Here is a 57,671-nt window from a genome sequence, read left to right on the forward strand (position 1 = left end):
TTAAATCCCTTATAAATCCTAGTTCAGACAATATAGAATGTCAGACAATTGCGCACTTGTCTGAACTGGGATTTTTTGGATTGAATGGGAAATACAGGAGTGGGCTTGTATGAAATATTTTGAATCAATTTGACTGTTATAGAACTGTATTGTTATTCAACTTCCTGTGTATCCTTTAAATCCCTTATAAATCCTGGTTCAGACAATATAGAATGTCAGACAATTGCGCATCTGTCTGAACTGGGATTTTTTGGATTGAATGGGAAATACAGGAGTGGGCTTGTATGAAATATTTTGAATCAATTTGACTGTTATAGAACTGTATTGTTATTCAACTTCCTGTGTATCCTTTAAATCCCTTATAAATCCTGGTTCAGACAATATAGAATGTCAGACAATTGCGCACTTGTCTGAACTGGGATTTTTTGGATTGAATGGGAAATACAGGAGTGGGCTTGTATGAAATATTTTGAATCAATTTGACTGTTATAGAACTGTATTGTTATTCAACTTCCTGTGTGTCCTTTAAATCCCTTATAAATCCTAGTTCAGACAATATAGAATGTCAGACAATTGCGCACTTGTCTGAACTGGGATTTCTGATTCTGAATAAGTTCTGAAATTAAGGATTTCACCTACATGCCGCCAGCAACAACATAAGACATGTCTGAAGGATTTAAGTATTTTTTTGCAACGGCTTGGATGTCTTGTGCTGTGATAGATTGTATCCGTGCAAAAAAACGATCGTAATAATCGTAACCCAAACCATGAAAGTAAATAGTTTTGTATTTATCTGCAATAGCAAAAGATGTTTGAATGTCTCCTACAAAACTACCTAGCATATAATTTTTTACAGTGAGCAATTCATTATCAGAAACAGGCTCGTCTATTAATCGTTGTAATTCTTTTTCAATTTCAACAAGTGTATATTTTGTAAACTCACGTTTTACATCTGTGCCAATTACAAAATAGCCCCCTTCTTGCATCGGCACTACACTTGAATGTATGCCATAGGTATAGCCTTTTTCTTCACGAATGTTTTGCATCAATCTAGATCCAAAATAACCGCCTAGTATTTCATTCAATACATATACATCAAAATAATCCTGATTCGTATGATTGAATAACATGCGGCCATATCGAATGGATGATTGCACGCTATCCTCTTTTTTGATGATGAATTCTTTCTCTGCTTTTTTAAAAGCCGGCAAGGCACTTTTTGCATTGACGGAATGAGTGACTTCTGTTCCGAATAATTTTTCTAGATGCGTTACAGCATCTGCAGAAAATCCACCTGTGATAATAATGTCACATTGTTTTTGTGCTAATTCTGATTTGAAGAAAGAAATCAAATCCGCTTGTGTAATCGCATCAATAGCTTCTAACGTTAAGTGTTTACCATATGGGTGATTGTTGTTAAACAACAATTCTCTAAAGGCAACACCCGCTAAGTATGCAGTTTTTTCTTGATTTACCTGTATTCCTTGTCGTTGAATTTGCTTCATTTTATCCAACTGCTCTTCAGGAAAAGTGCTTTCTGTGAGTAAGTGCTTAATGAATGGAACCAACTCGGAAACATATTTTTCCAAACAAAAAAGCGTAATATTTATGCGCTCATTTCCTGGATTAATTTCTAGAAAAGCACCAAACTGTGCCAGATATTCTTGTATCTGCATAGAGTTATGGCTCGTTGTTCCTTCAGCCAACATTTTAGCTGTAAAAAAAGAAGTGCCATTTTTATTTTCATTTCTACTACCAGAATTGAAAATCCATTCTACACGTACTACGGGTTGTTTACCTAGGGCAAATTTATGTAATGAAGTACCGTTAGAAAACGAAACCGTTTCCACTTTTGGCAAGTGAAAACGGTCAATAGGATTGATGTTAGGAGCAATTGTCCTGTCCAGTGTATGTATCATTAATTATCGATTACAGAATCTTCTGTTGCTTTTTTAGACTCAAATGTAAAATGAAGTGTGAAACGTAGCGTTTCTGCTAATGGATTTGATTGTTGAATCGGTATCAAATACGCCATATCTAAGCCAAATGCATTGTAACGAATACCAACACCAACGTTCGCATAACGGCGGTTACCATAGGTTGGGTTTTCATAATGATAGCCAGCACGTAAAGCAAATAAATCATTGTACCAATATTCTGCACCCATGCACAAAACGATTTCTTTCATTTCTCCTTTAAAACCATTTTGAGAATCAGTGAAGGAGCTTGTCATGCCTTGAACGATTCCCATATCTTTTGGATCTTTTCCTGTACTATCCCATTTACTTGGCACCATATATTTATTGGCATCGAACGAAACGGAGAATTTGTTAAACGGATCTGTTTGTATGGTGTAGGTACCACCAAGTCTTAAATTGGTAGGGATAAAGTTTTTGTTATTAATATCCGTATAGGTAACCTTAGGTCCAATGTCATTTATAACTAATCCGAAAGCTATATTTGAATTCATGCCACTTACTAACATGTCTTTGGTGTAATAGGCTCCAATATCAGCCGATACACTATTGATTGCTTTTGCAATTCCACCCGAACCAGCATTATAACTACCCACTAAATCTGAACGGAAATATTTAAGACCTAAACCAAGAGAAAAAGTTTTAGATAATATTCTTGAATACGTCAAACCAAAAGACAATTCGTTTGGTTGAAAATCTCGAACAATATTTCCACTCTGGTCTGTGAAAGTTACTTGACCCAAATTGAAATATTTAAAACTAACCCCAACTGCATCTTCTTTACGAATTTTTTTGTAAGCAGATAAGTAAGATAAAGACATGTCGTTTACAAGCTTTCTCAACCAAGGATTATACGATAATGCAACACCAATATCCGCTTTATTACGGGCAAGTTTCCCTGGGTTCCAAAACGTTGCATTGGCATCTGGAGTAGTCGCTGCGCCTACATCACCCATGCCTCCTGCGCGTGCGTCAGGTGTAATATTTAGAAAGGGTACCGCAGTGGTTATTGTTTGTTGAAAGTCTTTATTTCCTCCCGAAGAACCAGATTGAGCTTGAGCTTGAAAAATGCTACAGGTTGCTAGTATTAAACCTGAAAAGAGTAATTTTTGCATAAATGAATGTATTATTAGCTACAAATATAATGTATTATTTTATGAGTTTAATTCAACAAGACCAGTTTCTCAAAAACATGGGTTGTGGAGCCATCCTGTAGTGAACGAATTTTTAGTTTATAAACGTATACGCCTCTACCAATTTTATCACCAAAATCGTCTAATCCATCCCAATGGATGCTTCCAATGTGTGAAGGGCTGTTATAAACGGTCTCATCTAAGGTTTTTATCAATTTCCCAGAAACGGTAAACACCTGAACCTGAATCATTAAATTATCGCCCACCCGGTTATGGTCAAAATGGAAGTTTGTACTTGTGCTAAACGGGTTTGGATAATTTAACACGTGGCCCAATTGAATCTTTGTGGTATTCTGAATGGTGAATTCTAAGGTTTGCTCGCTTGAGTTATTGTAGGTATCCCAAACTTTAAATCGTAAGGAATAGGTACCAGCGGCCAGGTCTTTTAATGGATATTGAACTTTGCCTTTTGTATAATCATCTTTAGCAGCCGAATAATATTTATTTAAAATAATAATCTCTGTACTTGTGCTTAACTGCAGCGTTATTTCGTGACCAATACCAGCCGCAGATACGTTAATTCCATTTTCGTCAGAAACTTCTGCATAGAATACTGGATTCTCTCTTGTTATACCACCTGAAACAAAAGAAGGATCGTTCATATATAATTTAATTTTTGGCGGTGTTTTATCATCTGGTGCATTTGGATTTGAGCCTCCAACAACAATATTGCTTAAATAACCACCCGCATCTTGATTGCCATTCTGCTTAGAAGAATATAAACTTACTTTTCCATAATCATATTGATAGGAAATATCTTTTGGTACAATAAACGTGACTTTAAAAGTGCCATTTGTAACACTCGCCGAACCATCAAAAATAATATTGCTTTGTAATTTAAATGTTGTTGCGATTGAGCCACCGTTACCTAATGTTTTGATAGAACTAGGTTTGTCATATATGGTAATTTGGGATGTACCACTATAATTTGTGAGTGTTGTGCCTGTTTGGTCTTGTATCAATCCTTCAATGGTGACTTTGCTAAGTGCTTTTAATGTATCAGGTATTGCATTCACAGCAATTCCATTAATGCTTGTAACTACCATCGTTTGTTGGGGATAACGAATGCGCATACTCGGATCGCCTAATAATGTGTAGTTTCTATTGTACACTCCAGCTATACTAAAGTTTTTTGTGAGCCTTATAATTTCACCTAAGGTGTAAAAAGTGCCATCGGGGTTGCGAAGAAAGGCGTATTTATAAAAGGCTTCATTGATCTCTGCATTTGTACTTGCATACACGGTTCGGGTAGATGTTAAATTCCCAAAAGATCCCCCTGTAGGGCTCAGTAATATTCTTTCTGCACCAGAGATTAACCCGGGCTTATCGTTTCTGCCAAAACTGCAAGTAGCCGTAATGTAAAATCCAAGTTTAGTAATATTGGTCCAACTATTAATAGTTGGTATTGTAACAATGGCTTCTTGAGCTAAACCTGTATTGCCACCATGTCCAACATAATTCCATATGAGTGTACCTTCATCGGTATTTCTTTTAATGGCATCTACAGCCAATAATGCTGTTTCTCCACCTGGTGTTGACTCTTGAGGGTAAGTATCTAAATAAATTTTGTTGATATTAATTTGTTTATTCGTTGTATTTATAATGTTATATAAGGCTTCAGTATTGTTTAAATGAAGATTTGCATCCCCATCGTCGCAAAGGAGTGTTATTTTATTTTCCCAATCCCCATTTACAGGAATAGACGGTTTGGATGCACTTATTAATTTATTTACAACAATTTCAGCTTGATACGCATTTTTTACAGGTAAGCGACCAACACCTATACTCATCAGATTAATCGTATTGTCATTAGAGTGTTCTTCTTTCCAATAGCCGTCTGCATCATCCATAAAACCAAAATAATCGTCTGAATTGTACGATTCCAATTCTTTTAAACTCTCCCTCGATTCATAGGTTGGAACATAATTTCCACCCATTCCAAGAATATTTTTATAATCGTAGGTGCCAGTTCCAAATAATAAGAGATATTTTAGTTGAGCACCTGTAGCACCTCTATCGTATACCATCTTTGCAAAATCTCGAATGGCAGTAATGTCTGCTTTGCCGCTTCCAAATTCATTAAAAATTTGTTTGGGGGTACAAACAAAACAGCGTATGCCATCGTTTTGAAATCTAAAATTTGCTAATTGCTGTGCTTGAGAAATAAATTCTGGAGCCGCAACAATAATCATATCGGGCATATTTGCCGAAGTAATGTCGTGTAGGTTTTGATTGCTTACTTTTTCTACAAAACTGGGATAGTTAAACGCAGAACCTCTAAAGATTGCAAATTCCTTCAAGTTTAAACTGTTTGTTCCAAATTCTATTATTCCCGCGCCATACGTATAATTTTGCGCAGAAATATTTTGAGGATCGCTAACATCCCACAATTGCTCGCTTCCTGTGGTATTACTTATTTGGTAGCTTGTAGTAGGTTGTAAGATACTTTTGGATGCTCTAAAAAAAGTTTGATTTCCGTTCAAACGTAATGATTTTGTATAAAGTAATTCTAAGTAATTTAAATTTGCAGCAGCTGAAGGATTGCCGTTTAAAAAAGTCATACCAACACTTACTATTGTATTGCCTCCTAATAAAGACGAATTAAATGTATAGGTTTTCGTTACATCAATACCCATGGGTGCATAGTCTGCAGTGCTTAACGCAGAAAATCCCATATTGTCTGGGAAAGGATTGTTATTGATTTTGAAAATCATATTGGCACTAACGTATGATCTGCCCACAACAGCTGCTTTTAATGTCATGGCCGTGCCTGATTTAATACCCGTTACATTAAATTGTTCACTAAAATTTGGACTGTAAGTAGTAAAAGCGTGTCCGTACCACTCTCTACCAGAATCCATAATATTATAGGTGTCTGTTTCACTAAAATCATGTTCGTCAAAATCAGTTAGTGTTTGTGCTGTAGCTCCTAGATTGGATTGGCTAACAATGCGTTTGCCGACTTGTTGGTTGATTGTCAAAAAATAAAAATTTTGTTCGCTGTATAAATTGTACACATGGTTATAGGTATTGTTGCCTGCATTATATTCCCATGTATGAGGAGACTCTCCATAAAATAAAATATAATCATTCTTATCAAAAATGCCATTCCCATCTTCACTCATAAAAATAGCATTTTCAACTAAATCATCTAACCGTGTTGCACTATTCTCTTGTGGCAACATACCTCCACCATTTCCATAAATCTGAATCATGGAAGGGTCTAAATTGTTTGTATTTATGCCTAAACTTATTAAATAGGCAACATCAATTTTGTAAATATTTGTTTCCTCAACACCTAGTTTGTACCAATTACCACTTGCTAAAACAGATCCTGTTGTATTGGTTGTACGTGCATTCGAGTAGGAGTTTGCGTACGGGTTATTTACTTTCTTAGGTATTGTTTCTGTATCTTCTGTTAGTGTATACGCAAGCGTAAAAGATACTATTTGCCGCCAAGAACCATCATTTCCTTTTTGCACTAATGGAATGTACAATCGAGTAAATATCCCCTTATTGTGATAGTAGGAATATCGTACGTTGGTTGTAGCGTCAAAAGTTAAGTTTTTTAAGGCACTTTTAGACGCAGAGTCACCTTCATAATACGAGATCGATTCAATGCGAACAGATCCAGAAACTTTTCCTGCTATATCTTTCTGCAATACTAAATAACCAAACCGATCAATACTTGCATCTTTAGCCAGAGGGTAGGTTACTTTCTCTCCATTAGGTAATGTATTGGATGTATTAAATCCCAACCATTCTACATCATACGATACTGTAGATTGTTGTGCTATAACTGGGCTGGCTATAAAAGCTAGACTTAAAAGGAGTGCTAATATGTATTTTAAAAAGATCATTCAATTTAATAACAAATTTGTTTCACGCTTAGTTTGCTGATTCAATTAACGTTTGCGGTAATTTTTTAGTATTTCAAGTTACTTTAGAACGACAGATTTATGATGCTTTATATTCGCTTTTATTTTGAAAAATGGATAAAACCACAAACAAGGTCATAATTGCTAAAATAGATTCTTTTCTAAATATAATTAATAAGCCAATTGCACTTAGGATTAATAAATAGCGATAAAGATTATTTTTCCATGTGTAATCTTTAAATTTTAGTGCCATTAAAGGGATTTCAGAAATTAATAGGTAAGACATTAAAATGCAATAACCTAAAATGAAATAGAGATGGTGCACTAAGGGAAATAAGACGGATTCAGTATCTATTGCAATTAGGTTGAAAGAGCAAACAATGATTGCATTGCTTGGTGTCGGTAATCCAAAGAATCGATCGCTTTGTCTGGTATCTAAATTGAATTTTGCTAAGCGTGCCGCTGAAAACATTGCGGGCAAGGTTGCAATTAATAAATAGGGTGTAAATATGCCCGCGTCAAACAGGTTTATTTCTGTGATGCGTTCATAAGGTATACCTGTTGTGACAGATGCAATCATATAGGTAAGCATTACACTCGGCAAAATACCAAAGCTTACAACATCTGCCAATGAATCCAATTCTTTACCAATGGGAGAGGATACATGAAGCAATCGTGCAACAAAGCCATCTAAAAAATCTACAATTAACGAGCATCCAATACAATACGATGCTTCTTCTATTTTACCATTAACAAGGAATAGAATTCCCCAAAAACCAAATGCTAAGTTAATACACGTAAGTGCATTGGGTATATTTTTTTTTATCATAAGTTGATTGCACAATACGGATTATGTTTCTTTTCAAATTTTATGGTTGTGGTTGGTCCATGTCCTGGAAACACAACCATATCGTCGGGCAATGTAAATAATTGTTCGTGTATACTTTTTATAAGTGTATCATAATCTCCGCCCGGTAAATCCGCTCTTCCAATACTATTTCGAAATAATACATCACCAGATAAACATATTTTTTCTTCTACATTAATAAAAGCTATATGCCCAGGTGCATGTCCTGGCACAAATAAGATTTTAAACGTCATGCTGCCGACTTTGATTGTATCGCTTAAGGTTAACAATCGATCGGGTGTAGCAGGCGTATAGGAATGAAACCCATAATTGCTCGCATAGGAAGCTACGGATTGTAAGCTGGGTAAATCTAAATGGAAAATTTCAAAAGGAACTTTGAATGTTTCTTTTACAAAATAATTTCCTAGCACATGATCAATATGGCCGTGTGTGTTAACGAGTAACTTAACGGTTAAATTATTTTTTTTGATATAATCTACTAATTCATTTTGTTCATGCACTTCATAACAACCTGGGTCAACAATCATGCTTGATCCTTCATCATCATACACAAGATAGGTATTTTCCTGTAATGCATTAAATGTGAATGTTTTTATACGAATCATATATATTTAATGTAAGAGATATCTGCCTCAATAGGAAGATGTTTTTATTTAAGTGTAAAATTAGGCATTTAAATGCATTTCAAAATAATACACATAATTATTGTAGGGATGATTTGACAAAAATGAGCTAAAACAAGTGAATAATCAAAAGAAGCAACTTAATTTAGCGAAATGAAGCACGTCGATTATATAATTGTTGGGCAAGGTTTGGCAGGTTCTTGCTTAGCACTTTCCTTGTTGAATGAAAAACAGAGCGTTGAGGTGTTTTATAGTGAAGATAAAAAAGCATCATCTGAAGTAGCAGCAGGTTTGTACAATCCTATTACTGGGAAAAAAATGTTACTTACATGGAACGCTGAAATTCTTTTCCCTTACTTAGAAAAATTTTATAAAAAAGCGGAAGCAGAATTTAATTCTAAAATAATTTATTCGAAAAAAATATTTCGTCCGTTTCCAGATATACAAGCTCAAACAGATTTTTGGACAAATCACTCCGCAAGAACGGAACCTTTTGCAGCTCCAGAAATGGATAGCCCCGCGTATGAACCTTTTATTAACAATCCCTTTGGTGGCATAGCTACCAAGCAATCAGGATATGTAGATGTAAGCAAATTTCTTGCACTTACAAAGGAAAAACTTAACAAATTAAATGCGCTTCAAGAAGATACTTTTGATTACAAGGGACTCACGTTTAATGATGGCAGCGTTCAATATAAAAATGTGAAAGCACGCAAAATAATTTTTGCAGAAGGATATCACAATAAATCAAATCCATTTTTTAATTGGGTGCCAGTAAAGGGAATGAAGGGAGATGTGCTTACAGTAAAAATTAATGACTATCCAATTGAAGATGTTATTAATAAGCATTTTTTTATTATTCCTTTGCCGAATGGAAACCATCGAATTGGATCTTCTTACATTCGAGATTTTAAGGATGATTTACCAACCATTGAAGGCTTAAATGAAATTACTGCTGGGGCACATACCATTTTAAAAAAAACCTTCGTTTTAATAGATCATAAAGCAGGTGTAAGGCCAACAATCACTGGACATAGACCAATAATAGGAATGCATCCCAAACAACCTTTGGTACTCATTTTTAATGGATTGGGTACGAAAGGTGTTTCGATTGCACCCTTTGCAGCGAATGAATTGACTAAATTCTTAGTTTTTCATCAAGAAATTGAAGAATCTATATCCGTGAACCGATTTTATTATTTATATTCATAACAAAAAAAGCCTTCTATTAAATGCTACGTACCCGATTAGGTATATTCACGTGTGCCCTTTTATTTTTTCTCTTACAATCTTTTACATCTGTGGCTCAGATGTCTCAAGATCAATTTGGTAAAAATCGAATTCAATATAAAAAATTTGAATGGAAATTAGTTTCCACAGATAATTTCGATGTCTATTATTATTTTGAAGGCGAATCTTTAGCACCTATAGCTGCTACTCATGTCGAATCTGTTTTCAGGAAATTAGAATCAGCACTTGGGTATGGTGGTTTCAATAAAACAAAAGTGTTGATCTATAATTCAACGTCTGATTTACAACAAAGTAATATTGGCTTGCAATATAATTCAGCTGTTGGTGGATCAACTAATTTAGTGAAACCTACTGTAGAGGTTGCTTTCAATGGGGACCTAACAACTTTTAAAGAAGACTTGACAGAGGGGATTGCGCGTACTTGGATAAAAGTAATTTTATTCGGCGGAAATTTTAAAGAGGTATTACAGAGCTCTTATTTTTTATCCTTGCCAGATTGGTATGTAAATGGTGCATCTGAATTTATTGCAAAAGGTTGGAACAGAGAAATGGATAATTATATGCGTGATTTGGCAACAAGCAACAAATTACGTAATCCGTCTTCGTATTCAGGTGATGAGGCAACCTTGATTGGACAATCTGTTTGGCAGTTTATATCCGATCGATATGGTCCAGATATGTTTACTAACATTCTTCAAATTACCCGTATTTATAGAAGCGATCGTTCATCGATTGAGGCAGCTACGGGTAGTTATTTTAAGAACTTTATACAAGATTGGAAATCATACTATGCCGAAAAAGCAATGGCTATGGATGGCGCTTTTGTATACGACGAATATTTTAAAGCAGTAAATGGAGCGAACCACAAAGGACGAGAAGTAACAACGCCTGTTTTAAGTTTTGATGGCAAATATCTTGCGTATTCTGCAAATTATAAAGGAAGGTATACTGTTTTCTTAACCAACACGGAAACGTTAAAGAAGAAAAAAATACATTCTGGAGGTTTTAAATTAAACGATCAAGTTGCTATAACAAATAATCCAAAGCTTGCATGGCAAAGTGAATCGGTATTGGCTACAGTCATTATTAAAAGAGGAAAAATCATTTACACAACACACGATTTCGTTTCACATAAAAATGAAAAAAGAGTAATTGAAGTATTCCATCAGATTAACAGTTATTCTTTTAGTAGTGACGGAAAGTTTATTGCATTTAGTGCAGATGAAAAAGGGCAGGCAGATATTTGGTTGTATGATATTGATCGTGCTAAATATTTGAAAATTACGAATGATGAATACGATGATCATTCACCAAGTTTTGGACCTGGCAACAATGTTATCTTTTCATCTAATCGAAACGATGATACGCTTTCTACATATACGCGTTATCAATCAGCACCAAACTATTCATTGTTTATTTATAAGCCGGGATCTAAAACTTTAAAAAAGATTTCAGCACAAGGATGTAATTATACGCAACCAACATTTTTAAATGCTACTACAATTCTTTATTTGAATGACAATAATGGAGTGCAAAATTTGTACAAGCAAGATATCAATACAGGTGAAGCTGTTCCGTTAACAAATAATGTAACAGATATTTTAGAATATAATTACAATGCCAAACAGCAATTGTTAGCATTCTCGGCACGTTCAAATGGGAAAGAAAAAGTATTTATTGATACTGCATTTTCGGTTATGGATGTGGTTGAAATAACAAATAAAACGGAGCAATCGAATATTACACGTAAAAAAATATTGCCTCCTGAAAAGCCGAAACCAACAACGAATTTGATAAAGGTTACACCAAAGCAAAATGAAGACGATATTGATTTGGATAAAGTGTATTTTGAATCGGATGTAACATTGCTACTTCCTAAAAAAGTTATTCCTGTTGTTAAGGATAGTAATTCGCCGCCCAAAAGATCAATGATTTCTACTTATGGGCCGTATGATTATAAAAATCTATTTGGCACAGACATTGTTTCGGCAGCAATACAAGTTGACCCCTTAAGAGGCCTTGGATTATTGGTTGAATCAAAAATGTCTGATTTAATGGGTAACCACAGAGTAAATTTAGGTTTTTTTGGTATTGCAGATATTAAAAGCAGTAGTATTTGGGGCGAATATTTATATCTCAAAAGACGTGTCGATATGAGTGTTCGATTTAATCGTAGCACCTATTTTCCAACAGATGGAAATGTGAGTCATCGGTATGCAATGAATACCGTGGAATCAAAATTTTCTTTACCCTTCACTGTGTATAGTAGAATTTCTGCATCGCCATTTGTTTCTACAACACGCTTTTCAGATCTGTCGGATTTTACAACCATTGTAAATTATCCAGATCAAAAAAGATTGTATGTAGGTTCTAAATTTGAGTTTGTATACGACAATACGATTAGTTCTGGAATGAATATGTTGCAAGGAACACGTGCTAAAGTTTCTTTTGATACATACATCAACACGGCAGATTCAAAAGGAAATTTCAATCGAATTAATGTAGACATACGTCGATACCAAAAAATACATCGGGGTTTAATTTTAGCAATGAGAGGCTCTTTTGGACGATCCTTTGGGCAATCTCCCAAAAGTTATGTGTTTGGGGGGATGGACAATTGGTTGTTTAATGGTACCGATAATGGGGGCATTAAAAATCCATTGGCTATAGCTGCGGGTGGCGATAATTCCGATATCATGTTTGCAAAATATGTAACAAATGTTAGAGGTTTTAAATATAATGCGCAATCAGGTAATAGTTATTTTTTAGCGAATCTTGAATTAAGATTGCCAATTGTGAAGTATATTTATAGCGGATCTATTTCATCGGCGTTCCTACGTAATCTTCAATTAGTAACTTTTACAGATATTGGTGCAGCTTGGTATGGCTCAAACCCATTCACTACGGATAATAGTTTGAATAAGACTATAATACCGGGTGCATCATTTCAAGCAGAAGTTAATAATTATAGAAATCCATTTTTATATGGATATGGTTTTGGCGCACGTACATTCATGTTTGGATATTATGTTAAAGGAGATATTGCTTGGGGTATAAAAGATAATGTACAATTAAGCCCTCAATTTTATTTCACATTTGGTTACGACTTTTAAATTATAAGGAGGAATTTTTTAAACTTGTAAATTAATTTGCGAGAATGCTTTAATAGAATGAACATATAAACATATGCGAAAAAAGGTATTTTTAGTACTGGGTACGTTTGTATTATTGGTAATGCTTTATCTGCATAGTATTGATAAAGACTATTACTATAAAGCTGTGTGGTATAATTTGCCAGGCATTTTCGATGAGAATATTTTTGAAGTTAGAACAATTGCTGAATCAGAAAAAATACAACCGTGGCCTTACTCAGCCGATTTTTCAAAAGCGCATTTCTCTTCTGAATTAATGGATAGTTTAGAAAAGTACAAAACAACTTCGGTGTTATTTATTCAACATGATTCAATCATACGTGAGCACTATTTTGGCGGAATAAATGACACGACTCGAAGCAATTCCTTTTCTGTAGCGAAAAGTTATATTGGAGCACTCGTAGGTCGGGCCATAAAATTAGGATACATTAAATCGGTTGACCAACCCGTTGGTGATTATATTAAGGAGTTTGATTACGGCTTGAAGAAACATATTACCATTCGCCATTTATTAACCATGAGTTCGGGCTTGGATTGGGATGAAGCGTATAATAGTTTGTTTAGCCAAACAACAAAAGCATACTATGGGAGTGATTTAGAAAAGCAAGTCTTGGGACTGAACGTAATAAAAACGCCTGGTCAATTTTTTGAATACAAAAGTTGCGATACAGAAATTATAGCAATCTTATTGAATCGAGCTACTAAAATGTCTGTATCGGAATTTCTAGAGAAGGAATTGTGGATGCAAATGGGGTCTTCTAAAGCAACTTGGAGCCTTGACCATAATGACGGGTTAGAAAAAGCGTTTTGTTGCATATATGCTACGGCAAAAGACTTTGCACGCTTGGGGAATTTATATTTACATAAAGGTAATTGGAATGGAACACAATTAATTGATTCGTCATATATAATTCAATCGACTAAACGTGCAGACTTATTAGATCTCAAAACAAACAGACCGATTGATTTTTATGGCTATCAATGGTGGGTTTTGAATGAATATAAAGGATTGTCTTGTTATTATATGCGCGGCATACTTGGACAAAATATTATTGTAATTCCATCTATGAATATGGTCATCGTTCGGATGGGACATGAACGAGGTGTAAAAATGAACAATCATTATTCGGAAATGTATGCTTTGCTAGATGAGGCGATTCGAATGGAAAAGATAAGAAATGGTGGTTAATACAATTTTGCATTGATAAATAATTGTGTTCTTCTTACCACGTAAATCTATGGATTGGTTTTGTCAATTAATCAATAAGCTTTGCTTAGAGCAACTTAATGTATACATAAAAAAACACCTCTCTAAATTTTAGAGAGGTGTTTTTTATGTGAAGAACAAATTAGTATTACTCTTTGCTGCTACCAGCAATAGAATCACGCATATCTGTATCTGCTTGTATGTTTTTCATTTTATAAAAATCCATGATGCCTAAATTGCCACTTCTAAATGCTTCAGCAATAGATTTTGGAATCTCAGCTTCTGCTTCAATTACTTTTGCACGTGCTTCTTGTGCTTTTGCTTTCATTTCTTGTTCAAGCGCTACAGCCATTGCTCTGCGTTCTTCCGCCTTCGCTTCCGCAACTTTTAAATCTGCATTCGCTTGATCTATTTGTAATTTTGCACCAATGTTTGCACCAACATCTATATCTGCAATATCAATGGATAAGATTTCAAATGCAGTGCCCGCATCTAAGCCTTTTTGTAAAACCAATTTCGAAATCTTATCCGGGTTTTCTAATACCTCTTTATGAGATTTTGATGAACCAATAGAAGTTACAATCCCTTCACCAACACGTGCTAAAATTGTTTCTTCACCAGCACCACCTACTAATTGAGCAATGTTTGCACGTAATGTTACTCGCGCTTTCGCTACCAATTGTATACCATCTTGTGCAACAGCTGCTACATTTGGTGTATTGATTACTTGAGGATTTACAGATGTTTGAACCGCTTCAAATACATCTCTACCCGCTAAATCAATAGCAGTCGCTTGCTTAAATGTTAAAGCAATATTTGCTTTATCTGCTGAAATTAATGCTTTGATAACTGTAGGCACATTTCCACCTGCAAGATAATGTGTTTCTAAATCATTTGCTGTTAACGCAATTCCTGCTTTTGTTGCAGTAACTAAGGATTCAACAATTATTCTTGGTGGCACTCTGCGTATGCGCATAAATATTAATTGAGCTAAGCCAATTTTTACACCAGAGAAAATGGCCATAATCCAGAGATTAAATGGCACAAAATACATGAAAAAGAAAAAGCCGATAACGACTAAACCAACAATTACTAATAGTTCCATACGTGTAAATTAAGAGTCAAAAGTTTCTACAATTATTTTTAAACCTGAAATTGATATAATGCGAATGGGCATTCCGGCTTCTACATAATGTCCAAGTGTTTGTATTTCATATTCTTGATCTGCAAAAACGCCTTTGCCTACGGGTTTTAAAACAGATTTACTGATACCAATATCTCCAACAGAAAGTTTATGAAGAATATTTTCATTTACTTTATTGGTCATGGTATTGTTAAGAGAAACACCAGACCAAACATCGTATTTTAAGATTACATAAAATAAAATACCAAATGCAAAAAGGCTAATCCCTAGTGCTATGTGACCTGCTACTGACCCTTGTTCCAAGTATACTTTTATTATGCCTAAAATTCCTAAGGCAGCTCCGATAAAACCAACAAAGGTTGTACCAGGAATGAAGATAACTTCTGCTATAATAAAAGCAAGACCTATAAGAATCAGTACAATGGCAATTGTCATACGATAAAGATACTCAATTTAATTGATTATAGCGCTTTCATTAGTATGCTCTCGCAAATAACACACGTTGTGTAGAAGGCTTTCCTGTAACCATACAAATACCCGACTCAGGCTTCATACCTAATGGAATACACCGTATCGTTGCTTTTGTTTCTTCTTTTATTTTTTCTTCCGTTTCTGAAGTGCCATCCCAATGCGCTAAAATGAATCCAGGGGTTTCATCTAACATCTTCTTAAAGGTTGAATAATCGTCTGCAATCAACGTATTAGCAGATCTAAATGCCAGTGCTTTTTGAAAGATGGAATCTTGAATTTCTTTTAATAAGTTTTCAATACGATCAACAAGCCCTTCTTGCGGAACAGTTGTTTTTTCTTTTGTATCTCTTCTTGCAAGTTCAACGGTATTGTTTTCTATATCTCTTGCTCCAATTGCGATGCGTACAGGAACTCCCTTTAGTTCGTATTCAGCAAATTTATAACCTGGGGAAAATTTATCTGTATGATCAAATTTTACATTGATGTCTTTTGCTTTTAAAGCAGCTATTATTGGTTTCAATTTTTCTTCAATCAAATCTAATTGCTCTGAAGTTTTAAAAATCGGAACAATAACAACTTGTATAGGCGCTAATAATGGAGGAAGCACAAGTCCTTCGTCGTCTGAATGCGCCATTATCAAAGCTCCCATCAATCGTGTGCTCACACCCCAAGACGTACCCCATACATATTCTAAACCACCTTCTTTTTTTGCGAATTTTACATCAAATGCTTTTGCAAAATTCTGTCCCAAAAAATGTGAAGTTCCTGCTTGTAATGCTTTGCCATCTTGCATCAACGCTTCAATACAATAGGTTTCTTCTGCACCAGCAAAACGTTCGTTTGCAGATTTTATACCTGTATGCACGGGTAATGCCATATAATTTTGTGCAAAATCCGCATATACTTGTATCATTTGCTCTGTCTCGGCAATGGCTTCTTGCTTGGTTTCATGGGCAGTGTGGCCTTCTTGCCATAAAAATTCAGTAGTTCGTAAAAATAAACGCGTGCGCATTTCCCAACGTACAACATTTGCCCATTGGTTAATCAATAAAGGCAAATCTCTATACGATTGAACCCATGTTTTGAAGGTATTCCAAATAACGGTTTCACTCGTAGGACGAACGATTAATTCTTCTTCTAATTTTGCGTCTGGGTCAACAATAATGCCCTTTCCAGAAGGGTCATTTTTAAGTCTATAATGTGTTACTACGGCACATTCTTTTGCAAACCCATCTACGTGAGCAGCCTCTTTGCTTAAATAAGATTTTGGGATGAATAAGGGGAAATAGGCATTACTATGACCTGTATCTTTAAATTTTTTGTCTAATACAGCTTGCATTTTTTCCCAAATGGAATATCCATAGGGCTTAATAATCATACAGCCTCTAACGGGTGCATTCTCTGCTAAATCTGCTCTTTTTACTAATTCATTATACCATAACGAATAATCGTCGCTACGTTTAGGTAATCCTTTGCTCATTGTATTGTATTCATTTAAAATCGCTACAAAGATAGGTTTTTGTAGCGATTTTAAATGGAATCGTTGGTAATTACCTTGCTGTTTTTCTTATAAAGTGTAGGAGTACTTTCTGGCTTTTTAAAATCGGCGAATAAACGCTAAGAAGGGGTGAAGTAGTATTGACTAGAAAACAACTGATTTTTTGTTTTCTGCTACAGCGGAGCATTTAGAATGAAGACAATTTTAGCAAAAAAATTATGTAGGAACAAAATGACAATATGTGTTACGAAAGAGTATTTAATTATTGATTCATGGTATAAAATGAACTAAATTTGACTAGTAGCGCTTCATTATGAAAAATATCATATCATTCTTTTTATTTCTAGCATTATTTGGAAACGTGTTGGCCGAACCACTGTCAACGCAATTGACTGTAGGTGATAAGGCACCTGATTTTACAGTTACGGATCCAAGCGGCAAAGCAATTACGCTTTCTAACTTTAGGGGAAAATTAGTTTTAGTGAATTTTTGGACATCCTCGTGCATGCCTTGTCGGGCAGATCATCCTGCGTTGTATAAATTATATACGCTTTATAAAAAATTAGGCTTTGATGTTATAAGTGTATCATTAGATACAAAAAAAGATCAATGGTTACAAGCGATTCGTTCCGATCAAATCTCTTGGCCTAATAATGGTATTGATCTCGCTGGCTGGAATAGTAAATTGGTTGGATTGTATAATTTAAAAGGAACTCCAAGTAGTTTTTTAATTAGTGAGGATGGCGAAATTTTACAGATCAATCAAGATGAAATTGCACTTGAACAAACGGTACATTATTTAATTTTTGAACAACCACGGTTTTATCCTGTAGTTGCTTCTGATAAAATTTATTTTAATGTAATTGCTAAATATGCAGTTGTAGATGGAAATGGTATTGCAGTTTTGAAAGGAAGAGCAAAAGAAGTTGATCTTTTAAAACTTATCCCTGGACAGTATACCATTACGTATGAAAATAAAGAAGGTAGATTTTTAAAAGTTAAACCCTTGGATGTACCTGTAACATTTTATCCAACTAGGGTAGAGGATGTTGTTACTTTATCAAAAGAATCGGATTATTATATTTATAATCAGCGAGGCAAATTGGAGATTAAAGGAAACGGCACTTCAATTGATGTTACGCAATTGCCCTTAGGTGTATATTATCTCTGTGTAAATGGGAATGTAGAATCCTTTTTTAAGAAATAAATTTTTCTTTTTGTAGTCGAGTTAATATATCTGCGAGTTTTAATGTGTTTGTACTAAAAATAAGTGCTGCTTGTTCATAATACGGTGCGCGCTCTTTGTATTTTGATTCTATAAAATCAAAGACTTGTTTATTCGTTTTACCTTTTAACATGGGCCTGTTTTCTCCACCTTGTCCAAATAAACGATTCGTTAATTCTTCTGTTGTTGGGTTAATAAAAATTGTGACGCCATGTTTTTTCATTTCATTCATGTTGTCAAAAAAACAAGGTACGCCTCCGCCTGTAGATACAATGGTGTTTTTTAACTCAAATGTTTGATGTAGGATATCGTATTCTAATTCTCTAAAATAATTTTCTCCTTTATATGCAAATATCTCTTCTATGGTTTGTTTTTCTTTCGCACAAATTACATCATCCATATCGAAATAGGAGTAATTTAATTTTTGAGCAAGCATTTTGCCAAGTGTAGATTTGCCAGAACCAGGGAGTCCTATAAGATAAATAAGCATAATTTATTTGAGTCGTACGCGCGGATCAATCATAGCGTAGAATATATCAACAAAAATATTTGTTATAATAAAGACGAGCGCAACAAAAATTGTAGCTCCCATTACCACAGGGAAATCAAGACTTAATACGGCATTTATAGTTACTGAACCTAATCCTTTCCATCCGAAAATACTCTCTACAAAAAATGCTCCTGCCATTAAAGACGCCAGCCAGCCAGATACTGCCGTAATTACTGGATTAAGCGCATTTTTTAATGCATGTTTAAATATAATGGAATAACTGCCCAAGCCTTTTGCACGCGCCGTTCGAATATAATCTTGTGAAAGCACTTCTAGCATAGAACTACGCGTGAGCTGAATGATAATTGTCATTGGACTTAATCCCAATGTTATGGTCGGTAGTATTAAATTTTTTAATTTCAATTCTCTGTCTCCATAAATGGTATTCTCCCATAAACTACCAGAAGCATTTAATCCTGTATAATCTGAGAGTAAATCTCCAAAAATCATTGCCATCAAGGCACCAAACACAAAGGAGGGCATTGAAATTCCAATAACAGAAAAGGTTATGATGCTGTGATCTAACAAGCTATTTTGACGTAAGGATGCGAATATGCCTAAGCAGATACCAACTATCGTTGCAAAAGCCATTGCCGATAAGGCAAGCCAAAAAGTACCCTCTACATTTTCAACGATAATCTCACTTACTAATTTATTACTTTGAAAGGATCGTCTTAAATATGGTGTTTTCCATACAACTACATTATTACCCACAGTTAATAGTGTCGAATAGCGATATTTCTTCTGATTTTTAGAGGTGTTTTGATGAATGGAAAGTACAGATAAGTCATTGATATAGTGAAATAACTGTTTCCGAATAGGCAAATCTAAGCCGAGTTCTTTGGATATTGCTTCGCGAGTAGCTACATCAGTGCGTTGACCAGCCATCATATTCACTGGATCACCTGGCAAAACGTTGAATATAAAAAATACAACAACTACCGCTCCTAGCAATACTAGAAATCCATATAAAATTCTTTTTATAAGGAATTGAACCATGAAAAACTATAGGATACTAATTAGGATTATTTTCAATTGAGTGTGATTTTTAAATTCACTATTAATTAATGATACAATACTGATTTATGCGACTAAAGGTTTTGCAAAACCCAATTTAATTAGACAAAAAACGGAATAATTTATCATGTCCTGATAATTAGCATCAATTCCTTCAGAAATGAGCGTTTTTCCGCTATTATCTTCAATCTGCTTCACACGTAATAATTTCATTAATATAATGTCTGTTATAGAGCTTACACGCATTTCTCTCCAAGCTTCGCCATAATCGTGGTTTTTTTTCATCAACAAATCAAGTGTTGTGCTTGCATAATGATCGTACAATTCAGCCACTTTTTCAGGCACCAATTCCAAACCATCTGTAGGCATCATTTTCATCTGAATTAAAGCAATGATGGAGTAATTAATGATCCCTTTAAATTCATCTGAAATGTCTTCATCAACAAGCATTGTTCCTTTATCTTGAATAGAACGAATGCGTTGCGCTTTAATAAAAATTTGATCTGTTATAGATGGCAGACGTAAAATGCGCCATGCTGTACCATAATCAGTCGTTTTATCAATAAATACCTTTTTACAACGCGCAATTACTTGTTTGTATTCTTCTGCAGTTTGTTGCATGTGTTTGAATTCGTAAATTGTACTCTATATTCTATAACAATATACATAGCTTGAGAGACTTTAAAGATACATTTTTTTATACAAAAACAACATCCTTTTCTAGAGGAAAACTTCTTGATTGGAGTAAACCCACCATTATGGGTATTTTAAATGTGACCCCAGACTCTTTCTATGACGGTGGTGTAAACAATACATTTGAACGAGCACTTAGTAAAGTGGATGAAATGGTGAAAGCCGGTGTCGATATAATCGATATAGGAGGGTATTCATCTAGAGCCCAGGCAATTGATGTTAGTGAAGAGGAAGAGATAAACAGAGTGATTCCTGTAATTAAAGCCATTCGAGAAAAATATCCAGAATGCATTCTTTCCATTGACACCTTTAGAGCAGCTGTTGCCGACAAAGCACTTGAAAATGGTGTACATATTGTAAATGACATTTCAGGCGGAATGCAGGATGAGAATATGTTTGATGTTGTAGCAAAACATAAAGCTGTTTATTGCATGATGCATATGAAGGGAACGCCTCAAACGATGGTATCACAAGCCGAATATTCGAATCTATTTCTAGAAATAATAGACTTTTTTAATAAACAAATTGCTAAAGCGAGAGCAAAGGGGGTAATAGACATTTTAATTGATCCGGGCTTTGGATTTGCTAAAACAGAGATCCAAAATTATCAATTATTGAAGTATTTGGATGTTTTTAAAGTGCTTGAATTACCTATATTAATCGGTATTTCTAGAAAATCCATGGTTTATAAACCACTTCAGATTAAAAGTACAGAGGCATTAAATGGCAGTACTGTAATACATACCATTGCCTTACAAAAAGGTGCGACAATTATTCGGGTGCATGATGTACAAGAAATCAAGGAAGTGATTAAATTGATCAACAAACTCTAATTAATAAAAGATTCGTATCAAAAAAGCACTGTTTTTTAATACCTTTACGCCACATGAGTTTGCTCTTTAAAATATTCTTTATTGAAGTGTCTTGGATTGATATCTTAGATATTTTAGTCGTTTCAATTATAATCTATAAATTATATAAATTATTAAAGGGAGGGGTAGCGGTTAAAATATTCCTTGGAATTTTATTTACCTACGCTGTTTTTTTAATTGTAAAAGCATCTGGCATGGAGCTGTTGCACTCTATTCTTGGGCAATTTATGGGAGTAGGTTTTCTAGCTGCATTTATTTTATTTCAACAAGAAATTCGAAAATTTTTGCAAATGTTGGGCAAGAATACAGCCCAAAATAATAATTTAATAAAAGACTGGTTTTCAAAAACCAAACCAGGTGCACGTACAGAATTAAATTTGGCACCTATTATAGATAGTGTGAAAATATTTTCACAAACGAATACAGGTGCATTGATTGTATTCGGGAAAACATCCGAATTGCGCTTTTATGCAGAATCGGGAGATAATTTGGACGCAGAAATGAGCAAACGCTTATTGATTTCAATTTTCCAGAAAAATAGTCCCTTACACGATGGCGCAGTGATTGTATCTAATGGTCGCATCAAAGCAGCAAGGTGCATCATTCCAGTTTCTGAAAATGATAAAATCCCTGCTCACATGGGTTTAAGGCACCGTGCTGCAATCGGACTTACTGAAGTTACAGATGCTGTTGTGTTGATTGTTTCAGAAGAAACAGGAAGTGTTTCGATTGCCTATAATGGTGAAATCTATTACAATTTGAATAAAAGTGAAATTAGAGGTAAGCTACGATCCTTTATGTATGATAGCGACGAGCAAATTGCGGATGAAGTGAAAAATATTCGATTTGAAACGTCTAATTAATTAAAAAATAAACGTTCACAATGGTTGTGCCTTTGCTTTTTACAAAGGTTGTGCTTTTTCTTTTCGCCATGGTTGTGCCTTTTCGGCCAACCATTCTCAACTAGCAAAGCATTAAATCTATTTCGAACCATCTTGTAAAAGATACTTCCTTCTAGTTTCATTAATCAAGAATTTTTTTTGTTCCGTGAATGAATTGGGATGCATTTGTTCAAATTCTTCTTTCCAGTTTTGCCAACGACCAGGCTCATGAGCAAAAAAAGCAGCAGAATCAATTTTCTTTTTAATACAATACTCTTCAAAAGTCATCTACAAGGTTACAAAAAATAATTAATAGCTCTGCAAATGATACGTACCTTTTTCCAAAATTGGAATCAAATACAGTTTAGAATATTATTTTTTTTGAAAAAATATATAAAGAGTTACTTTATTGGTTAATAAAGGTATTCATATACTAAATACATCTAAAATATATAAAAACCTTATTTTCAGAGTTGTTTAACGTATTATCAAAGACGCAAATGCAAATAATTGAATAATTAATTGCATTTAATCAATAAAAAACTGGTGTAAGATTAGGTACGAATTCATAATTTATATGTAATTTGGAGCCTAAATATCAGTTTATCAATAGATAGGTGAACTAGATAGTTGAATCAAGAAATCTTTATAAATAATATTATGAAAAAGATTATACTAATTTTCGTTTCCATTTTTTCAATGGTATTTGCTTCGCAAGCAACTGTATTTACGGTAACATCCCCTGCAGATGCTGGAGCGGGTACATTGCGTCAAGCATTGCAAGACATTTCTAACTTAAACACAGGTGTTGGTGGACATGTTATTAATTTTAATGCTGCAATGAGTATTACATTAAGTAGTTCTTTAAACTTAAATGCAGATACAGACTATACTGGACTTACCATAAATGGTTTTGTAGATGCAGTAGCTGGTCCCGATGTAATTATAACAAGCAATAACCTTTGCGGGATAAGAGGGTTTAATATAAATGCTTCTATTACAAATATGAAGTTTTATGGCTTAGTTTTTCAGAATTTAGAATATGGTATTTATTTTAATGCAAGTGCTTCTGGAACTGTAAATGGATCAGAAGTTAAAGGCTGTTACTTTGGAACAAATGTATCTGGCTCTGTTATTCAGAATGGGATTTGTAAATCAGGAATTCTATTTATAGGTGTTTCTTCTGCAACAATTGGAGGACCAAACACAAATTTAGCAAATGGAGATGAAAGTTCTACAAATAACCCAGAAAGGTGTGTATTTGGAGGGACATGTATTGGTGCGGGAGATAATAATAGATATGGAGCTATTCAACTTCAAAATGGTTCTAATAATGTTTCCATTATCAACAATTACATAGGTTCTAATTTGGCAGGAACTGCTGTCTTGCCAATTGGTAACGTAACTAATAAAAAACCTGTAACCCAAAATGGTATTTCTATTGACGATAATCCTTCTTTTAACGCAATAATTTCTAATAATGTAATATCAGGCGCAATAGGTTCTGGTATTAACATTTTTACAAATTCAGCTTCTAGCGGTCACGTTATATCTGGAAATATTATCGGGCTAAATCCTGCTGGAACATTAGGATATAATGTTACAACGCCTGCAAGTTCATTCGGAAATCAAGCCTCAGGTATATATATAAGAAATGCGTCTAACGTTACTATTGGTGGAAACTCTGCTATCACCCGAAATATTATTTCTGCAAACGGTGGTGCAACACATACGTGGCCTGATCCCGGTTGTTTTGCTTCTTGGAATGATTATAATCAAATTGCAGTATATTTGGAATGGTGTACAAATAGTAAAATTTCTGGCAATTATATAGGAACAAATGCTTTAGGAACATCGAGTGGTATAGGTACAAATAACATTTTTGGTAATAGATCAGGAGGTATTAAAATTGTAGGTGGAAGTACTGGATCAAATAACAATATAATTGGTGGCGCAAATCCTGGAGAAGGAAATGTTATTAGTGGGAATGGATATTTATGGGGAACTTTTGCTCTTGGATCTTGTGGTTCTTTAAGTGGCATATCTACTGGTCATGGTGTAGTTTTACAATATGCAGATTGTAAAAATACAAGTATATTAGGTAATTATATTGGCTTAACTTCAGACGGTGTTTCGGCTTTAGGAAACGCTACTTCAGGTATTGATGTTCAAGGTGCTTCTAATACTACTATAGGTGGATCAAGTGTTAGTGCAAGAAATTATATTTGTGCAAATCAATTTGGTATAACTTTACAAGAAGATTTTGATGCCGCATCTCACAATGCTGCTGCTAATACAATTGTCGCAGGTAATTACATAGGATTAAATAAGAATTCAGCCGCTGTTGGAAATGGTGTTTCTGCTACTTTCACTGAAGGAGCAGGAATTGTAATACAGAAAGGAGCTAACTTGAGTACGATTGGTTTAGCAGTCGCTGGGGGCGGAAATGTTATTTCAGGAAATCGTTCTGGAATAATTGTTAGAAATGCAGAAGGTGCAGGCTCAAATACAGGTCCTGCAAAAAACAATACCATTCAAAATAACATTATTGGCCTTGACCCAACTGGATTATCGGCAATACCTAACACTTCAACTACTGCTGGGTATGGTTATGGGATACAAATAGAAGTGGGTACAGGTTCTGCAACAAATACTATTCCTTTCGCAAATATAATCGGTGGTACAGGTGCAAACCAAGCAAATACAATTTCAGGTAATCAAAAAAGTGGTATTTATATAGCTAGTGCAGTTGCTGTCACAGCTTCAACAGCAAACAGTATCATTGGAAATAATATTGGTACGAACAGTGTTGGTACGGGAAGTTTTGGTAATACATTACAAGGTATTGAAATTGTTAACGTAAGTAAAACAGCAATTACTTCTAACGTAATTTCTAGTAACAAACAAAATGGTATCTCGCTAACAGGAAGCACGACAAATACAATTCAATTAAATACGGTTAGTACGAACTCTGTAAATGGTATTTACTTAAGTGGTTCTTCTTCAAATGATATTTCAAGTAATACAGCAATTAACTCAAATGGAGCTAACGGTATTGCTTTAACAGGCTCTTCTTCAAATACGATTAAATCAAATACAATTAGTTCAAATACATCAGATGGTATTGCTTTGGCAAGTGCATCAGCATCGAATATTATGGATTCGAATATACTAAACACGAATGGTGGTAATGGAGTAACTGTAACTGGATCAACATCTATTAACAACTCAATCCATAAAAACTCTTTTAGCTGTAACGTAGGTAGGGGTATTGTACTTGCGGGTGGTAATAATAATTACGCTGCACCAACAATTGTTGGAACTCCAACACAACTGGTATTTACTGGCGGTTCATTTATTGAAGTATTTCAAACGGACGGTTGCGCAACATGTCCTGGTGATCCTACACGTTTACAAGGTAAAACGCTCGTTGCTTCAGGAGCATCTCCATTTAGTTTTACAACAGGCTTAGGTTTTGATAAAACGAAAACATATACTGCTACTGCTTCAGCTGGCACGGCTGGCTCAGCACACAATACCTCTGAGTTTTCTCAGTGTTACACAGTATGTCAGAACCCAACATCCGTAACGATTACTGGTTCTCCTTTATCATTCTGTACAGGTGGTTCTGTTACATTAACTGCAAAAATAGTTGGTGGCTCAGGCACTGAAAAGTATATTTGGACACTTGATGGTTCAGTTACTGGTGGAAATACTGCATCAATTTCAGCGAACGTTGCAGGTTCATATAAGGTTGAGTATAGTTCTACAACAACATGTTCCACTACTACTTCTGAAGCTGCAATTGTTGTAATTAATCCAAGACCAACCATAACATCTGTTGCGACAGGAACAGTTTGTAGCGGTGTCGCTCAAAACTATACGATTACGAGTAGTATAGCTTCAACATTTACATGGACAAGAGCAGCGGTAACGAATATTACTTCAGCAACTGGTTCAGGGTCTACGAGTACAATCACGGAGATTTTAACGAATTCAACTAACGCTCCAATTGTTGTAGAATATTTAATTACACCAACATCAACTACGGGTTCTTGTACAAGCACAACTCCATTTAGTTATAAAGTAACTGTCAATCCAATGCCAACTGTAACATCTGTTGCAACAGGAACTATTTGTAGTGGCGTTGCTCAAAACTATACGATTACAAGTAGCGTACCTTCAACGTTCACATGGACAAGAGCAGCAATAACGAATATTGCCCCAACAACTGGTTCTGGCTCTACGAATAAGATCACGGAAACATTAACGAATTCAACGAATGCTGCTATCGATGTTGTTTATTTGATCACCCCAACATCAAACACAGGATCATGTGTAAATGCAACGCCATTTACTTATACTGTAACAGTGAATCCAAAACCTTCCATAACATCTGTTGCAACTGGAGCTGTTTGTAGTGGTGTCGCTCAAAATTATACAATTACAAGTAGTGTTCCTTCAACATTCACATGGACAAGAGCAGCGGTAACAAATATTACACAGAACACAGGTTCTGGATCTACAAATACGATCAAGGAAACATTAACGAATTCAACGAATGCTCCAATTGATGTTGTTTATTTGATCACACCAACATCAAACACGGGTTCATGTGAAAATGCAACGCCATTTACATATACTGTAACTGTTAATCCTAAGCCAAAAATCACATCTGATGCAGCAGGAATAGTTTGTAGCGGTGAAGCTCAAAACTATAAAATTACAAGTAGTGTACCTTCAACGTTCACATGGACAAGAGCAGCTGTAACCAATATTACTTCTGCAACAGGATCTGGCTCAACAAATACGATTACGGAAACATTAACCAATTCAACGAATGCTCCAATCGATGTTGTTTATTTAATCACTCCAACATCCAACACGGGTTCATGTGTAAATGCAACGCCATTTACATATACTGTAACTGTTAACCCTAAGCCAAAAATTACATCTGTTGCAACAGGAACAGTTTGTAGCGGTGTGGCTCAAAATTATACGATTACCAGTAGCGTACCTTCAACGTTCACATGGACAAGAGCAGCTGTAACCAATATTACTTCAGCAACAGGATCTGGCTCAACAAATACGATTACGGAAACATTAACCAACAGTACAGCATCACCTATTGATGTTGTTTATTTGATTACTCCAACATCAAACACTGGTACATGTGTAAATGCTACGCCATTTACTTATACTGTAACAGTGAATCCAAAACCAACCATAACATCTGTTGCAACTGGAATCGTTTGTAGCGGTGCTGCTCAAAACTATAAGATTACAAGTAGCGTACCTTCAACGTTCACATGGACTAGAGCAGCAGTAACGAATATTACTTCAGCAACTGGTTCTGGCTCTACGAATACAATCTCGGAAGCATTGACCAATGGTACAACATTACCAATCGATGTAGTGTATTTGATCACACCAACATCCAACACAGGTTCATGTGTAAATGCAACGCCATTTACGTATACAGTAACCGTTAATCCTACGCCAATTGTAACGGATAAACCTGCTTCTATATGCAGTGAACAAACGTTCACAGTTACTCCAACTGGTGTAGCTGTAGGAACTACATATACGTGGACGGCACCTTCTGTTACAGGGAATGTTACTGGAACATCTGCTGAATCATCACAGGTTTCTATCAGTCAAACGTTAAAGAATAATGGATTAACAGATGCAACAATTATATACACTGTTACACCAAGTTCTGGTGCATGTCCAGGAAATTCATTTAAAGTAACAGTTACAGTGAAGCCGCAAGCAGGTGTTGCAAATCAGCCAAAAACAATTTGTAGTGGAGAAGAATTTAAAGTAGAACCAACAAATGTACCAGCTGGCACAACTTATACGTGGGCAGATCCTACTAGAGCTGGTGTTACAGGAGGTTCTGCAGAAGGAACACCACAGACTCTAATTAAGCAAACCTTAACTAATTCTGGTAATGTAGCTGGAACTGCGACATATATCGTTACACCATCTTCAAGTTCTTGCGGTAGTTCAACGTTTTTGATTACAGTAACAGTTAATCCGAATCCAGTGGTTACTTCATCAGCTACAGATAATGTGTGTAGTGATTCTCCACTTACGTATCCTATAGGTAGTAATGTTGCTTCTGGATATACTTGGACACGTGACTTGGTAACAGGAATTAAAAATGATGCTGCTTCTGGCACATCAAGCCAAATTTCTGAAACACTTAAAAATACTACTACATCAGCGGTAGATGTTGTATATATCATTACACCAACATCTACTTCAGGATCTTGTTTAGGTGATGCGTTTACATATACTGTAACCGTGAATCCAAAGGCTGTTGTATCTGTTACCGCATCTGGACCAACAGCAATTTGCTCTACAGGGTCTGTAGATTTAACAGCGGATGCTATTGGTTACACGGGTGGTTCATACGAATGGTTTAATGGAACAACTTCAATGGGGTCTACAAACCCAATAACAGTAAGTTCTGCAAGTAACTATACAGTTGTTTACACGGGCACTTCTACTTGTAAAAGTGATCCAAGTGCAGGTGTTTCAATTACGATAGCTCCAAACAACTCACTTGCGGCAGCCGGAATTGACTTCTCAACGTGTTTGGGATCAGCTTCTTTAGAAGGGAATATTCCGGATTTTGGTTTGGGTGCTTGGTCTGTAGCGACTGGCTATACTGCAACCATTATTCCTGGTTTGGATCCAACAAAAGTAGACGTAAGCGGACTAATTGATGGTAATTCATATAAATTTGTCTACACTGTCTCTGGAGAAGTTTGCGGAGGTCCTCAACGCGATACAATAGAAATACATGCTGGTTTAACGGGCTTATTAGTTAATGCAAGTGGTCCTTCTGATACCTTATGTGTAACTAAGAATAGAAATTTATTTGCTCAAGCTACTGGTGGTTCTGGCAGCTATACTTATGTATGGATAAGTTCTGACGCTTCTTTCAGTACAAAAACAACAGATAAAAATATTGTAGTGAAACCAATCAATGATGAAACAATATACACGGTATATGTTTTAGATAATAAAAATCCAGGTTGTAGAACAAACGATGCAACGGTTAAAGTGGATGCAGTTAAATCTCAAAATCTATACATTCCGAACTTAATCACACCTAATGGTGATGGTAAAAACGATGTATTCTTTTTAGCGGATGTAAATACTGGGTTCCCAATGATACAGGAAGGTTCACATGTTGAGATTATAAACCGTTGGGGATCTAAAGTATTTGAAGCAGATAATTATGATAATAAATGGATACCTACAGATGTTACAGATGGTATGTATTATTACCACGTTACTTCTTCTTGTGGCAATAAAGAATATAAGAGCTGGTTGCAAATATTGGGTAATAACAAAAACTAATTGCTCTCAAACCCTATAAAATAAAAAGGTCTCGTTTCATACGAGACCTTTTTATTTTATAAACTTTTAAATTGGAGGTGATATTTACAACTCAATTTGTGTAATATTTATGCGAAGGCATTCCAAATAGCATCCTTTGGGGTAGATGCTTTCAACTCCATCATAATGCCAGTTACAGGATGTTCAAATTTTAATTTGTAGGAATGTAAGCAAATACCACCATCACTATTGCTTCTAGGTGCTCCGTATTTTAAATCGCCTTTGATTACGCAATCAATGGTTGCCATTTGACAACGTATTTGATGTGACCTACCTGTTATGGGTTTTACTTCTATTAAAAAATAACGGTCACTCGCTTTTAAAAAAGAATACGAAAGTTCACAATATTTACTTTCTTTGACTTCATTTTTATGTGCTTTTGCAATATTTCGTTTGCTATCTTTTGTTAACCAATGCGTCAATTTCCCTTGTGTTTCAAGAGGCTTTGAACCAGTTATCATGAGATATGTTTTTTGTATTTTTTTATCGGCAAATTGTTTGTTCATGCGCTCTAAAGCCTTGGATGTTTTTGCTAAAAGTACCAAACCACTTACTGGGCGATCAATTCTATGTATCACTCCCGCGAATACATTCCCAGGCTTATTATACTTTTTTTTCAAATACTCTTTTACATGCTCCGATAAAGGTTTGTCGCCAGTATTGTCTCCTTGAACAAGCACACCATTTTTTTTATTGACAGCTATTAAGTGGTTGTCTTCAAAAACAACACTAAAAAAAGCGTCAAAATCGTCAATAGGGTCAAATGTTGAATCAGATGCGTCTAGTAACATTCGTTTGCATTTGGGAAATCGGTAGACTTAACATCTTCAATATAGGAAGTAACGGCTGTGCTAATCACAGATTGTAGATTTGCATATGTTCTTAAAAAACGAGGATGAAATTCGTTATTAATACCCAACAAATCATGTGTTACCAAAACTTGTCCGTCTACGTCAGAACCTGCGCCAATACCAATAGTAGGTATTTGCAGCTTTCCAGTCACAATTTTGGATAAAGAAGCAGGGATTTTTTCAAGTACCAAACCAAAACAACCGCTTTCTTCTAAAATCAATGCATCGGCAATGAGTTTGTTCGCTTCTTCTTCTTCTTTAGCACGCACAACATAGGTCCCAAATTTATAAATGGATTGAGGCATTAAACCCAAGTGGCCCATTACAGGAATACCTGCACTAATAATACGTAATACGGATTCTTTAATTTCAACGCCACCTTCCATTTTAACGGCATGGGCACCCGATTCTTTCATGATCCGAATGGCACTTCTTAAGGCTTCTGACGAATTTCCTTGATATGAACCAAAAGGTAAGTCTACAACAACTAAGGCTCTGTTAATGGCACGTATAACAGAGGAAGCGTGATAGATCATTTGATCCAATGTAATGGGTAAAGTTGTTTCGTGACCAGCCATTACATTGGAAGCAGAATCTCCCACTAAAATAACATCTACACCAGCAGCATCTAATATTTTTGCCATGGAAAAATCGTACGCTGTCAACATAGCGATTTTCTCACCACGGTTCTTCATTTCTTGAAGTTGATGCGTTGTTACCTTTTTAATATCACTTTTTGAAGCAGACATATCAATGTTGTAAATTTTTCATGAAATTACTATTATTTTTTCAATCAATAGGTTATTATTGGAAGAACATAACGAATTATGTTCACCAGCTTTTTTTAATAATACTTTTATCATATGCCACAAACGATTGATTTTCTGACATTGTATGTAAATAAGTTGGGAATATGCGAATATGCAGATTCAAATACTACGCTTTTTGAGGGTTTAACAACAAAAAAAAGTATTGAAGATATACATGTTGACCAACTTTTCAAAGAATCTAAATTCTATGCACCCATCGTAACTTGGTTACAACGTGACACGAATGAATTTTGGGAAGATATTATTGAAGATGTATTTAAATCGTTTGTCGTATCTATTCAACCTATCAAAATAAATACCATTGTTGCTGCTGTTACAATCAGAACATCCATTATTACGCGTAAACTCGATCAATTAAAATATCAATATGAATCTGCTTTAGAAAATGCCAATGTTGGATTATGGGTATGGATTGATGTAGACAAGGATCAATCATGGTGGTCGGATTCATTTTATGAATTACTAGGCTACGAAATAGATGAAATTAATCCAGGTGTTGAAGCATTTAGTAAGTTGATTCATCCCGAACAAATAGAAGATTTTACCGCAATAATGAAATCTTTTTACGAACGTCAAGCAAACTATCAGAATTCAAATCAAACAAATCTTGAAATAAAAATGCGAACTAAAAGTGGTTCGTATAAATATCTATTATTTACTGCCAAGTTTGCTAAAGTGAATAATGCTATTCGTTTTTCAGGTACGGTTGTAGATATTGATTTGTTGAAAAAAATTGAAATCGAGTTGCAACAAAGAGACGAACAATTGCAATTATCCATGGAAGCCGCTAATATGGGAACATGGACGTGGAAAATAGATTCGAATGAAGTGATCTGGTCGGATCATTTATTCGAAATATTTGAAGTAGAGAAAAATTGTTTTGGCGGAAAATTTGGAAGCTTTTTGAAAATAATTTCTAAAGAAGAACGGATCTTTGTCAAGGAAACCATCGAAAATACAATGCTGCAGTGCGAAACACATTTTTCATTTAAACATTCCATAACTTGTCCTGATCTATCTCAAAAAATATTATTTTCTAAAGGGGAAATATTTTATAAAAAAGGAAAGCCACATAGGATGATGGGTATTGTGCTAGATATCACTAAAGAAAATTCTTTACAGAAGTTACTAGAACAAACACAAGAGCGCTATAAAATAGTTTTTGAGTCAATGACAGAGGGTGTTCTTATTGTTGATATGAATGAAACCATTGTGGACCATAATATTGCTGCTGCAAAAATTGTTGGATATGAAGATGACATGTTAATTGGAGAAGAGTTGACATATGGGGATGGTGTTGCTATTAAAGAAGATTTCTCTAATTTTCCTACTGAAGACTTTCCAGGTATTAAAACCATCCGTACGGGTAAAGGATTCAGAAATGTAGCCTTAGGTTGGATAAAAACATCCAAAGAATTAGTGTGGTTGAGTATTAATTCCGAGCCTATTTTAGACCAACAAGGCATGCAAATTGGGGCTGTATGCACCTATATTGATATTACTGAAAGATATACAGCAATTTCGAAGTTGAAGATGAAAAATAGGCAACTTGAAGACTTTGCGCATATTACTTCGCATAATCTACGTTCGCCTATCAGTAATTTAAGCATTTTATTAGATTATTATGAAACGTCTACTAGTGAAGGGGATCGTAAAGAATATTTTGAAAATTTAAAGCATGTTTCAACAACGTTATTATCTACAATACAGGTTTTAGCCGAATCATTAAAAATTCAGAAAGATTTTATCGACGACGAATGTGAAATTTCTTTTCAAGAAGTTTTAAATAATGTGCTAAAACTGTTGTCTGGGCAAATAAAAGAAGCGAATGCTAGTTTTGACATCGATTTTGAAGGGTGTAAATCTATAACTTACTCTAAAACGTATTTAGAGAGTATATTTATTAATTTAATTTCCAATGCAATTAAATATCGATCTAAGAGTCGCCAACCAATTATTCAAGTAAGAACAAGCTATTCTGAACAGCAGCAACCGACATTAACTGTTACAGATAATGGAGTAGGGATAGATTTAAGTAAGAATAAAGAAAAAATATTTGGATTATATAAGACGTTTCATGCGAATAAAGACTCCAGAGGGGTTGGATTGTATATGACAAAAAGACAAATTGAAACCCTAGGGGGTACTATTTCCGTATCAAGTCAAATAGATGTTGGTACAACATTTACAGTTCAATTTAAATAATTATTTTTATAAATTTTTATTTGAGTTTTAGTTAACCGGTATTTTAGAATGATAATTAAATTCAGAAATGAATATAATTATCTTGAATGAAAGAAAATTATTATGAAAGACAAAGCAAGAATTTACATTATCGATGACGATGAAATTTTTCAATTCATTACGCGAAAATCATTTGAACGTCTAGATCGGAAAGACGAGTTATTCTTTTTTTTAAATGGAGAAGATGCATTACGCTCAATTAAAGATTCGATAGCTTCAGGAATAGAATTACCAGAACTTATTTTTCTAGACATTAATATGCCAATTATGGATGGATGGGATTTCCTGACTGAATTGCAAGTATTAATTGATTCGGCAGTAAACAAACCAAATATTTATATGGTTAGTTCTTCTATTGATGATAAGGATTTAATTAAGTCTAAAAAGTATTCTATGATTAAAGATTACATCGTCAAGCCAATTAAAGACGTGCATATCAAAGAAATACTAACGTCTTTAGAAGCATAATTTGTATTGACAATTCATGATTGAAATTATTGATCCCGTCACATTAAACCTCTTAAAAGAGACTCAATTTGGATTAAGTGATGAAAGTGGTAACGTTGTCTACCCTATATTAAATGGTGCATACAGATTGGTATCAAATAACAATTACACGTCTAATTTTGGGATGGAATGGAATGCGTTCCAAAAAACGCAAATAGATAAATTTTCTGGCAATACGGTTTCAGAAAATCGGTTGTTTGCTCAAACGAATTGGCCTAAAGATGGCTTACAAAATCAAACGGTATTAGAAGTTGGGAGCGGGGCTGGTCGCTTCAGTCAAATTATATTAGACCATACAAAAGCAACACTCTACTCCGTTGATTATTCAACGGCAGTAGAGGCTAACTTTCGCAACAACGGCCCGAACGAACGATTGAAATTATTACAAGCAAGTATTTACGATTTGCCTTTTAAAAAACACTCTTTCGATAAAGTTATTTGCCTTGGCGTTTTGCAACACACGCCTGATGTGAAAGCATCTGTAAAAGCTTTGGTTGAAATGGTAAAACCAGGGGGTGAGTTGGTGATAGATTTTTACCCAATCAAAAACATTCTTACAAAAGTACATGGTAAATACATCTTGCGTCCATTTTTAAAACGCATGAACCACGACCGCATGATGGCCTTGATTCGAAACAATATTGATTCCTTGATTTCAATCTACAAATTTAATAAACGTATTGGTTTAGGAGTATTAAATCGATTTGTACCAATCTGTGAAATTGATAGAACGCTACCCGCTGGTATGGCGGAAGACCAATTAAAAGAGTGGATTATTTTAGATACGTTTGACATGTTTAGTCCTGCGTACGATCAGCCTCAACGATTATCAACGGTATCAAATTGGGTAAAAGAATTTGGGCTGGTCGATGTGGATGCTTCTTGGGTGAAGTATCATGATAATCTAGAAGCAGCGACTGTTAGAGGTCGGAGACAACTATAATATCAAACCATTGATTCAATACAAAAGGTTTTAGTGCAGATTTTATTTTTATTCTTCTAATTACATTATAAAAAAGTAATTAGAAGAAGGACTACAAACTAGCCTATGAAATAACTACTACACTTTCGAAAAATACTCTTTTGAATAGAAAATAAAAAAGGATTGTGTACTTTAATGGTTTGATGACAATCAAGAAATCTCAGGATTCTAAATAAAAAACAAATACCAATCCAAATAAAAAATGAAACGTTTATTAATTTTAAATTTCCTTTTACTATGCATGATTTCGTTTCATGCATCTGCACAAACGTATGTAACGCAGGTGAAAATTAAAAATGGAAGATGGGGATATGCCAACCTTAAAGGAGAAATAATTATACCTGCAACGTTTCGGAAATGCTTAGAATTTACGGGCAATCTTGCTATTGTTTTTGACGATGAAGCGAAACAGTATTATTTCTTAAATATAAATGGAAAAAGAGTTCGGTCGGAGCTTCCAAAATTTACGATTCAAGGGGGATATTATAGTTTTGGTGGCAGTCTTTTTGCAGATGGACTGCTTGCGGTAGAAAATGGCAAATGGGGATATTTAAATAATTTTGGAAAAGTGGCAATCCCAGTTCAATTCGCTGAAGCAAGTGTATTTAATGGAGGTTATGCAACAGTTAAATTGAAAAATGATTATTTTGTTATTGATACTGCAGGAAACAAAACGGCCATAAATGTTAAGGTCATAAATGGGTTAAACCATTTTTCTGAAGGGTTGGCATCTTATAGGGATGATAAAGATCATTTGGGTTTTATTAATCATGAGGGGCTTGTGAAAATACAACCAGAATTTAAGAGTGTAGGATATTTTGTTGGAGGTGTTGCCTGGGCTAAAACATTACAAAATAAAGTTGGTTATATTGATTCATTAGGAAAGTGGATTGTTCAACCGAATTTTGATGAAGCACATGATTTTGATCCAATGAGTGAACGTGCTCGCATTAAAATTGGAGAGAAATCAGGTTACACGAATATGTTAGGGGAAGTTTCATATTTGGATACGGATAATTATTCAGATTATAGTGAAGGATATGTGATAGGAGAAAAGAATGCTAAGTTTGGGTTTCTCAATGCAAAAGGCGAATGGGTTATTTCAGCCCAATTTGACGGATTGAGAAGTTTCAAAAATGGCTATGCAGCCGCTAAATCAGGTGAGAAATGGGGTGTAATTGATAAAGAGGGGAAATGGATTATGGCACCGCAGTTTTATGGAATTAGAGATATGGAATTGGTCTATGGTTCAAATTAAAATGAACGAATCCCAATAAAAAAACCAACTCATGCCGAGTTGGTTTTTTTATTATAGTGAAATACAAATTACTTATATATGTTTTTCTGCATGGTACGAAGAACGCACCAATGGTCCAGACTCTACATAGTTCAAACCTTTTGACAAGCCGATTTCTTTATACTCCGCAAATAAGTCGGGGTGAATATATTCTGCAACTTCTAAGTGCATTTTTGTAGGCTGTAGATATTGACCCAAAGTAAGCACATCTAAGCCATGTGCAACCAAATCATCCATTGCTTTCAAAACTTCGTCTTTGGTTTCGCCAATGCCAAGCATAATACCTGATTTGGTGCGTTTGCCAAAATCTTTGATGCGTTGAATTTCTTCTAAGCTTCTACTGTACTTAGCTTGTGGACGAACTCTGCGATATAAGCGTTCTACCGTTTCCATATTGTGTGAAACAACTTCTTGTCCGCCGCTAATCATACGCTCTAAAGCTGCCCAATCCGATTTCACATCAGGGATTAATGTTTCAATCGTTGTTTGAGGACATTCTTCCTTAACACGAACTACTGTTTGGTACCAAACTTCGGCGCCTTTATCTTTTAATTCATCTCTGTTTACAGAAGTTATCACACAATGCTTTACATTCATCAAACGTACTGCTTCAGCAACGCGTTTGGGCTCGTCTGTATCGTATTCTGTAGGTTTCCCTGTAGCCACAGCACAAAAGGAACAACTACGTGTGCAAACGTTTCCTAAGATCATAAATGTTGCGGTGCCAGCACCCCAACATTCGCCCATATTGGGACAGTTCCCACTCTGGCAAATGGTATGTAACTTATGTTCGTCTACCAAAGCACGTAATTTTGTATATTCTTTTCCGATGGGTAATTTAACACGTAACCAATCGGGTTTAGATTTGCGGTCGGAGGAGGAGGGTACTACTGGTAATTCAATCATGATTTTTGGAATCTACTGATACAGTTCAAAGGTACTAAATCTAGCCTTTTTTTTTGTTTTTAAACATAAAAAACCTCTAAATGGTTTGCTAAACCCTATTTTCTGCCACCGTAGAAAATATTAAGATATACTGAACTGAAAAACTGATTGTTATGGAATGAACCTCCAGTATAAGTAGGATCAATAGGTGCTTCCATCATAACCATCTTTTTTGCAAAAGCTTCAAACATAAAACCTACTTCGATACCCGTCACTTTATTGGTGAAATGTCCATATTCAAAGCTAAATCCTGTTTTAACGTGTAATCCAGGAACTACTTTTGTACTGCCTAAGCCTGTTGTGTATCCTGGAGAGTTAACAACAAGGTTTATGTTGGGTGTAGTTACTGGGTCGTAAGGAACAATTGCGGTTGTGCTTCCTGTAGAATATTCAATGTAATAAGGAGTTAGGCAACCAAAAGAAAGACCTCCATTCAAAATGAAATCCAATTGTACGCCATCTTCATTGCCTTTGTGAAAAAGAACAAATTCTCTTCCGTAACTCGGACGTATAACAACTAAGTGGTTTTTTTTGTAGGCAATAAAAGACCCACCGCTTTGATTCGCATAACGTAACTCTTTTGGATGTTTTACAATACCTAAACCCAGAGAAAAATTATGAAATTGATCTTTTTTATTTCGAACAAGCTTGCTGTATCGAATCATGCCACCCCCAATTAAACCTGCATTGGTATTGAAATTCAAGCCAAATAAAAATTCTTTTTCGTATTCAATTTCACCCTCTCTTTGAGCAAATGCGTCTACTGACAAAAGGAGTATTAGTAGGAATAAACAAGTATTTTTTATTTTCATAACGTAGTCTTCCCCTAAATTTAGTAATTTTCCTTACAACGATAAAATATATTATTTATGTATCAATTGACTGCAGAATATATCGGCGGGCTCCGTACCAATGGTGTACATGTTAAATCTGGAAATACCCTCATTACGGATGCCCCAACAGACAATAATGGTAAGGGAGAAGCATATTCCCCAACTGATTTAGTTTGTGCAGCATTATGTAATTGTATGATGACGATTATGGGAATTGTTTCGGATAGAGATGCTATTTCATTGGCAGGACTTAAAGCAGCCATTGAGAAAACCATGACAAGCGAACTGCCACGAAAAATTGCTAAAATAAAAATCGAGTTTACACATCCCAATCCCACACTTTTAACTCAAAAGGATAAAGATGTTCTCAAACGATCTGCATTTACCTGTCCTGTTGCATTGAGCTTGCATCCAGAGATTGTTCAAGATATTTCATTTAATTTTTAAATCGGTGTGGGTTTTTAGAACATAGAAAAATACAAACCATTACGTCTCATAAAAACGAAAGACCAAGCAATTGCTTGGTCTTTCGTTTTTATCTAGTCACTGGTAGCTAGTACCTAGAAATTATTTCCCTAATTTTTTTCTAATAGATTCAAACTGTATGTCATAATGAGACGCATCCCATATGCTTTTGCCATTTTGCAATAAAATTGCTTGCGGAGATTGATGCTCAACATGAAGCAAACTTTCAATTTTCGCAGAAACAGGTCGGTATGAAAGTAAATCTAAATAATAGGTTTTAATTGGTCCTATTTCATCTGCTTTCCAGTTGCGCTCTAATCTATTTAATGCAGTAGTACTAATTGAGCATCGTGTGCTATGTTTGAAAATTATAACGGGAGTCTCATTTGACTCCGTTATAATTTCTTCTAATTGACTTTCTGATGTTAAGGGTATCCAGTTCATTTTTTCGGTTTCAAATTCCAAATTTCGGCTTCTCTGCTATCGTATCTTGGGGCTTTTTCATTGTCTTTTTGTTTTTGCCAATTAGCATCTTCCAAACCTTCAGTCTTACCGTATTTCTTAAGCATTTTCTTACGGTATTTCTCTTTGGCTGCGTAAGAGTTTTTAACTTTTCCTCCTTGATAAACAGCACTAGGGTGCATGCCTTTTTTCACTCGCTTAACAATAAGATCTCCTCTATAGTTCGCAATATCTTTTGCTTTTTTACGCGTACGTTTGGCTCGTGCATTCAGCGTGCGCACCAATAAGTCGCCTTTATAAGAAGATACTTGTCTATTTTTTTCGTCACGCATTTTTGTGCGTTTCTCTAAAAAGTTATTTCCAATGTCTCCAGAATATTTTGCACGTTGGGTCTCTTGCTTACGATCTATTTCTCTTGCCAATACCAGAGAACCAGAGTTTAATGGTCCATGAGAATTAGATTCTGACGGAACAATATCTCCTTGATATTTGCTCATTTGTTTAGACTGCTTACGTTGCGGACGTTCATCTACAATAACAGAATTATCGTGTAAAGGAGGTTTAACGCCAGTTTTAGAAGATACTACTACATCACCTGTATTTGTACCCATTTGACGTTGTTTCTTTTGAACGTTCGTTCCTTTATTTGCTTCTGCTAATGCTTGATTGTTTTTAGGCGCATTGGATTTAGTATCGCTTACTTTTTTAGCATTCATCGTCCCTTGGGATGTACCCATGTTCTTTTGATTCTGCTTCTTAGCGTTCGCTTTCGATTTTTTTACTTTAATGTTACCCTGAGATGTACTTGCATCGTTTTGCTTCTTTTTTACTTCTGAATAACCTGTTTGGCTATATACAGAAGTTGAAAACAACATCAGAGCAATTATCGCAAGCGAACTAAAAAATATACCTGTTACGTGTTTCATCTAGTATCAATTAAACGCGTTTGCGACTTTTTGATTTCAATTGTTTGGGATTCTTTTTATTAATCATCCCATTATCAACATTGAAACGTCCATTCACATTGCTTTTCTTTTTCTTCTTTTTAGAATCACTCTTCAATGCTCCATTTTCGTCAAATTGGCTTATATCAGCTTCATCTGTTTGGCCTAAACCTGGGCATGGATAAGAAGAATGCTTGTTACACGAAGTTGCGTTAACAAGGATGAATAAAGCTATAAATGGTATCAATATGTATCTCATAAGCGAATCAGTATAAAGTAAATCTAGGTATTTTACTATGGAATTACAATTAAATGCTATTCCTATAACGGTATTAGTAGTACTGAAGTTCCAACAATTTTTCTTGAATGCGTTTTATAGGCAAGAAATTGCTCTCTAATGTTTTTGAAAAGGGTACAGCTGTATCCAAGCTTCCAACACGCATAACAGGTGCGTCAAGGCTTTCAAATGCTTTTTCACTAATCCAAGCTGCTATTTCAGCAGAAATTGAGCCTGTGATGGTATCTTCATTAATAACCAAAACTCTCCCCGTTTTTAATACACTTTTTAGGACTGTTTCTTTGTCCCAAGGTAATAAGCTTCTTAAATCAATAATATCAGCGGAGATCGCTTCTTTTGCTACCGCTTCTTTTGCCCACCAAACAGCATTGCCATAAGCTACAACTGTCATGTCATCGCCTTCTTCTACTAAAATGGCTTCTCCAATCGGCACGGTATAATAATCATCGGGTATTTCAGCACTTATTGTTCTATACAATGCTTTATGCTCAAAATAAAGCACCGGATTTGGATCTTCAATGGCTGCAAGCAGCAAGCCTTTCGCATCATACGGATTTGAAGGGTATACAATTTTTAAACCGGGTGTTTTAAAAAACCAGGCTTCTGTAGATTGTGAATGGAATGGACCACCGCTTGTACCTGCACCTGTTGGCATGCGTATCACGACATCTGCAGACTGTTCCCATCGGTAATACGTTTTTGCTAAATTATTGACTACTTGATTAAACCCATTACTAATAAAATCTGCAAACTGCATTTCAATTACAGATTTGTAATCTTTGATAGCCAAGCCTAAGCCAGCACCAATAATAGCAGATTCACACAAAGGTGTGTTGCGTACACGCTGTTTGCCAAAGCGTTCAATAAAACCTTCAGTAACTTTAAATACGCCACCATATTCAGCAATGTCTTGACCCATCTGAATCAAACGCGGAAATTTATCCATTGCCAATCGCAAGCCATCGCTGATCGCATCAATAAAGCGCTTATTGCTTTTTAGGGTAGTTCTCGGACGAATTTTTACATGCACATGGGATGCGTACATATCATCTTCCTCTACAGAAGAATCAGCAACTATCTCTTTTTCATTTTCGGTATACTGCCAAGCTTCTTCAATAGAATATTTAATCTTTTCTTTTATAGATTCAATTTCTTGAGGGGAAAGAATTGCTTCATCTAATAAATAGCGCTCGAAATTTTCTACAGGATCTTTTTTTGCCCAAACCTCAAATAATTGCTCCGGTATGTATTTGGTTCCAGACGCTTCTTCATGTCCACGCATTCTAAACGTAATGGCTTCAACAAGTACAGGCCTAGATTCTTTGCGTACATAAGCCGCTAATTCTCTAATTTTTGTATAGACTTCTAAAATATTATTACCATCTATTGTATGTGTTTCAATAGCGTAAGCGGGACCTTTTTCTTTAAAACTTTTTATTCTGAATTGTTCGTCTAATGGCGTAGATAAACCGTATCCATTATTTTCAACTAAAAAAATGATGGGTAAATCCCAAACCGAGGCAAGGTTTAAGGCTTCATGAAAATCCCCTTCACTTGTGCCACCATCTCCTGTAAATACAAGCGTTGCACGATTGCTTCGAGATAGTTTTTCTGCAAGCGCAATGCCATCTGCAACTGCCATCTGCGGACCTAAATGAGAAATCATACCAACGATATGATGTTCTTTGCTACCAAAGTGAAATGATCGATCACGACCTTTTGTAAATCCAGAAGGTTTTCCTTGAAATTGACAAAACAATCGATGTAAGGGAATTCCTCTACTTGTAAAAACGCCTAAATTTCGATGTAATGGTAAAATATATTCTTCTTTTTCTAAGGCGCAAGCAACGCCAACGGAAACGGCTTCTTGACCAATACCAGAAAACCATTTCGATATTTTCCCTTGTCTAAGTAAAAAAAGCATTTTTTCCTCAATCATGCGAGGTTTTAAAAGCTCTTTGTATAAATGTTTGAGGGTATCTGAATCTATATTCGTATTTTCAAATGATATCATAATGTCTTTTAAGCGTCATTTGTAGCAATGATGTTGCAAATTAAGAGAATTAATTGCTTTTGGTGTAAAGCTTTTAGTCAATAAGGTATAAAAATAGGGGTTCTATTTCTATTTTTGTTAAAATGAATTTGAAATGATTGAATATTCTTCTTTTGAACTTGAGAATGGGTTAAAGGTTTTTGTACACGAAGATCATACGACCTCAATGGCTGTCTTAAATATTTTATACGATGTAGGTTCTAAAGATGAAGTAGAATCCAAAACGGGCTTCGCACATCTTTTCGAACATTTAATGTTTGGCGGTTCCAAAAACATCCCTTCCTACGACGAAGCCTTACAAAAGGCAGGAGGCGAAAATAATGCATTCACTTCGCCAGATATAACGAATTACTATATCACCATTCCTGCAAATAATATTGAAACAGCCTTTTGGTTGGAAAGCGATCGTATGATGGCATTGTCATTTGATCCAAACGTATTGGAAGTGCAACGCAGTGTAGTAATTGAAGAGTTTAAGCAGCGCTATTATAATCAACCGTATGGAGATGTATGGTTGGCATTACGCCCTTTAACCTACAAAGAACATTCGTACAAGTGGGCAACAATTGGGAAAGAAATCTCCCACATCGAACAAGCAACAATGGAAGATGTGCGCGATTTCTTCTATTCCTATTACTTACCGAATAATGCATACATGGTTGTTGCTGGTGATGTGACATTAGATCAAGTAAAGCAATTAGCTGAAAAATGGTTTGGTCCCATCGCTAAAGGAACTCGTAGAAAGCGAAACATCCCTATTGAACCAAAACAGACAGCAGCACGCTTTGAAGAAGTAAAAGCAAAAGTGCCGTTTGATGCCTTGTATAAAACATATCATATGGGAGGCAAATTATCACCTGATTTTTATGCAACCGATTTGTTAAGTGATATTTTGGGAAGGGGCAAGTCCTCTCGTTTGTACGATGCATTGGTGCAAAAGAATAAAATGTTTACTTCGTTGAATGCCTATATAATGAGCTCGGTAGATCCTGGTTTGATGGTAATAGATGGGAAGCTTGCTAAAGGTGTTACGTTGGAAGAAGCAGACAAAGCCGTTTCAGAATTAGTTGCTCAAGTTGTACAAGAAACATTTTCAGAATTGGAATTGAAGAAAGTGAAAAATCAAGCAGAGTCAACTGTTGCTTTCGGTGAAGTGGAAGTATTGAATAGAGCGATGAATTTGGCCTATGCAGCAATGTTAGGAGATCCAGATTTAGTAAATACGGAGGCAGAAAAAATTCAGAAGGTAACTACACAAGACATTTCCCGCATTGCTAAAGCAGTGCTTGATCCTGCTAATTGCTCCACCTTATATTATAGAGCCGAGGCTTAGTCAAAAAGAGTTTGACGTGGTTGTGTCTTTTCGGCCAATCACTTGTCATCAGCCAGAGCTCTTTGGAATTTACAATTCAATGTTCTCTAGCTATCTCTAGCCAGTTTTCAGACGAATGCCTATCATTCCGCAGTCTTCGACTGCATTGCAGTGGTAGCATACAATAAACTCTTCGGGATTTTCAATCCCGAAGCCAGATAAAAAAGATTTGTAATCTTTAAATAAAAAATCATGAAAATTAAAGTTGGTTTTGGATACGATGTACATCAGTTAAAAGAAGGTAGACCTATGTGGCTTGGTGGTATTCAATTGGAATACACAAAAGGCCCTGATGGACACTCCGATGCAGATGTACTTATACATGCAATATGTGATGCTATCCTAGGCGCTGCAAATATGCGTGATATCGGTTTCCATTTTGCAAACAACGATGCACGATGGAAAGATGTCGATTCAAAAATCCTGTTAAAAGAAGTGTGTAGATTGGTGCGCGAAAAAGGTTGGGAAATAAGTAATGTAGACGCATCCTTGGCATTGGAAATGCCAAAAATAAATCCACATATCGAACGTATGCAACAAGCTTTGTCAGAAGTAATGAATATTCCGGTAGAAGATATTTCAATTAAGGCTACAACGAATGAAACACTCGGTTATGTTGGTAGGGAAGAAGGAGTAAATGCGTATGCGGTGGCGTTGATAGTAAAGGAGTAATAATTTTTTAATTAAGTTAAAAATGCATAAAAAATATGGACGTAAAGAAAATATAAGAAAACAGAATGTTGTTATAAAAGATGAAAGAAAACGAAGAGTAATGGCATATTACTCGATCGCTGCTTTTATAATAATCAATTGCGTATTTCTTTTTTTCTTTACTTGGACTTTTTTTGAAAAGGACATCCATATAAATTTGATTCCCATCGTTCTTACGGTTATAAATACAGTTTTAATTAAAAAAGTATTTAACGAATTTTATCCGTTTGCAAAATCATTTGTTGTGATTTCTCTTTCAATCATCCTTTTCTTATTGCTACTAACAATTTATAAGGATAAGCTTAAAGAACACGAATTGAGGTTTTATGGTAAAAGGATCAATGTTTTAATCTCTGAAAAAAAATGGAATGCATCAGCTAAAGGACTTGATTATTGGATTGTATTAGCAAATTTTAATGTTGGCAATAAAATATATTCTACTTTTTTTACGAAAGACGAAGATGGAACTTTTGAAGTTGGCGATACCACTCAATTAATTTATTCAACGCGTAATCCTGAAATAAGCAAATTTGTCGAGTTGGAAGAATAATACGTGCAGTTCCTATGCGTTTTGAAGCGAGTAGGTGTTTGATGAGAGGTTGATTCATTTTCTCTTCGTCAAGTACCTGGCAACAAGTACCTAGTTACTACTTTCTACTCCTAAAAAACTCCTCAATCTTTACTTTTAACATGCCGCCTGTAACAGCTTTAGCTTGTTCTTTAGCTTCTTTTTTTAAGGTCTCTTCAAATGTAAAATCCCCTTGAAGGATTGATTTTAAAGAAGCTCCAGCACCACATTGTAATTGTGTTAATGATTTTAAATATGTGTTAAGATATTCACTCATCACTATTTCATCTGTAAATTTTTTCTGAATAATTTTATGGTGTAGCGCTTCATCAACACTTAATTTTTTGCACTCTAACAACCATTCAAAAGCTTGATGGTAACCAACACGTTGTTTAAGATAATAAGCCATACCTGTGTCTGGTTGCAAGCCCAAACTTAAAAAAGGAAATGCCAACGAACCTTGTTCTGTAGCAAATATTAAATCGCAAGCTAATACCAACGAGGCTCCGGCACCACTAGCAGCACCTTGCAACAAACATATAACAGGTTTTTTAGAAAGATGTATTGCTTTTGTAAGTGTATTAAAATAGCGCTCAACAATTTGTACAACCGTATTCGGTTCAATGCTCATGGCCCATTGTAAATCTAAACCCGCACAAAATCCTTTACCTTCACCTTTGAAAATAATAATTTCAACTGTATTATTTGAATTGACTTCATCGAATGCCACAATCAATGCTTCGATTAAATCCGGAGTAAGCGCATTATACACTTCAGGTCTATTCATTGAAATGTATGCAACATTTTTTTCAATTTGGGTCAATACAAATGTCATAATATCTTAAAAATTAAATGTGAAGGAAAGTAAATTTGGCAGTAAATACGACAGGCCAATTCCACCTAAAATAATGCCAACTAAATAACCAATGTATATCTGTGAAGGATTGTGTGCATTGAGGTTTAATCGACTGGATAACGTGATGCCACTTATTAATAAGGTTACTAAAATTGCATAAAATAAATGCTCATTCGGCATGATGGTGTGCATTAATATGAAAATCATAAAACTTGCTCCCAATGAAATTGCATGCGCACTAATTTTCCATAATAAACTAATAAATGCAGTTGCTAAAACGGCTGCGCTGATTATTAACATGAGTGAGGTAAGTAGTACTGGAAAATTTAAATAGTGGTGAAACATGTATGTTAAAACAGAATAATAAATACCGATATAAAAGAACGGCACTATTCTGTCTTGACGTTTATTCATTAATAATACCTCATTAGAAAATTTTTTTCGAAGTAAAAACATGTTGATTACCAATAATATTAATGGAATAATTGCAGTAGTAATAAAAACTAACATGACTACATACGTTTGCGCTAGGATGGAATAAGGTTCAAAGACAATATTTCCAAAATACAAGAATGTTGTAAATAGATAGGTAGGAATAAATACCGGGTGGATGATATAAGAAATAAGAAGAGATAAATAATTCCAATTATTTTTTTGAGTTGCTTCTGTCATAAATATTATAATTCCTTTCTTAATCGTGCAACAGGGATGTTTAATTGTTCACGATATTTTGCAACCGTTCTTCGAGCGATATTGTATCCTCTTTTATTTAATTCCTTTTCTAATTTTTCATCTGAAAGCGGTTTTTTCTTTTCCTCGCCATCAATGATTTCTTTTAGGATATGTTTTACTTCTCTACTGCTAGCATCCTCTCCCGAGTCCGTTGCAATGCCTTCAGAGAAAAAATATTTTAACGGGTAAATCCCGAATTCGGTTTGTACCGCTTTGCTATTTGCTACTCGTGAAATGGTTGAAATGTCCATGCCAACCATGTCTGCAATGTCCTTTAGAATCATAGGTTTTAAATGCGTTTCATCTCCTTCAAAAAAGAATTCTTTTTGAAATTCTAAAATAGCATGCATGGTCCTTAGTAGCGTTTGCTGTCTTTGTTTAATTGCTTCAATAAACCATTTTGCAGCGTCCAATTTTTGCTTTACAAACGTTACTGCCTCTTTTAATTTTTTATCATTCTTTGCACTCTTATCATAGGTTTGAAACATCTCTGTATAATTTCTACTCACCCTCAAATCGGGGGCATTTTTAGAGTTAAGAGACAATTCAAGTTCACCATTATTTGACTGTAAAATAAAATCAGGCAACAGATATTGCGTTTTAATATCATCACCAGAATTTCCACCTGGCTTTGGATTGAGTTTAGTAATAATATTGATTGCAGATTTAATAGATGCGTCGTCTACATCGTATTTCTTTTGAATTTTATCGTAATGTTTTTTTGTAAATTCTTCAAAACAATCTTTTATAATATGATGCGCTAACAACACGTCTGGCTCATCCATATCTTTACGTTCCAATTGAATGAGTAAGCACTCTTGTAAGTCTCTGGCACCAATGCCTGCAGGGTCAAATTCTTGAATTCTATATAAAACTTCTTCGATCTCTTCGGTAGTAGTTTCTATGTTTTGTGAGAACGCTAAATCGTCCACAATTAAATCTAAATTTCTACGGATGTATCCATCTTCATCAACACTTCCAATCAATTGTTCTGCAATTTTTTGTTGATGTTCATTGAGACGTAAAAAACCGAGTTGGTTCATCAATATTTCAGATAAAGAAGTTGTGCCAGCAAGCGGTGATTCGAATTCATCCTCATCCTGCGAAGGCCCGTCTCCCTGCATTTTGTAGCCAGCAATATCTTCATCTCCGATATAATCTTCCAAGTTTAATTCATCGTCATTATAGTCATCTTCCGAATCTGAATCAGAGTCGGATTGCTCGTCATCCGACGTTTCTTTATCATCTGTTTGTTCTTCTTTCCCTTCTTCTAAAGCAGGATTTATTTCTAATTCTTCTTCAATGCGTGATTCTAATTCTGCTGCCGGTATTTGCAATAGTTTTATAAACTGAATCTGTTGAGGAGATAGTTTTTGGGATAATTGCTGCTGAAAACTTAATTTTTGCATAAATCGGTAGAATGTTCACAATATAAAACGTGCTTTCAGACAAAAATAGCGCATTTTTGAAATTCTTTTTGATTAAAAAGATAAAATATGCTTTTTTTGCGCTTTACTTACAGTAAACGCATACCAACGTGAAAAGAATAAAAATAAAAGAAATACTTAGTAATTCAAGCCAATATATAGATCAACAAATAACTCTAAAGGGCTGGGTTAGAACTAAACGCGGAAATAAACACGTTGCTTTTGTAGCATTAAATGATGGTTCAACCATTCACACCATCCAAATCGTGTTGGATGTTGTGAAATTTAGCGAAGATCAGCTAAAAGACGTTACCACAGGCGCTTGCATTGGGGTAACGGGCAAATTAGTGCAATCGCAGGGGGCAGGGCAATCTGTAGAGATGCAGGCTGAAGCCTTAGAAATAATTGGCGTTGCAGATCCAGAAACCTATCCATTGCAGAAAAAGGGGCATTCATTAGAATTTTTAAGAGAGATTGCTCATTTACGACCACGTACAAATACATTCAGTTGTGTATTGCGTTTACGTCATGCAATGGCTTTTGCTGTTCATAAATTTTACAATGATAAAGGCTTTGTGTACGTACATACGCCAATCATTACAGGCTCTGATGCGGAAGGCGCTGGTGCAATGTTTCAAGTTACAACCTTAGACGTTAGTAATCCTCCCAAAACAAAAGAAGGGGCTATTGATTATACAAAAGATTTTTTTGGGAAATCAACAAACCTTACGGTTTCAGGCCAATTAGAGGGCGAATTAGCTGCCATGGCTCTTGGAGAGGTTTATACCTTCGGACCTACATTTCGTGCGGAGAATTCAAATACAACGCGACATTTAGCAGAGTTTTGGATGATTGAACCTGAGATGGCGTTTTATGAAATTCAGGATAACATGGATTTGGCCGAAGAATTTCTAAAATATTTGGTTCAATACGCCCTGGATAACTGCATCGATGATTTGAATTTTTTGAATGAAATGTATGACAAAGAATTGGTTGGACGTCTAAAAAGTATAGTAGAAACTCCTTTTGTACGCTTAAATTATACAGAAGCTGTTGAAATATTGATTGCTTCAAAGCAGAAGTTTGAATACAAAGTCGAGTGGGGAATTGACCTTCACTCAGAGCATGAGCGGTATTTAGTAGAAAAGCATTTCATGAAGCCCGTTATTTTGACCAATTATCCGAAAGAAATCAAAGCATTCTACATGAAAGCGAATGAGGACGGCAAAACGGTTCGCGCTATGGATGTATTGTTTCCAGGAATCGGAGAAATCATTGGAGGTTCGCAAAGGGAAGATAATTTAGAAAAATTACAAGCACGCTGCAAAGAAGTCGGAATTCATGAAAATGAAATCTGGTGGTATTTGGATACGCGTAAGTTTGGTTCGGCTCCACACAGTGGTTTTGGACTCGGTTTTGAGCGTTTAATGCTTTTTGTAACCGGAATGGGAAATATTAGAGATGTAATTCCATTTCCACGCACTCCACAAAGTGCTGAATTTTAACAACTTTCATTATTTTGTGCAAAATTATAGATTATTTGTTCAGAAAACTTTGAATTGAATAAAAAACCCTATAATTTTGCACTCTCTTAAAAATAGGTAAAGCGATAAAATTTTATCCAAAATCAAACTTTAAGAACTGTTCTCTGAATTCTTGTTAATAGAATTTAAATTTCTAAATGGGGGAGTACCAAAGCGGCCAACTGGGGCAGACTGTAAATCTGCTGACTTATGTCTTCCAAGGTTCGAATCCTTGTTCCCCCACCAGAGACTTAACTTCAAATCCCAAAAATAGTCGAATTCTTGATTATCGGATTTGTTTTTGAAGTTAAGTCTAAATTGCGAAAGTAGCTCAGCTGGTAGAGCGATAGCCTTCCAAGCTATAGGTCGCGGGTTCGAACCTCGTCTTTCGCTCTAATTTTCTTAACAGCCGATGTAGCTCAGCTGGTAGAGTACTTCCATGGTAAGGAAGGGGTCACGGGTTCGAGTCCCGTCATTGGCTCTATATGAAATGATTGAATAACATCTTTACGTATACTATACATCTTAAAATAGAGGCTTTTCAAATATGGCAAAAGAAAATTTTGACCGATCAAAACCACACGTTAACGTTGGTACAATTGGACACGTCGATCACGGTAAAACAACATTAACAGCTGCAATATCAAAAGTATTGGCTGATAAAGGTTTGGCTGAAAAGAGAGATTTCTCTCAAATTGATAACGCTCCAGAAGAAAAAGAAAGAGGTATTACAATCAATACTTCACACGTTGAATATTCAACTGCAACTCGTCACTACGCTCACGTTGACTGTCCAGGTCACGCGGATTATGTGAAAAACATGGTTACAGGTGCTGCACAAATGGATGGTGCTATTTTAGTAGTTGCGGCTACAGATGGTCCTATGCCACAAACACGTGAGCACATCCTTCTTGCTCGTCAAGTAGGTGTTCCTTCAATGGTTGTTTTCATGAACAAAGTAGATTTAGTTGATGATCCAGAATTGTTGGAATTAGTTGAAATGGAAATTCGTGAATTGTTGACTTTCTACGGTTTCCCTGGAGATTCAATGAGCATCATCCAAGGTTCTGCTTTAGGTGGTCTTAACGGCGAACCAAAATGGGTTGCTACGATTGACGCATTAATGGATGCTGTTGATAACGATATTCCAATTCCAAAACGTTTAACTGAATTGCCTTTCTTAATGCCTGTTGAAGACGTATTCTCGATCACTGGTCGTGGTACTGTAGCAACTGGTAGAATTGAAAGAGGTATTATCAACTCTGGTGAACCAGTTGATATCATCGGTTTCGGTGCTGAGAACTTAAAATCTACTGTAACAGGTGTTGAAATGTTCCGTAAGATATTAGATCGTGGTGAAGCTGGCGATAACGTTGGTCTTTTATTACGTGGTATTGAAAAAGAATCTATCAAACGTGGTATGGTTATCTGTAAAGCTGGTTCAGTTAAGCCACATACAGAATTTAAAGCTGAAGTATACATCCTTTCTAAAGAAGAAGGTGGTCGTCATACTCCATTCTTTAACAAATACCGTCCTCAGTTCTACATGAGAACTACAGACGTAACAGGTGAAATCGAACTTCCAGAAGGAACTGAGATGATCATGCCTGGTGATAACGTAACTATTACAGTAAAATTGATTGCAGCTATCGCAATGGATAAAGGTCTACGTTTCGCTATCCGTGAAGGTGGTAGAACAGTAGGTGCTGGTCAAGTTACTGAAATCTTGAAATAATTATCCCAATTTAAGTAAATGCGTTTTTGATTATTTCAGAAACGCATTTGCTTTTATATAGGAATGTTAATATCTTTGCACCCCGACTATAAATTAATGGGTGCATTTACGGGTGTAGTTCAAGGGTAGAATGTCGGTCTCCAAAACCGCTGATGGGAGTTCGAATCTCTCCACCCGTGCACAAGAAAGTAGAAATATGAAGAAACTAGTAGGTTTTGTACAAGGTTCTATAGAAGAACTAACGACATATGTATCTTGGCCGAAATGGTCTGAGTTACAAAGTAGCTCTGCACTTGTTTTGTTTGCATCTTTAATATTTGCAATTATTATCGGTCTCATCGACTTTGCGTTTAAATACGTGTTAAGTTCGATTTACTAATTTAACATTCTTTTAAAAGGATCATGAGCGAATTGCAATGGTACGTAGTAAGGGCCGTAAGTGGTCAAGAAAAGAAGGTTAAATCTTACCTCGAAAACGAAATTACCAGACAAAGACTTGTGGATTTTGTACCTCAAGTTCTTATTCCTTCTGAGAAGGTATATGAGATGCGTAATGGTAAAAAGAGAGTAAGAGAAAGAAGTTTTTTCCCAGGTTATGTTCTTATACAAGCAGATTTAAGCCATGGCGAGGCTGCCCACGTGATTACCAGTATTCCTGGTGTTCTCGGCTTCTTGGGCGCTTCAGAAGGTGCTGCTAGCAAAAAACCAATTCCACTTCGTCAATCTGAGGTCAATAGAATATTGGGCACAGTTGACGATTCTCAAGTGGGTGAAGTTGTCCTTGAAACACCGTTTGTTGTTGGCGAAACCGTAAAAGTTATGGATGGTCCTTTCAGCGGGTTTACAGGTAGTGTAGAAGAAGTATTCGAAGAAAAGAAAAAGCTTAACGTTATGGTTAAAATATTTGGCCGTAACACACCCGTTGAGCTTAATTATATACAAGTAGAAAAACTCCAGTAAGAAAATGGCAAAGGAAATTACCGGATATGTGAAGCTACAGATTAAAGGTGGGGCTGCAAATCCTTCACCTCCAGTTGGTCCCGCTCTTGGTTCTAAGGGCTTGAACATCATGGAATTCTGTAAGCAATTCAATGCAAGAACTCAGGATAAACCGGGCGTATTGCTTCCAGTATTAATTACAGTTTACACAGACAAATCTTTCGATTTCGTCGTAAAAACTCCTCCTGCAGGCATTCTATTAGCGGAAGCAGCAAAAATCAAAAAAGGATCAGCAGAACCAAACCGCGTTAAGGTTGGCAATGTAACTTGGGATCAAATCCGTACTATTGCGGAAACAAAGATGCCTGATTTAAATGCTTTCAAAATAGAATCTGCAATGAAAATGGTAGCAGGTACTGCCCGTAGTATGGGAATAACAGTATCAGGTAAAGCACCTTGGGAGAACTAATTTAAATTAAAGTCATGGCAAAGTTGACAAAAAAACAAAAAGACGCTCTAAGTAAATTTGATGTCAATAATTCCTACACGCTTGCTGACGCATCATCTCTTATAAAGGACATCACTTATACAAAATTCGACGCTTCAGTTGATATTGATGTAAGATTGGGTGTTGATCCTAAAAAGGCAGATCAAATGGTACGCGGTATTGTGACACTTCCTCACGGTACAGGTAAAGATGTTCGAGTATTAGTGCTTTGTACTCCTGATAAAGCTCAGGGTGCAATTGATGCTGGTGCTGAATACGTAGGATTAGACGATTATATCCAAAAAATCGAAGGCGGTTGGTTGGATGTAGACGTAATCATCACAATGCCTACTGTTATGGCAAAAGTTGGTAAACTAGGTAAAATACTTGGTCCACGTAACTTAATGCCAAATCCGAAAGCAGGTACTGTTACATTAGATGTTGCGAAAGCAGTTAAAGATGTAAAAGCTGGTAAAATCGATTTCAAAGTCGATAAATTTGGTATTGTGCATACTAGCGTTGGTAAAGTATCTTTCACTCCAGAAATGATCCTTGAAAATGCAAATGAAGTGTTACAAGTACTTTCCAAATTGAAACCTGCTTCAGCAAAAGGTACATATGTTAGAAGTATTACACTTTCTAGCACAATGAGCCCAGGTATAACAATTGATAAGAGCTCAGTAGCAGGTCTGTAATAAGAGCCTCCTTAAACGAGTAATCAAATGACAAAAGAAGAAAAAGCAATAATCATTCAGGAGGTTGCACAGAAAATAGCAGGCGCTGCTACGTTCTATATCACTGATGGTTCTGGAATGACAGTAGATCAAGTAAACAAATTCAGAAAACTTTGTTACTCTAAAGGTGTTGAATATAAAGTTGTAAAGAACTCTCTAATCAAGAAAGCGCTTCAACAATTGAATATTGACCACACAGAGTTAAACGGAGCTGCTTTGAAAGGTGCTTCTGGTCTAATGTTTTCTGACACAGCAAACGTACCTGGTAAAATATTGAAACAATTCCACAAAGGTGGTGTTGCTAAGCCAGTGTTCAAAGGTGCATCTGTATTCGCAGATTTCTATGTTGGAAAAGATAAACTTGATGCTCTTGCATCAATCAAATCTAAAGAAGAACTTATCGGCGATATCATCGCTCTATTACAAGCTCCAGCTCAACGTGTTATTGGCGCACTTACAAACGAAAGTCGCGTTTTCACAGAGCAAGCTTAAATATTAGCTTCGGCTAATCAAACAAATTTAAATATTCAATTCATTAATAATTTATAATACAATGGCAGATTTAAAAGCATTCGCTGAGCAATTGGTTAATTTAACAGTGAAAGAAGTTAATGAACTAGCTTCTATCTTAAAAGATGAGTACGGTATCGAACCAGCTGCAGCGACAGTTATGGTTTCTGGTGGCGATGGTCCAGCTGCTGCTGAAGAAAAAACAGCATTCGATGTTATTCTTAAGAGTGCAGGTGCTTCAAAATTAGCAGTAGTTAAATTAGTAAAAGATCTTACAGGTTTAGGCTTGAAAGAAGCTAAAGACTTAGTTGATGGTGCTCCAAAAGCAATCAAAGAAGGTACTACTAAGGATGACGCTGAAGGTATCAAAAAACAACTTGAAGAAGCTGGCGCTGAAGTAGAAATTAAGTAATTACTAATTCTCTTCTGTTCATCAGATACGGCATTAGGCCTGACAGTTCATGTCAGGTCTTTTCCTGTTTGTATACCACCACAATAATAGTGCTAAATTTCGGTTTAACTTATCTACCATAAACTAATTAACACGTTGGCAACTAACAATACTCAAAATCTTAGAAAGAGCTTTGCAAAAGCTAGAAGTACGGTTGAATACCCTGATTTCTTAGATATTCAAGTTCGGTCTTTCAAAGATTTTTTTCAGATTGATACTCCTGCTGAAAATAGATTCAAAGAGGGACTTTACAAAGTTTTTGCAGAAAATTTCCCAATCTCGGATTCTCGCGACAATTTTATTTTGGATTTTATCGATTACAATATCGATACACCTAAATACAATGTTGACGAAAGTATCGATCGCGGATTAACGTACGCGGTACCTCTAAAAGCAAAACTTCGTCTTACATGTAATGATAAAGACAATGAAGACTTCCAAACTATTGAGCAGGAAGTATTCCTTGGTAATATCCCATACATGACTGAACGTGGTTCTTTCGTTATAAATGGTGCTGAGCGAGTAATCGTGTCACAGTTACATCGTTCCCCAGGTGTATTCTTTGCTCAAAGCAAGCATACAAATGGAACAAAACTTTACTCTGCTAGAGTAATTCCTTTCAAAGGATCTTGGATTGAATTTGCAACAGACGTGAACAACGTGATGTTTGCATACATCGATCGTAAAAAGAAATTCCCTGTAACTACTCTATTAAGAGCAATCGGATATGGTAGTGATAAAGATATATTAGATTTGTTTGGATTGTCTGAAGAAATTGAGGCAAACAAAGCAAGCATTAAAAAAGCAATCGGTCGTAAATTAGCTGCACGTGTACTTCGTACATGGACAGAAGATTTCGTAGATGAAGATACAGGTGAAGTTGTATCTATCGATCGTAATGAAGTTCTTTTAGAACGTGATTCAGTAATTCAGGAAGCAGACATCAACGTCATTGTTGAATCTGGTTCTAAATCAATTATTGTTCACAGAGAAGATGTAAATATTGCTGATTATACAATCATCTATAATACACTTCAAAAAGATAATTCCAATTCAGAAAAAGAAGCGGTTGAGCAAATCTACCGTCAATTAAGAAATACAGACGCACCCGATGAACAAACAGCTCGTGATATTATTCACAACTTGTTTTTCAGTGATAAACGTTATGATCTTGGTGAAGTTGGACGTTATAGAATTAATAAAAAATTAGGTAGTGATATGACCAATGCGGTAAGAGTTCTTACCAAAGAAGACATCATCAATATCGTTAAATATCTAATTGGTCTTATCAACTCGCGCGCAGTTGTTGATGATATAGATCACTTGAGCAACCGTCGTGTTCGTACGATGGGTGAGCAACTTTACAGTCAGTTCAGTGTTGGTCTTGCACGTATGGCAAGAACAATCAAAGAACGTATGAATGTTCGTGATAACGAAGATTTCAAACCAGTAGATTTGATCAATGCTCGTACACTTTCCTCTGTTATCAATTCATTCTTTGGTACCAACCAATTATCTCAATTCATGGATCAAACCAATCCATTGGCTGAGATTACGCACAAAAGACGTATGTCGGCTCTTGGACCAGGTGGTTTATCTAGAGAACGTGCTGGTTTTGAAGTTCGAGATGTTCACTATACGCACTACGGTCGTTTGTGTACTATTGAAACTCCAGAAGGTCCAAACATTGGTTTGATTTCATCTCTTTGTGTTCACGCAAAAGTGAATAGCATGGGATTCATCGAAACTCCATACCGTAAGGTGAGTGAAGGTGTTGTTGATGTTAAAAACCAACCAATATATTTAACAGCAGAAGAAGAAGATGGCAGACATATCGCACAGGCAAATGCTATGTACGATGATAGCGGTAACTTCTTAAGCGATCGCATTAAAGCAAGATACGAAGGTGACTTCCCGGTTATCGGTCCAGACAAAGTTGATTTAATTGATATTGCAACAAACCAAATTGTTTCTGTTGCAGCATCTCTTATTCCATTCTTAGAGCATGATGATGCCAACCGTGCATTGATGGGCTCTAACATGCAACGTCAAGCTGTTCCATTATTAAGACCAGAAGCTCCAATTGTTGGTACAGGTTTGGAAAGACGTGTAGCAATGGATTCAAGAACATTATTAATTGCACAAGCAGATGGTGTTGTTGAGTATGTTGACGCAAATGAAATTAAAATGCGTTATGATCTTACAGACGAAGATCGTTTGGTAAGCTTCGAAACGGATGTTATTACATATAGCTTAATCAAATTTAGAAGAACCAACCAAGATACGTGTATCAACTTGAAGCCTGTAATTCAACATGGCGAAAGAGTTAAAAAGGGACAAGTATTATGTGAAGGTTATGCTACAGATAATGGAGAATTAGCATTAGGTAGAAACTTAATGGTAGCCTTCATGCCTTGGCAGGGTTATAACTTCGAAGATGCGATTGTTATAAGCGAAAAAGTTGTCCGTGATGATATCTTTACTTCTCTTCACATCGATGAATATGAATTAGAAGTTAGAGATACTAAACGTGGTGAAGAAGAATTAACTTCAGAAATTCCAAACGTTAGTGAAGATGCTGTTAAGAATCTTGACGAAAACGGCATCATCCGTACGGGTGCTGAAATTAAAGAAGGTGATATTTTAATTGGTAAGATTACCCCTAAAGGAGAATCAGATCCAACACCAGAAGAAAAACTTCTTCGTGCAATCTTTGGTGATAAAGCAGGTGATGTGAAGGATGCTTCAATGAAAGCGCCACCATCATTACGCGGTGTTGTTATTGATACAAAATTATTCTCTCGTCCTAAAAAGGATAAAGATTTACGCGCTAAATCTAAGAAACAAGTTGAGACAATAAAGGCGAAGTACAGTAAAGATCTTTTAGCATTAAGAGAGCGCATGCTGGAAAAATTGACTCTTTTATTAGAAGGACAAACTTCTCAAGGTGTTAAGCATAAATTTGGAGATGAAGTAATTTCTAAAGGTGTTAAATTCTCTCGT

General features: G+C 35.6%; 47 protein-coding genes and 4 tRNA genes (1 of these 51 running past the window's edge). 28 read left to right on the forward strand and 23 right to left on the reverse strand.

Annotation, left to right across the window (positions count from 1 at the left end; all coding sequences use genetic code 11):
* Positions 1-635: 635 nt before the first annotated feature.
* The 5 genes from Q0543_RS06030 to Q0543_RS06050 form a co-directional block, all read right to left on the reverse strand.
* Positions 636-1,919, reverse strand: coding sequence for a pitrilysin family protein (locus Q0543_RS06030; RefSeq protein WP_299250398.1), 1,284 nt, complete (start codon positions 1,917-1,919; stop codon positions 636-638).
* Positions 1,919-3,091, reverse strand: a complete 1,173-nt coding sequence (gene porV / locus Q0543_RS06035; protein ID WP_299250400.1) for a type IX secretion system outer membrane channel protein PorV — start codon at positions 3,089-3,091, stop codon at positions 1,919-1,921. Before porV ends, Q0543_RS06030 begins: the two co-directional genes overlap by 1 nt.
* A gap of 47 nt (positions 3,092-3,138) precedes the next feature.
* Positions 3,139-7,029 carry a type IX secretion system sortase PorU gene (porU, locus tag Q0543_RS06040; protein WP_299250402.1) on the reverse strand — a complete coding sequence of 1,297 codons (3,891 nt, stop codon included), beginning with the start codon at positions 7,027-7,029 and terminating at the stop codon, positions 3,139-3,141.
* Positions 7,030-7,126: 97 nt separating this feature from the next.
* Positions 7,127-7,876, reverse strand: a complete 750-nt coding sequence (locus Q0543_RS06045; RefSeq protein WP_299250404.1) for a CDP-alcohol phosphatidyltransferase family protein — start codon at positions 7,874-7,876, stop codon at positions 7,127-7,129.
* A complete protein-coding gene (locus Q0543_RS06050) occupies positions 7,873-8,520 on the reverse strand; it encodes an MBL fold metallo-hydrolase (RefSeq protein ID WP_299250406.1) in 648 nt (215 codons plus the stop codon). Before Q0543_RS06050 ends, Q0543_RS06045 begins: the two co-directional genes overlap by 4 nt.
* A gap of 171 nt (positions 8,521-8,691) precedes the next feature.
* On the opposite strand from Q0543_RS06050, the gene Q0543_RS06055 reads away from it, so the two are divergent.
* From Q0543_RS06055 to Q0543_RS06065, 3 genes are all read left to right on the forward strand, one after another.
* Positions 8,692-9,750 (forward strand): FAD-dependent oxidoreductase, encoded by a 1,059-nt coding sequence (locus Q0543_RS06055; RefSeq protein ID WP_299250408.1) that lies wholly within the window; start codon positions 8,692-8,694, stop codon positions 9,748-9,750.
* A gap of 98 nt (positions 9,751-9,848) precedes the next feature.
* The gene (locus Q0543_RS06060) at positions 9,849-12,902 is read left to right on the forward strand and encodes a hypothetical protein (protein WP_299250411.1); all 3,054 of its coding nucleotides are present in this window, start codon (positions 9,849-9,851) and stop codon (positions 12,900-12,902) included.
* Between the two features lie 73 nt (positions 12,903-12,975).
* On the forward strand, positions 12,976-14,130 hold the full coding sequence (locus Q0543_RS06065) for a serine hydrolase (RefSeq protein WP_299250413.1): 1,155 nt from the start codon (positions 12,976-12,978) through the stop codon (positions 14,128-14,130).
* A 166-nt stretch (positions 14,131-14,296) separates the two neighbouring features.
* Here the strand turns inward: Q0543_RS06065 and floA are convergent, their stop codons facing one another.
* The 3 genes from floA to proS are packed head-to-tail and all read right to left on the reverse strand — an operon-like array spanning position 14,297 to position 17,243.
* Positions 14,297-15,253: a flotillin-like protein FloA gene (gene floA / locus Q0543_RS06070; protein ID WP_299250415.1), complete on the reverse strand. Its 957-nt coding sequence runs from the start codon at positions 15,251-15,253 to the stop codon at positions 14,297-14,299.
* Positions 15,254-15,262: 9 nt separating this feature from the next.
* On the reverse strand, positions 15,263-15,727 hold the full coding sequence (locus Q0543_RS06075; protein WP_299250417.1) for a hypothetical protein: 465 nt from the start codon (positions 15,725-15,727) through the stop codon (positions 15,263-15,265).
* Positions 15,728-15,767: 40 nt separating this feature from the next.
* Complete coding sequence (gene proS / locus Q0543_RS06080) at positions 15,768-17,243, reverse strand: proline--tRNA ligase (protein ID WP_299250419.1); 1,476 nt, start codon at positions 17,241-17,243, stop codon at positions 15,768-15,770.
* Positions 17,244-17,574: 331 nt separating this feature from the next.
* Between proS and Q0543_RS06085 the strand changes: the two genes are divergently transcribed.
* Positions 17,575-18,468 carry a redoxin family protein gene (locus Q0543_RS06085; RefSeq protein ID WP_299250421.1) on the forward strand — a complete coding sequence of 298 codons (894 nt, stop codon included), beginning with the start codon at positions 17,575-17,577 and terminating at the stop codon, positions 18,466-18,468.
* Here Q0543_RS06085 and Q0543_RS06090 read toward each other — a convergent pair.
* From Q0543_RS06090 to Q0543_RS06100, 3 genes are all read right to left on the reverse strand, one after another.
* Positions 18,458-18,976 (reverse strand): shikimate kinase, encoded by a 519-nt coding sequence (locus Q0543_RS06090; RefSeq protein WP_299250423.1) that lies wholly within the window; start codon positions 18,974-18,976, stop codon positions 18,458-18,460. The two genes, Q0543_RS06085 and Q0543_RS06090, sit on opposite strands and share 11 nt — an antisense overlap.
* Positions 18,977-18,979: 3 nt before the next feature.
* Positions 18,980-20,035 (reverse strand): ABC transporter permease, encoded by a 1,056-nt coding sequence (locus Q0543_RS06095; protein ID WP_299250425.1) that lies wholly within the window; start codon positions 20,033-20,035, stop codon positions 18,980-18,982.
* Between the two features lie 84 nt (positions 20,036-20,119).
* Positions 20,120-20,674 (reverse strand): DUF1599 domain-containing protein, encoded by a 555-nt coding sequence (locus Q0543_RS06100; protein ID WP_299250427.1) that lies wholly within the window; start codon positions 20,672-20,674, stop codon positions 20,120-20,122.
* A gap of 50 nt (positions 20,675-20,724) precedes the next feature.
* Between Q0543_RS06100 and folP the strand changes: the two genes are divergently transcribed.
* On the forward strand, positions 20,725-21,579 hold the full coding sequence (gene folP / locus Q0543_RS06105; RefSeq protein ID WP_299250429.1) for a dihydropteroate synthase: 855 nt from the start codon (positions 20,725-20,727) through the stop codon (positions 21,577-21,579).
* A gap of 53 nt (positions 21,580-21,632) precedes the next feature.
* Positions 21,633-22,481, forward strand: coding sequence for a diadenylate cyclase CdaA (gene cdaA, locus Q0543_RS06110; RefSeq protein ID WP_299250431.1), 849 nt, complete (start codon positions 21,633-21,635; stop codon positions 22,479-22,481).
* Between the two features lie 117 nt (positions 22,482-22,598).
* Here cdaA and Q0543_RS06115 read toward each other — a convergent pair whose 3' ends face one another.
* Complete coding sequence (locus Q0543_RS06115; RefSeq protein WP_299250433.1) at positions 22,599-22,787, reverse strand: hypothetical protein; 189 nt, start codon at positions 22,785-22,787, stop codon at positions 22,599-22,601.
* 372 nt (positions 22,788-23,159) lie between these two features.
* On the opposite strand from Q0543_RS06115, the gene Q0543_RS06120 reads away from it, so the two are divergent.
* Entirely contained in the window at positions 23,160-29,873 is a 6,714-nt protein-coding gene (locus Q0543_RS06120) for a PKD-like domain-containing protein (RefSeq protein WP_299250435.1), read from the forward strand.
* Positions 29,874-29,980: 107 nt separating this feature from the next.
* Here Q0543_RS06120 and Q0543_RS06125 read toward each other — a convergent pair whose 3' ends face one another.
* On the reverse strand, positions 29,981-30,703 hold the full coding sequence (locus Q0543_RS06125) for an RluA family pseudouridine synthase (RefSeq protein ID WP_299250436.1): 723 nt from the start codon (positions 30,701-30,703) through the stop codon (positions 29,981-29,983).
* On the reverse strand, positions 30,694-31,512 hold the full coding sequence (gene panB, locus Q0543_RS06130; RefSeq protein WP_299250438.1) for a 3-methyl-2-oxobutanoate hydroxymethyltransferase: 819 nt from the start codon (positions 31,510-31,512) through the stop codon (positions 30,694-30,696). Before panB ends, Q0543_RS06125 begins: the two co-directional genes overlap by 10 nt.
* Before the next feature lie 114 nt (positions 31,513-31,626).
* On the opposite strand from panB, the gene Q0543_RS06135 reads away from it, so the two are divergent.
* The 4 genes from Q0543_RS06135 (at position 31,627) to Q0543_RS06150 (ending at position 36,584) form a co-directional block, all read left to right on the forward strand.
* Complete coding sequence (locus tag Q0543_RS06135) at positions 31,627-33,798, forward strand: PAS domain S-box protein (protein ID WP_299250440.1); 2,172 nt, start codon at positions 31,627-31,629, stop codon at positions 33,796-33,798.
* A gap of 102 nt (positions 33,799-33,900) precedes the next feature.
* The gene (locus Q0543_RS06140) at positions 33,901-34,305 is read left to right on the forward strand and encodes a response regulator (RefSeq protein ID WP_299250442.1); all 405 of its coding nucleotides are present in this window, start codon (positions 33,901-33,903) and stop codon (positions 34,303-34,305) included.
* A gap of 16 nt (positions 34,306-34,321) precedes the next feature.
* Positions 34,322-35,287 (forward strand): bifunctional 2-polyprenyl-6-hydroxyphenol methylase/3-demethylubiquinol 3-O-methyltransferase UbiG, encoded by a 966-nt coding sequence (locus Q0543_RS06145; RefSeq protein ID WP_299250444.1) that lies wholly within the window; start codon positions 34,322-34,324, stop codon positions 35,285-35,287.
* Between the two features lie 241 nt (positions 35,288-35,528).
* Positions 35,529-36,584 (forward strand): WG repeat-containing protein, encoded by a 1,056-nt coding sequence (locus Q0543_RS06150; RefSeq protein ID WP_299250446.1) that lies wholly within the window; start codon positions 35,529-35,531, stop codon positions 36,582-36,584.
* 72 nt (positions 36,585-36,656) lie between these two features.
* Here Q0543_RS06150 and lipA read toward each other — a convergent pair whose 3' ends face one another.
* Both lipA and Q0543_RS06160 read right to left on the reverse strand, forming a co-directional pair.
* Positions 36,657-37,529: a lipoyl synthase gene (lipA, locus tag Q0543_RS06155; RefSeq protein WP_299250447.1), complete on the reverse strand. Its 873-nt coding sequence runs from the start codon at positions 37,527-37,529 to the stop codon at positions 36,657-36,659.
* 95 nt (positions 37,530-37,624) lie between these two features.
* Positions 37,625-38,338, reverse strand: a complete 714-nt coding sequence (locus tag Q0543_RS06160; protein WP_299250449.1) for a hypothetical protein — start codon at positions 38,336-38,338, stop codon at positions 37,625-37,627.
* A 99-nt stretch (positions 38,339-38,437) separates the two neighbouring features.
* Between Q0543_RS06160 and Q0543_RS06165 the strand changes: the two genes are divergently transcribed.
* Positions 38,438-38,848: an OsmC family protein gene (locus Q0543_RS06165; RefSeq protein ID WP_299250451.1), complete on the forward strand. Its 411-nt coding sequence runs from the start codon at positions 38,438-38,440 to the stop codon at positions 38,846-38,848.
* Positions 38,849-38,968: 120 nt separating this feature from the next.
* Here Q0543_RS06165 and ytxJ read toward each other — a convergent pair whose 3' ends face one another.
* The 4 genes from ytxJ to Q0543_RS06185 all read right to left on the reverse strand — a co-directional run bounded on the left by ytxJ (position 38,969) and on the right by Q0543_RS06185 (position 42,584).
* Positions 38,969-39,310, reverse strand: coding sequence for a bacillithiol system redox-active protein YtxJ (ytxJ, locus tag Q0543_RS06170; RefSeq protein ID WP_299250452.1), 342 nt, complete (start codon positions 39,308-39,310; stop codon positions 38,969-38,971).
* Positions 39,307-40,254, reverse strand: a complete 948-nt coding sequence (locus Q0543_RS06175; protein WP_299250454.1) for a hypothetical protein — start codon at positions 40,252-40,254, stop codon at positions 39,307-39,309. Before Q0543_RS06175 ends, ytxJ begins: the two co-directional genes overlap by 4 nt.
* Positions 40,255-40,264: 10 nt before the next feature.
* Positions 40,265-40,531 (reverse strand): hypothetical protein, encoded by a 267-nt coding sequence (locus Q0543_RS06180; RefSeq protein ID WP_299250456.1) that lies wholly within the window; start codon positions 40,529-40,531, stop codon positions 40,265-40,267.
* 73 nt (positions 40,532-40,604) lie between these two features.
* Positions 40,605-42,584 (reverse strand): dehydrogenase E1 component subunit alpha/beta, encoded by a 1,980-nt coding sequence (locus Q0543_RS06185; RefSeq protein WP_299250458.1) that lies wholly within the window; start codon positions 42,582-42,584, stop codon positions 40,605-40,607.
* A 133-nt stretch (positions 42,585-42,717) separates the two neighbouring features.
* On the opposite strand from Q0543_RS06185, the gene Q0543_RS06190 reads away from it, so the two are divergent.
* From Q0543_RS06190 to Q0543_RS06200, 3 genes are all read left to right on the forward strand, one after another.
* Positions 42,718-43,956, forward strand: coding sequence for a pitrilysin family protein (locus tag Q0543_RS06190; RefSeq protein WP_299250460.1), 1,239 nt, complete (start codon positions 42,718-42,720; stop codon positions 43,954-43,956).
* Between the two features lie 231 nt (positions 43,957-44,187).
* Complete coding sequence (gene ispF / locus Q0543_RS06195; RefSeq protein WP_299250462.1) at positions 44,188-44,667, forward strand: 2-C-methyl-D-erythritol 2,4-cyclodiphosphate synthase; 480 nt, start codon at positions 44,188-44,190, stop codon at positions 44,665-44,667.
* Between the two features lie 22 nt (positions 44,668-44,689).
* Positions 44,690-45,256: a hypothetical protein gene (locus tag Q0543_RS06200; protein WP_299250464.1), complete on the forward strand. Its 567-nt coding sequence runs from the start codon at positions 44,690-44,692 to the stop codon at positions 45,254-45,256.
* 97 nt (positions 45,257-45,353) lie between these two features.
* On the opposite strand, the gene Q0543_RS06205 is transcribed toward Q0543_RS06200, so the two are convergent.
* The 3 genes from Q0543_RS06205 to rpoN are packed head-to-tail and all read right to left on the reverse strand — an operon-like array spanning position 45,354 to position 48,271.
* Entirely contained in the window at positions 45,354-46,109 is a 756-nt protein-coding gene (locus Q0543_RS06205) for an enoyl-CoA hydratase/isomerase family protein (protein WP_299250466.1), read from the reverse strand.
* Between the two features lie 6 nt (positions 46,110-46,115).
* Positions 46,116-46,802, reverse strand: coding sequence for a hypothetical protein (locus tag Q0543_RS06210; RefSeq protein WP_299250468.1), 687 nt, complete (start codon positions 46,800-46,802; stop codon positions 46,116-46,118).
* Positions 46,803-46,807: 5 nt separating this feature from the next.
* Complete coding sequence (rpoN, locus tag Q0543_RS06215) at positions 46,808-48,271, reverse strand: RNA polymerase factor sigma-54 (protein ID WP_299250470.1); 1,464 nt, start codon at positions 48,269-48,271, stop codon at positions 46,808-46,810.
* Positions 48,272-48,399: 128 nt separating this feature from the next.
* Here rpoN and asnS point away from each other — a divergent pair, with 128 nt between their 5' ends.
* From asnS to rpoB, 13 genes are all read left to right on the forward strand, one after another.
* On the forward strand, positions 48,400-49,794 hold the full coding sequence (asnS, locus tag Q0543_RS06220) for an asparagine--tRNA ligase (RefSeq protein WP_299250472.1): 1,395 nt from the start codon (positions 48,400-48,402) through the stop codon (positions 49,792-49,794).
* A 178-nt stretch (positions 49,795-49,972) separates the two neighbouring features.
* A tRNA-Tyr gene (locus Q0543_RS06225) sits at positions 49,973-50,058 on the forward strand.
* Between the two features lie 74 nt (positions 50,059-50,132).
* Positions 50,133-50,205 (forward strand) — tRNA-Gly (locus Q0543_RS06230).
* 15 nt (positions 50,206-50,220) lie between these two features.
* Positions 50,221-50,293 (forward strand) — tRNA-Thr (locus tag Q0543_RS06235).
* A 66-nt stretch (positions 50,294-50,359) separates the two neighbouring features.
* On the forward strand, positions 50,360-51,547 hold the full coding sequence (gene tuf / locus Q0543_RS06240; protein ID WP_299250474.1) for an elongation factor Tu: 1,188 nt from the start codon (positions 50,360-50,362) through the stop codon (positions 51,545-51,547).
* 108 nt (positions 51,548-51,655) lie between these two features.
* Positions 51,656-51,726, forward strand: a tRNA-Trp gene (locus Q0543_RS06245).
* A 17-nt stretch (positions 51,727-51,743) separates the two neighbouring features.
* Positions 51,744-51,926, forward strand: a complete 183-nt coding sequence (secE, locus tag Q0543_RS06250) for a preprotein translocase subunit SecE (RefSeq protein ID WP_299250476.1) — start codon at positions 51,744-51,746, stop codon at positions 51,924-51,926.
* A 23-nt stretch (positions 51,927-51,949) separates the two neighbouring features.
* Positions 51,950-52,507 (forward strand): transcription termination/antitermination protein NusG, encoded by a 558-nt coding sequence (gene nusG / locus Q0543_RS06255; RefSeq protein ID WP_299250478.1) that lies wholly within the window; start codon positions 51,950-51,952, stop codon positions 52,505-52,507.
* Positions 52,508-52,511: 4 nt separating this feature from the next.
* A complete protein-coding gene (gene rplK / locus Q0543_RS06260; protein WP_299250480.1) occupies positions 52,512-52,955 on the forward strand; it encodes a 50S ribosomal protein L11 in 444 nt (147 codons plus the stop codon).
* Between the two features lie 14 nt (positions 52,956-52,969).
* The gene (rplA, locus tag Q0543_RS06265) at positions 52,970-53,668 is read left to right on the forward strand and encodes a 50S ribosomal protein L1 (protein ID WP_299250482.1); all 699 of its coding nucleotides are present in this window, start codon (positions 52,970-52,972) and stop codon (positions 53,666-53,668) included.
* Positions 53,669-53,695: 27 nt separating this feature from the next.
* The gene (gene rplJ, locus Q0543_RS06270; RefSeq protein WP_299250484.1) at positions 53,696-54,199 is read left to right on the forward strand and encodes a 50S ribosomal protein L10; all 504 of its coding nucleotides are present in this window, start codon (positions 53,696-53,698) and stop codon (positions 54,197-54,199) included.
* 61 nt (positions 54,200-54,260) lie between these two features.
* Complete coding sequence (gene rplL / locus Q0543_RS06275; RefSeq protein ID WP_299250486.1) at positions 54,261-54,629, forward strand: 50S ribosomal protein L7/L12; 369 nt, start codon at positions 54,261-54,263, stop codon at positions 54,627-54,629.
* Positions 54,630-54,764: 135 nt separating this feature from the next.
* Positions 54,765-57,671: the 5' portion of a DNA-directed RNA polymerase subunit beta gene (rpoB, locus tag Q0543_RS06280; protein WP_299250488.1), read on the forward strand. It continues 969 nt past the right edge of the window; the window shows 2,907 of its 3,876 coding nt (coding positions 1-2,907); the start codon lies at positions 54,765-54,767; the stop codon falls past the right edge of the window.

Source organism: uncultured Cytophaga sp., assembly GCF_937863595.1.
Lineage (GTDB): Bacteria > Bacteroidota > Bacteroidia > Cytophagales > Cytophagaceae > Cytophaga.

What these genes read in the sequence shown, in the direction of transcription:
- Q0543_RS06030 (WP_299250398.1), bottom strand. Translation starts at nt 1,919, where the DNA reads ATGATACATACACTGGACAGGACAATTGCTCCTAACATCAATCCTATT.
- porV (WP_299250400.1), bottom strand. Translation starts at nt 3,091, where the DNA reads ATGCAAAAATTACTCTTTTCAGGTTTAATACTAGCAACCTGTAGCATT.
- porU (WP_299250402.1), bottom strand. Translation starts at nt 7,029, where the DNA reads ATGATCTTTTTAAAATACATATTAGCACTCCTTTTAAGTCTAGCTTTT.
- Q0543_RS06045 (WP_299250404.1), bottom strand. Translation starts at nt 7,876, where the DNA reads ATGATAAAAAAAAATATACCCAATGCACTTACGTGTATTAACTTAGCA.
- Q0543_RS06050 (WP_299250406.1), bottom strand. Translation starts at nt 8,520, where the DNA reads ATGATTCGTATAAAAACATTCACATTTAATGCATTACAGGAAAATACC.
- Q0543_RS06055 (WP_299250408.1), top strand. Translation starts at nt 8,692, where the DNA reads ATGAAGCACGTCGATTATATAATTGTTGGGCAAGGTTTGGCAGGTTCT.
- Q0543_RS06060 (WP_299250411.1), top strand. Translation starts at nt 9,849, where the DNA reads ATGTCTCAAGATCAATTTGGTAAAAATCGAATTCAATATAAAAAATTT.
- Q0543_RS06065 (WP_299250413.1), top strand. Translation starts at nt 12,976, where the DNA reads ATGCGAAAAAAGGTATTTTTAGTACTGGGTACGTTTGTATTATTGGTA.
- floA (WP_299250415.1), bottom strand. Translation starts at nt 15,253, where the DNA reads ATGGAACTATTAGTAATTGTTGGTTTAGTCGTTATCGGCTTTTTCTTT.
- Q0543_RS06075 (WP_299250417.1), bottom strand. Translation starts at nt 15,727, where the DNA reads ATGACAATTGCCATTGTACTGATTCTTATAGGTCTTGCTTTTATTATA.
- proS (WP_299250419.1), bottom strand. Translation starts at nt 17,243, where the DNA reads ATGAGCAAAGGATTACCTAAACGTAGCGACGATTATTCGTTATGGTAT.
- Q0543_RS06085 (WP_299250421.1), top strand. Translation starts at nt 17,575, where the DNA reads ATGAAAAATATCATATCATTCTTTTTATTTCTAGCATTATTTGGAAAC.
- Q0543_RS06090 (WP_299250423.1), bottom strand. Translation starts at nt 18,976, where the DNA reads ATGCTTATTTATCTTATAGGACTCCCTGGTTCTGGCAAATCTACACTT.
- Q0543_RS06095 (WP_299250425.1), bottom strand. Translation starts at nt 20,035, where the DNA reads ATGGTTCAATTCCTTATAAAAAGAATTTTATATGGATTTCTAGTATTG.
- Q0543_RS06100 (WP_299250427.1), bottom strand. Translation starts at nt 20,674, where the DNA reads ATGCAACAAACTGCAGAAGAATACAAACAAGTAATTGCGCGTTGTAAA.
- cdaA (WP_299250431.1), top strand. Translation starts at nt 21,633, where the DNA reads ATGAGTTTGCTCTTTAAAATATTCTTTATTGAAGTGTCTTGGATTGAT.
- Q0543_RS06115 (WP_299250433.1), bottom strand. Translation starts at nt 22,787, where the DNA reads ATGACTTTTGAAGAGTATTGTATTAAAAAGAAAATTGATTCTGCTGCT.
- Q0543_RS06120 (WP_299250435.1), top strand. Translation starts at nt 23,160, where the DNA reads ATGAAAAAGATTATACTAATTTTCGTTTCCATTTTTTCAATGGTATTT.
- Q0543_RS06125 (WP_299250436.1), bottom strand. Translation starts at nt 30,703, where the DNA reads ATGTTACTAGACGCATCTGATTCAACATTTGACCCTATTGACGATTTT.
- panB (WP_299250438.1), bottom strand. Translation starts at nt 31,512, where the DNA reads ATGTCTGCTTCAAAAAGTGATATTAAAAAGGTAACAACGCATCAACTT.
- Q0543_RS06135 (WP_299250440.1), top strand. Translation starts at nt 31,627, where the DNA reads ATGCCACAAACGATTGATTTTCTGACATTGTATGTAAATAAGTTGGGA.
- Q0543_RS06140 (WP_299250442.1), top strand. Translation starts at nt 33,901, where the DNA reads ATGAAAGACAAAGCAAGAATTTACATTATCGATGACGATGAAATTTTT.
- Q0543_RS06145 (WP_299250444.1), top strand. Translation starts at nt 34,322, where the DNA reads ATGATTGAAATTATTGATCCCGTCACATTAAACCTCTTAAAAGAGACT.
- Q0543_RS06150 (WP_299250446.1), top strand. Translation starts at nt 35,529, where the DNA reads ATGAAACGTTTATTAATTTTAAATTTCCTTTTACTATGCATGATTTCG.
- lipA (WP_299250447.1), bottom strand. Translation starts at nt 37,529, where the DNA reads ATGATTGAATTACCAGTAGTACCCTCCTCCTCCGACCGCAAATCTAAA.
- Q0543_RS06165 (WP_299250451.1), top strand. Translation starts at nt 38,438, where the DNA reads ATGTATCAATTGACTGCAGAATATATCGGCGGGCTCCGTACCAATGGT.
- ytxJ (WP_299250452.1), bottom strand. Translation starts at nt 39,310, where the DNA reads ATGAACTGGATACCCTTAACATCAGAAAGTCAATTAGAAGAAATTATA.
- Q0543_RS06175 (WP_299250454.1), bottom strand. Translation starts at nt 40,254, where the DNA reads ATGAAACACGTAACAGGTATATTTTTTAGTTCGCTTGCGATAATTGCT.
- Q0543_RS06180 (WP_299250456.1), bottom strand. Translation starts at nt 40,531, where the DNA reads ATGAGATACATATTGATACCATTTATAGCTTTATTCATCCTTGTTAAC.
- Q0543_RS06185 (WP_299250458.1), bottom strand. Translation starts at nt 42,584, where the DNA reads ATGATATCATTTGAAAATACGAATATAGATTCAGATACCCTCAAACAT.
- Q0543_RS06190 (WP_299250460.1), top strand. Translation starts at nt 42,718, where the DNA reads ATGATTGAATATTCTTCTTTTGAACTTGAGAATGGGTTAAAGGTTTTT.
- ispF (WP_299250462.1), top strand. Translation starts at nt 44,188, where the DNA reads ATGAAAATTAAAGTTGGTTTTGGATACGATGTACATCAGTTAAAAGAA.
- Q0543_RS06200 (WP_299250464.1), top strand. Translation starts at nt 44,690, where the DNA reads ATGCATAAAAAATATGGACGTAAAGAAAATATAAGAAAACAGAATGTT.
- Q0543_RS06205 (WP_299250466.1), bottom strand. Translation starts at nt 46,109, where the DNA reads ATGACATTTGTATTGACCCAAATTGAAAAAAATGTTGCATACATTTCA.
- Q0543_RS06210 (WP_299250468.1), bottom strand. Translation starts at nt 46,802, where the DNA reads ATGACAGAAGCAACTCAAAAAAATAATTGGAATTATTTATCTCTTCTT.
- rpoN (WP_299250470.1), bottom strand. Translation starts at nt 48,271, where the DNA reads ATGCAAAAATTAAGTTTTCAGCAGCAATTATCCCAAAAACTATCTCCT.
- tuf (WP_299250474.1), top strand. Translation starts at nt 50,360, where the DNA reads ATGGCAAAAGAAAATTTTGACCGATCAAAACCACACGTTAACGTTGGT.
- secE (WP_299250476.1), top strand. Translation starts at nt 51,744, where the DNA reads ATGAAGAAACTAGTAGGTTTTGTACAAGGTTCTATAGAAGAACTAACG.
- nusG (WP_299250478.1), top strand. Translation starts at nt 51,950, where the DNA reads ATGAGCGAATTGCAATGGTACGTAGTAAGGGCCGTAAGTGGTCAAGAA.
- rplK (WP_299250480.1), top strand. Translation starts at nt 52,512, where the DNA reads ATGGCAAAGGAAATTACCGGATATGTGAAGCTACAGATTAAAGGTGGG.
- rplA (WP_299250482.1), top strand. Translation starts at nt 52,970, where the DNA reads ATGGCAAAGTTGACAAAAAAACAAAAAGACGCTCTAAGTAAATTTGAT.
- rplJ (WP_299250484.1), top strand. Translation starts at nt 53,696, where the DNA reads ATGACAAAAGAAGAAAAAGCAATAATCATTCAGGAGGTTGCACAGAAA.
- rplL (WP_299250486.1), top strand. Translation starts at nt 54,261, where the DNA reads ATGGCAGATTTAAAAGCATTCGCTGAGCAATTGGTTAATTTAACAGTG.